The sequence below is a fragment of the Vibrio sp. 10N.247.311.49 genome (assembly GCF_041467655.1).
Lineage (GTDB): Bacteria > Pseudomonadota > Gammaproteobacteria > Enterobacterales > Vibrionaceae > Vibrio > Vibrio crassostreae_C.
In genome coordinates this window covers 1-57671 of the sequence record NZ_JBFSVA010000023.1, presented here as the reverse complement: position 1 = coordinate 57671, position 57671 = coordinate 1, and the positions used below count along the sequence as shown (strand labels likewise).

Here is a 57671-nt window from a genome sequence, read left to right as displayed (position 1 = left end):
TGTGGACGGTGAAGTGTCGCTTGATAGCGTGAGCTACTCAGGTGCAGACGGTATCTTGGTTCAAAATGAAGATGGGTCGGTAACGTTCGCACCAAACGAAAACTTTAACGGCGACATCAACCTTGATGTGACGGTTATTGATGACGACGGTGCAACGGCTCAGACTACCGCTGGTATTGAAGTTATTGCAGTTAACGACGCACCAGTGGCCGGAAACGTGGCTTACTCGGTTGATGAAGACGGTTCAATTACGCTATCTCAAGAGCAGTTGCTGGCTAACGCATCCGATGTTGATGGTGATGCACTAACCGCAAGCAACCTATCTGCAGGTGACAATGCGACCGTAACAGCGAACGAAGATGGTTCATTTACTATCACTCCGGATGCTGATTTCAACGGTGACATTGATTTGAGCTTCGATGTGTCAGATGGCCTTGAAACTGTTCAAGCTGGAGTCGACCTAACGGTTAACCCAGTCAATGACCTACCAACAGCAGAAGACCAAAACTTTACTGTTGAGGAAGATGGAACGCTAATCTTCACGGATGCAGACCTACTAGCAGGTGCTGCAGACATTGACGGCGATGACTTGTCTATCTCGGATGTGTCTTACACGGGTGCAGAGGGTGTGTTCACTGACAACGGTGACGGCACTTATAGCTTTGCTCCGAACGAGAACTTCAATGGCGATGTAAACCTTGGCTTCACAGTGACTGATGGCACTGAGACAGTCGATGCGAATATTGGTGTGACGGTAACGGATGTTAACGATGCGCCAGTAGCGGGTTCTACGTCTTACCAAATGAACGAAGATGGCACCATCACAATCAGCCCTGAGCAGTTAATTGCTAATAGCTCTGACGTTGATGGCGAAGTGTCGCTTGAAAGCGTGACTTACTCAGGCTCTGACGGCACCTTGATTCAAAACGATAATGGGTCTGTGACCTTCACGCCAAGCGAGAACTTTAATGGTGATATCAGCCTAGATGTGGTTGTGACCGATGATGACGGTGCAACTGCAACAACAACGGCTGGAATCGAAGTTCTGGCTGTGAACGATGGACCTGAATCTGAGGATGTGAAACTAACCACAGCCGAAGACAGCACCATTCTTATCACACAAGACATGTTGTTAGCTCAAGCTACCGACATCGATAACACCGCAGACGAGCTGTCGGCTTCTGGTCTACAAATCGACCCTAGCTTGGGTGAGTTGCTAGATAACGAAGATGGTACTTGGTCATTTACACCAAACGAAAACTTCAATGGCGATGTGCCAATGACGTTTAACGTTAGCGATGGCCAAGAGACAATTTCAGTCGACGGCAACATCGATGTCACGCCAGTGAATGATGCACCTGAAGCACCAATGATTGAGATGCAAGGCGAAGAAGATGTGGTCATGGTGATTGACCCTGCATACATCGCGGGTCAAGTGACAGACCTTGATGGCGACGAGATCAGCATTGAGAGCATCACAGTTCGAGCTCCAGCGAACGCGACCTTAACTCAGCAACCAGACGGCATGTATCACTTAGTGACTACTCAAGACTTCAATGGCTTAGTAGAACTCGGTTATCAAGCGACTGACGGTGAAGAAGTGGTTGATGGCTCGCTGAATGTGGATGTCATTCCGGTTAACGACGCACCATTCAACGTCGGCAACGCAATGATGACCACCAACGAAGATGGCGCGTTCACCTTCGATGCTGGCGACTTGATGAACTTGTTCGGTGACATTGATACCGCAGACCTTGTTGTTTCTCGCATTATCACCGCAGACGGTGAAGATGGCGGAGAAGTTACAGACAACGGTGATGGTACTTGGACATTCACACCAACAGGCGACTTTGCGGGTGTTTCTGACCTACAAGTTGTCGTGAGTGACGGTGAGTTCGAAACGGTTCTCGATGTTCCTGTGTACGTACGTCCTGTCGCAGATGGCGCGGTTATTTCAACTGACCATGACGGTCCATTAGTCTTCGGCGAAGATGAAACGGGTCACTTGGGACTGAACGTTGGCCTAGTCGATGATTCAGAAACACTAAGTAACTTGGTGATGACAGGTTTCCCTGTTGGATTCGAGGTAACAGATGGTGTGAATACCGTGATGATCACCGAGCCGGGTCAATACATCGACCTGTTCGACTGGGATATCTCAAACATTCAAATGACGCCTCCTGAAGACTTCCATGGTGAGTTCTTCGTAACGGTTAGCGCAACAACGGTTGATTACGGAGATGAGCCGGAAGCGTTTGAAGATGGCATCGATTCTGGTGATTTCGAAACCGTAGCGGGTGATTCCATCATCCTAACGGCGGACGACCTAATCGGTTTGGCTGAGAATGTGGATGCTGACAGTGATGATGAAGTGAAACTGGTTCATCTTGCCGACCGCAGCCAAGGTGAGATTGTCGATAATGGCGATGGCACTTGGACCTTCACACCAGCACCAGGCTTCACTGGCGAAGCAGATATAGCTTACGTGGTTGATAAAGATGGCGTGCTTCATGATGAGCAAACTGGCGTGGTCGTGAAAGAAGGCGACTCGCAAGAGAATGCAGCACCAGAAGTTAACAGCATCACAACGACGGAAATCGCAGCGGATGCAACCTTGTCGTTCACTGATGAAGACATGTTAGCGAATCTGAGCGATGCAGAAGGCGATAGCTTGAGCATTGAGTCAGTAAGCTTGATGGAAGGTCAGGGCGTAATTGAGAGCGATAACCAAGGTAACTATCAATTCACTCCTGCTGAAGACTACACCGGCGATGTTCAAGTTGGGTTTATCGCGACCGATGGCGAAAATCGCATCGAAAGCTTCTTCAATGTGGATATCCAAAGTGGCGATGAAACAGCGGCGAGCGAAGGTTATACCTTAGCTGATGATGGTTCACTAACTATCACGGATGCACAGCTGGTGGATGAGTTGGGCGTGAGTGATTCTGCACAGGTTGTTGATGTTGCAGACGCGAACGATGCTGGCTTCTTTGCTCAATCTGGTGAAGGTGAGTGGACTTACTGGCCGAACGAAGACTTCGATGGCAATTTAGCGATGAATGTTGAAGTTAACGACGGGGGTGAAGTATCAAGTCACAGCTTAAGCATCCAAGTTGAAGATGATTCAGTACAAAGTGATGAACCACAAGTACAAGCTGCTCAAGCAACAGAAGAGCAACAAGTAGATGTGGCTCAACAAGCTGATGACCAAGCTCAAGATGCTGAAGCTGAAGGCAGCACAGCAGATGTAACCGCGGCACCGGGCGATACTATCTCTATCTCGATTCCAGATGAGGTGAGTGGTAACGAATCGGTTGATTACGCTGATATGTCTGGCTTACCTGAGGGCGCTACTGTGAACAACGCACTGGATAACGGTGATGGTAGCTTCACAATCAGTGGCAACCTAGAGCAGCCTGTATCCGTTGAACTTCCAGAAGGTTATGAAGGTACTAGCGAGATCCAATTCCAAGGTTACGACGAATTGGGTAGTTCAATAGACGGTGCTAGCGGTTCTGTTGAGGTTGAGGTCGATGATCAATACACCATGCAAGGTTCTACTCAAGAGCAGCAACCAGACATGGCGGGTATGGAATCTGGAGGCAGCGACTGGACAAGTTCAGGTGGTCAAGATCAAGGTGTTGACTTCACGGATGACTCTGGAAGCTTTGATTCAGATTCTCAAACTGGAACCGATCAAGGCAACGACTTCGACCAAAGCTCGATTTAATCGAGAGGGCTTGGTTTTAGTCTGAACCGACATTTAGTCTAAACCGACAAGTAGATAGGGCAGCGTAAAGTTGCCCTCATTAAAGCCATGTAGAGTTATTGATACATGGCTTTTGTTATTTATTTTTTTGTTTCGCTAAATAAACTTGAGAACAGGTAAATATGTCCTTAATTATTAGAAGGGTCCGTTAGACAGGAGGGACGACATGTATCGTTATGTCAGTTCACCGCAAGCGTCGAAGTACATAGTGCCACCGCCTCAACATCGAGAGTTGTCGAGTGTGGATGTGCCTGAGTCTGAATTAGAGATGCGAGAAATATTGAATAATTGGTTTGCTGATGGTTTAGCGCCCATTATTGAAAGTGACGATGACTACATCTCTGCGAGCGATCACGTTCGATTTGAAAAGCTTAGCCGCACCGTTGGGATGTTGTTGAGAAACAAAGATTATTATTTTGCGGCTAAACGGATTTTATCAGTGTGGGAACAAGATTGTCTTGAAACCACTTATATCAATTATCTCATTTTGCGCAGTGAGCGAGTCACTTCTTTAAGGTAAGTTAATGGTGTGGCATTTGTCATTTTTCATTAGGCATTTTTCATTAGGCATTAGGGATTAGCGACTTAGGGTTCGTGTGCTTACGATCTTTTTATTTTTCTAACGAATCAGCAAACAAAAAGGGCAAGCTTGGAGGCTCACCCTAAAGGTCTTTGTTTTGGCTTAACGTTATTTTCAACTAATTCTCAACTGGGTTACGACTTACACCCAACCATCAAATTTGAGTCGTTTTTGAATTCTTTCGACCGCTTCTTTCTGCATTTGTCTAACACGTTCATTAGAAACATTCACATCCAACATTTGTCCGACCTCAGACAGCGTTTTCACCTTGTTATCAAAGAAACCAAAACGGTGGATGAGCACCTTTTGTAATTTTGGAGGAAGTGTATAGATGATTTGTTCTAGAGCTTGGGTAAAGGATTGATCCTCACAATCTTGTTGAGGGTCTGGGATATATTCACTTTCGCATTGATCAAGCACCATAGGCGCATGGCTAGTTCCAACCGTTGTCGTCACGTCAATAAACCCGCTTAACGCCACCAGTTGATCGACGCGTTCGGCCTTTACACCTGAACTGTCTGATAGCTCAGAAATTGAAACCTCTTTACTCATTTTTTTGCTTGCATCGAGCTTTTTTGAGGCGAGGCTGTTTATTTCTTTACACACGTGGGCTGGCAATCGAACGGTTCGACCCGTGTTCATGAGTGCGGCTTCAATGTTTTCGCGGATCCACCAAACAGCATAGGTTGAAAAACGATAGCCTGGTTCTGGATCGTATTTGTCGATGGCCTTAATCAAGCCAATGTTGCCTTCCTCGATCAGGTCGAGCAGGGTGAAATTATTGCCTTTACGTTTTAGGTAACTCTTTGCGATTTTCACAACAAGGCGCAGGTTTGATTCGATCATGACATCACGCGCTTTTTTATCACCCGCGCGATTCAATTTTGCGTAATACACCTCATCTTCACGCGACAGCAGATCAATGCCAACAATATCTTTCAGATAATGAGCATAAGGGTCTGCACTGGTAGAAAATGATTCGGTAATGGGTGTTTCATCCGTGAGCCCCTGAAACGCAGCAAAACTATCGTTGTTCATTTCCTTGTCCTTATCTAGCCGACTGAACGTTTTAGTTTTTTTATTATGCCACCAAGTGATTAACGCTTGGTTTCATTAGAGTGTAGATAACAATTTCTTCTTTACCAATAAATAAAATGCAATTTCGTATGTTTATGTCACAAAAAGATCTACAAATATTTAACTATTTTGCATCTCATCAAGTGTGTTGGTTTTTCGTTTAAAACATTAAGACGGATAGTTTATAAAGCATGTGTTATACATCGGTTTATTTAGATAAATGACGTGAATTTATAGGTGTGGGTTAGAACTATAATTGAGAGGAGAAATGATGAGAAAAATGTTAAGAGTCGAGGTTCAATGTTTCCAAGCACCTCAACTCTTTTAGCTGTGTCGGCTGTTAAGTATCGCCATGCACGTTTTAATTCTATCGACTAATAAGTGCTAAGAACCTCATCGATTTGCTGATTAATGATCTTTATTTCGCTGTAGATAACCGAAAGATCATCATCTTGCGGCGCAAGCTTATTGAGTGTGTTTTGTTCTACTCTTTCCAATGCAACTGTGGCCGTTTCTTCACCAAAGCTGGCTAAAATGCCTTTTAAGGTGTGCACGGTAAAATGAAGCTTGCCCCAATCTTGTTGTTGAACCAACTCTTCGATCTCTTGTAGCGAATTGCCATGGTCTTCTTGATATGTAGACAAAACGGCGTAAATGACGTCTCTGTCATTGTCTAAATAGGCGTTTAAAGCATCAAAGTCTAGCATGTGGACTCCTGTCGGCTGAATGTTGAAAATGGGCTAGGCGGCTTAGTGGAAAAACCATACCTTGATGAATCACTAATCCATTGATTCCATTTTGGAGGAAGTTCTAACTGTAAGATTTCTTCTAGATAGTCGTCGCTAAGTTTCTCATCTATATGAGCTTTATTGACGGCGTATATATAGTCAAGTTTGGCGGCAACTGAATATGGGTAACTGTGAATGTAGTCCTTTATTTCTTGGATCGAACCCAAATTTTCAATGTTTATACACGTTGAAGGGTCGACATTTTTGGACTCAAGTTGGTGATTTATGGCTTCTCCACGAGATTTGAGACATTCCACTGTTAAATGATAAAGAGAGTACTCACCAAAGTGGGCGAGCATGGGTAATAACTGAGTGAGCAAATAAGTCGGTTGGCTGTGGAAATTGTTCGCTAACAGTGTCGAAGCTCTAATCACTTTTTTGTGGGCAATCTGAGGGCTATTTTCGATGAGCAATATGCTGCTCTGAAATAGGGCAAGGCTGGCCAAAACTTGCTGCTGTTGTTTTACCGGAAGTTTCAGGTTTACCAACTCGGTGAATTGGTTGGCGTGCTCAAGCAAAATACGTTTGTACTTTAGTTGCGTCTCGCGCTGATACGTTGCTTTTAAGGAATTAAAGTGCGCACCAATGGAATGGATGACATCAATGTCAGCAGCTGAAATGTGGGTTGCATACATCTCACCTAACTTTATGATCATATGTGTGTTATCTGCGTTCTCAGCTAAGTCGATGGCCCTGATTGCACGATGGCTGATGCTGGGAGTCATCTCAAATGCACGAATCGCTAATTTAAGAGCAGGCAGCAGCATTTTATGTTTTTCATAGATACAGCTTAAGCAGTCAATCACGCTCAATGAGAGTGGCTGTGCTATTAGAAAATTGTGGAGCTTATCTATGGCTAAATTTGGCTTGCCTAAGCTGTCGAGAATCAGCGCCTCAGCCACCAATTTGGTTGGGTGCATGTTGGTTTTGGAGTTGTTAATGACGCTAGAGAGTAACTGCCATTTCTTACCTGCAATTAAATGTTCAATCAATGTCGCTTCGAACTGAACGCTAGTACCATTAGGGGAGATCGCCAAAGCTTGAGCTAATCTCTCTTGACTGGCAATGGGATACAAATCATTCAGTTGGGTGAGTTTCTTTGAAACGGACACGGCACTTTGGATCTTTTTACCCAACGTTTGAGTATTAATCGGTTTAGAAACGAAGTGGTGTGCTTCACCTGAAAGGGCGGTTAATACTGTTTCCTGACGCATATCCCCAGAGAGCAAGATTGTCGCCACAGTATGATCGATGAGGCGGTTTCGATACAGAATGCCCAACAGCTCAAAGCCAGTAAAAGACTGTTCTAAGTGGTAGTCAATGAGGAGTACATGAAAAGAGTGTGTCTCGACCGCTTTAATGGCTTTTCGATAGTCGGTCGCAATAAAAATACAGTCGCGCGAAACTCCCAAACTAGCCAGTTGCTGCTTAATAAGTATTGTTGCGCTTTTAGAGTCGTCGACGATCAAAATTCGAAGGTCTGTTGGTAAGGTCAAATCCATTTTCCTTAATACCAAATGTTATTTTTTAATTTAGGTGTCAAGTTGCACATTGTCAAGGTGCCTATATCACATACAAACACTCAATAAACTATTGGTAATTAAAGAGTATTAGATAACATTTATGAAAGCCTTCAAACGCAGGTGACTTTTACCTGATTTTAGTGGGGTTATACGTGTTTTAGAAATAAAAAAGAGGCAAGCCGATAAGCTCACCTCTCTGTTTTATTGTTCGAGTTTTTATTCGAAATGTTGTTCTTTGCTTGAAGTTTTATTTACCGAAACTCTAGCGTTAATCACGCATGTTTAGAATCAATACTGCCGCTAGAGCCAAGAACGCCGTCATCATTAAGAACACATCGTTGTAAGCCATGATGGCTGCGTCACGTTGCATTGTGCCGAGCAAACTTGCTTGTGCTTGTTGCATCGCAGTTGCGGCATCACTTCCTGACTGAATGAAAAACGCTTGTTGTTGCTGAAGCGTCTGCCAACCAAGTTGACTCACTGAAGGTAGCGACTCCTTGATGTGTGCTAAGTGCTCACGGGTTTTGTTATCCAATAGCGTAGCGATAATCGCGATGCTGAAAGCGCCCCCTAAGTTCCGCATTACGTTGGTTAACGTTGATGCGTCTGGCGTGTCCATTTTGCTGATGTTCTTCATGGCAACCAAAGACAGCGGAACCATGATGAACGGACTACCAATAGCACGCAGAACCATAGATAAAATCAGCTGTTGCCCGCCAAAATCGATTGTCATGTGTGTATTTACGTAACAACTAAAACCGAACATCGCGAAGCCAAAGGTAACCAAGTACTTAGGCTTAATGATCTGTGTTAGCTTTGGCACAATTGGGAATATCAGAAGCTGTGGGAAACCCATCCACATTAGCACTTCACCAATTTCCATCGCGTTATATTGCTGAATTTGAGTGAGATACATCGGTAGAACATAGATAGAGCCGAGCAATGCCATTCCTAGAATCAAATAGGCGATACAAGACATCGCAAATTGCCCATCCCGCAATAGCCGCAGGTTAACCAATGGCTTCTTGTGTTGGAGTTCGTTTATCACGAAGTAAACCAAACTCACCGCCGACACGATACTCAAGCCAATAATAAAGCTCGAACTGAACCACTCTTCACGGTTACCTTCTTCTAACACCACTTCCAAACAACCTAGCCCTAATGCCATGGTGGCGATACCAAACCAATCGGCTTTTTTCAGCGTGCCAAGGTCGAGCTTTTCATCGTCCAAGCCATATCGGATCATGGTGATCACAAGCAAAGCTGGCGGAATATTGATGTAGAAAATATAGTGCCACGAGAAGTTCTCCGTCAGCCAGCCACCAAAGGTAGGGCCAATCGATGGAGCAAAGGTCGCGGTTACACCAAACAGTGCCATACCCACAGCACGCTTGTTGACCGGCAATAACTGAATCACCAGCGAGAAAGCAAGCGGGATTAGAGCACCACCACTGAAGCCTTGCATCGCGCGGAAAACGATCATCGAGGTCATGTTCCAAGAGAACGAACACAACAAAGATGAAATGGTGAAAATGGCTGTCGTCCACGTGATATAACGGCGTTTACCGAGCGCTTTAGAAAGCCAACCACTGAGTGGGATAGCGATCATCTCTGCGACTAGGTAAGACGTAGAGATCCACGAGCTTTCATCCAAGGTGGCTGATAGCGCACCTTGAATATCTTTGAGAGACGAGTTGGTGATCTGAATATCCAAGATCGCCATAAACGCGCCAATCAAGCCGCCAAATAGGGCGATCCAATGGCGTCTCGAAACCTCGTCATCATCATTTGTTTGGGTGACAACACCAGCGTTACTCATGGTCTAGCCTCGTTTATCGATGGTCGCTACCACAGACAAACCAGGAAGCAGTCGACCTTTCAACTCTTGCTGATCTGGAATAGTAATTTTAACCGGTACACGTTGAACGATTTTAGTGAAGTTACCGGTCGCGTTTTCTGGTGGTAGGAGCGCAAATTTAGCGCCAGTCGCAGGGGAGAAACTGTCTACCACACCTTCAAGAGGCTGCCCCGGGAACGCATCCAGCTCTACTTCAACCGTCTGACCTTTGTGAATACCACTTAGCTGTGTCTCTTTGAAGTTGGCTTCAATCCACACTTGGTTGTTTGGTACCAAGCTCATCAGTGGTGCGCCTGCTTGAATCAGCAAGCCTTCACGTACGCTGCGTTTACCAATCACGCCATCTGCTGGCGCGTAAATTTTGGTGTAATCAAGGTTAAGCTGTGCTTGATCTCTCTGGGCTTGAGCTTCGGTCACGGATGCATTTGCTTGCTCAATCTCACTAGCGATAACGGTTAATTGGTCATTGGTTGCAACGAGGTTTGCTTTTGCTTCTTCTAAATCTGCCTGAGTTACTTTTTGTTGTGCAACCATGCTATCGACTTCATCTTGAGACGCGTAGTTACGCTTTAGTAAGCTACGAGAACGTACCACTTGTTGAATCGCGCGTTCGTATTCAGCTTGTGCAGAATCAACGCGGCTTTCTGCTTGATTGATCTTGCTACGTTGTAACGTTTGTTGTGCCACTAGATTTTTGACGTCTGATTGCACGACGCTTAAATGGGCGTTTGCTTGAGCGAGTGCTGACTGGTAATCACGGTCATCGATTTGAACCAGCAAATCACCTTCTTTAACCGATTGGTTATCACTCACATAAGACTTAACAATATAGCCAGAGACCTTAGGGCTAATATTCGTGATGTCGCCTTGTAGGTAGGCATTGTCGGTAGATTCAAAGTACTGGCCATAGCCGTACCAGTATCCAGCACCGGCTAAACCCAATGACAGCATGATCGCAGTAGCAATAAGCGGAGCTTTTTTACGTTTTTTTGTGCTTACTGTTTGCGAAGCGTTGTTGTTCTCTGTCATTTTTTCTTTCTCATTTTGTTTTTATTTAGATGTAACGAATTGTAAATGAATTCGATTGATTGATAAGATAGGAAAAAAGGGAAACACTGTTGCAAAAATCTAACTAATGGCGCTTTGGGAGAAGTACGATGGACTTAAATGCTGTGACTGTTTTTACACAAGTTGTTGATTGTGGGAGTTTCACGCACGCAGCTGAAGCATTGAACATGACCAAGTCGACCGTCAGCCGAAAGCTAGACGAGCTGGAACAGCATCTAGGTGTGAGGTTGATCACTCGTTCGACACGAAGTTTAGTCTTAACGCCAGAGGGTGAGCGCTTTTATCAGTCGAGCATGCAGATGCAAGAGATCATGAACCAAGCTGAGCTAGAGGTTTCAGCCAATCAGGATTTGATCCGAGGGCAGTTAAATGTTGTGTTGCCTGTCGAATTGGGGCATCAAGTATTAGCTAAATACATCCACAGCTTCCTAAAAGAGCACCCAAACGTGACTTTGAACTTAGAACTGTCGAATCGAGAAGTCGACATCATTGCGGAGGGGATCGATCTTTACGCACAAATTGGTGAGCTAGTGGACTCGAGCTTGGTTTCTCGCTACCTCACAACATCAAAGCGTGTATTGGCAGCCAGCCCTGAGTATTTAGAGCAGTTCGATGACGTCTCTTCACCCGATGATCTTGAACCGCCATTCAGAATGATTGAGGTGGTGAACAAGGCCGCGCGTCTACCCAAGTGGCATTTACAATTAGAAGGCGGAGAGTCGATTTTGATCGATCTACCGTGTCAGTTGCGGGTGAATACCATCACGGCATGCCTAACAGCGTGTGTGGATGGGCTCGGCTTGGCGGTGCTTCCTGAATTCATTTGTCGGGAACACTTTAAGACAGGTAAGCTGATTCGTCTGTTACCTGAATATGAGATGCCAGAAGTTTCAGTAAGCCTAGTGTATGCAGACAGGCAGTTGATGCCGAAACGTAAAAAGGTCTTTATCGACTATCTACTGACTGCCTTTCAAAATAGGAAGCAAAAGTAACGGGGAAAACCTTAGCGGTTAAGTGCTTAGGCTTCCTATTATTCGTTATTGTCTAAACCGTATCGAAGCTAACTATGATCGGGCTGCCAGTCGACGACTTGCCCATTCGCCAATATAGCTTTGACCGATAGGGCAGCAATATCGACACCGTTGTAACGAAATGCCTTGTTAGAAAAGTTAGCAATGATCTTACTCCCGTCACTGAACTCAGTTTGTTGAACATCGCCGCTCTTATCTAACCATTTGGAATCGACTAACTGTTTATCCCATAACTGTTCGTGCATTGGTTCAAAGCCATCTTGATAGTGTTTGAGTGCTTTGATTCTCTGGCTTGAACTTGATAAAGCTTCATCTCTGGTCAAGTGAACCATCGGTGGTGTGTTGTACAGCATGGCGGTTAAGTCACGTTCTGCTTGTACATTAGTGAACTTAAGGCTGTCTGAATGCCAATGGTGCGTATTGATTACTTCATCATGGAAAACGGCTTGGTAAAGTGGAATTCGATATTGTGGCGAAAATAGTAGCGACTTGTAGGGCTCTTTAACCTCGGCCGGCTTAAAGAAGAAGTCAGGCTTGTGGTCTGGGTACCAACGACCTAAGTAATAGGGAGATTGGCGGTTCTCTTTCATGTCTTTGTCTGTCCATCCAAAACCAACCGTTTCTAAGCCGTGTGCAAACGCGATGCCTTTTGTTGTTAGGCTGTTGCCGTCTTCAGAGCCTAATACTAACGAAGGTTGCTCGCTAAGCCACTTCATTCGGTTGTTGAACGCAGAAAGCATGTCTGATTCGTCGTTTGTATTGCCATTACTGTCTATAGAGACGCGGTAATCTTCACGTGCCATGGCGGTTGCATCAACATCTAAGAACAAGCTGTTGAAGTTGCCGAATCTCATAATGTCTTGAGCACGCTGTTTTACGTATTCTAAATGGCAGTTCGGGTTTAAGTAAAAGCCGTTTCCACGAAATCCTTTTTTCAAACTCCCATCCGCTAGTTCAATCGCACAACTTTGACGCATCGGCTCTGGTAATTGAGCGGTTAGCCAGTTGTCATTGAGCTTCGCAGGAATTGCGGTGTTGTAGGAATCGTAAGTACCGACCAGATATCCGGACTGTTTTGCCAGACCCACAGCGTTAGGTTGATAGAATGCTGGCATCCAATTGTTGAATCCTAGCCACAGTTTTTTTAAACCTGCCTTATTTAGATTAGCGACCATGTCTGAAGACAGCGCTTGTCCCCAAGTATCTGACGAGTTTAGGTACGGGGAAGCGTGCTTTAGCAACCAGTTCTTCTTATCCTGTGCTGCTTTGTATTGCGCTTTTGCTTTGCTACAAGCGTATCAGACTGGTCATTATTGATGCGCCAATCTCGGTATTGTTTGGCACCATCTAACCACGAGTCTCCGAGGGTGATACGAACAAGAAAAGGTTGTGACTGATTGAGCATCGTAAATTGGTGTGCTGCCTTCATATCAATTTTGGTTTTTGTATTTGAGGAAGCATCTGAAAAGAGCAGTTGATTGTTGGTTGCATTAACCATTTGATAGCTAATGAAATGATTGTTTTGCTGTACTGTCCAAAAAGGCATCTTCAAGTCTTGAGTAGTGTTACTTCCAGAATGGTTACCGACGAGATAACTTGCCCAAAGCTTGTTGTCAGTAGGCACGCGCATACCTTCACTAAACGGAAGAAATAGTGTCTGAGTTTGTTGTTCGGCAAGATCAAACCACGTCAATTCGATGGGTTTGTTTCGTTTCACCTGTATATTTGAAGGTAAGCTGAACTGAAAAGTGAGCTGGTCTTGATTAAGCTCTGCCTCAAGGTTTATCCCACTGGGCACTAAGGTCCAAGTGGCGATTTTTACTGAGTCAGCTTTATCGGAAAAGCCAATAACCAGATTGGTCGTTTTCTGTGGTTTGCTATCAACGGTGAGAGTACCGCTGTTAACGCTTAAGCCGTTCCAATCTATCTCTAGAGTATTCGACGATATAGAGATGGCATTGCTGGTAGTGGCGTTAGCGTTGTCGCGAATACTGCTGCCGCTAACGCTGCTATTACTTGTGAGCGTTATTTGGCTCGCTTGTGCATTGGATGAAAACAGACAAGCTGTTGTTAAAGCCACAATGGCAAAATTAGATAGATTGAGTGGGTGACGTACGCTGAGCATATTTAGATTCCGTAAAGGGTAACTACGGTTATTACACCTAAGTAGCGCTAGTGCTTTGTCACCTATATGTCTCTATTTTCTGTTTGGCTTTAGTGGTTTTCCATTAGAAAGGCACGGCGACGCGCTGCACATATTGGACTTCAATAGCGCCTTGGTATTCAAACATTTCAACCGAAGCACACAAGTGCTTGGCTTTGGTTCCAAGTGGACTTTCTGTGGGAACGGGTGCTTGCGCTGTTTTGATTGGCACTTTGTAACCCAGCAGGTTGTAGTTTTCATCAAACCATTGCCAACTCACGTTAGCGTCGGGGCAGTTGTCGATCACCTTTGGAGGCGAGAGCACGATATGTGGTTCGCTGAGTTTACTTTCGAGCGTCAGCCATCGATTACTGTTATTTAAAGCGACAATAATAGGGTAGTGATTTGAACCTATCTTTAGTTGATAAACACCAGATTCGGGTTTGATGAACATTTCATTGGTTTCAATCTCTTGATACTCATTATTGGAAGCGAGTTGTCCATCGAGAAGGACTTTACCTTTAGGCGATACCAAAGAAAGAGTTTGAGTTTCTGAGCCTTTGCTGAGTTGCTCGGCAGAGACTTTGATTTGATAACCGTGCGACGACAGGCCATAGCGTCGAATGAAGCTGACTTGGATGTGGTGTTTTGGCTCAGCACTTTGTTTGAGTAAGGTTCCACATTGAGTCTGGCTCAGGATCTCTTGTTTGACTGGCAGCCAAAGCTCACTATCGAGTGATTTGTGATCGAGTGCGATTTGCAGCTCTTGCCACGCAACTTGAGGTTGGTCATCAAGTAGAGATTGATAGGTGTGCTGCAATGGCGTGTCGGTAAACCATGCCGCATGACTTGCGAGCGGCAATGTGTAGATCAGTGCGGTTAACGAAGTAACTTTCATTATGATTCCCCGGCCAAGCGGTAATCAACGCCACGATGTGTTTCTATATTCAATGTTGGCAGCTTCTGGCGTAAGCGCAGTATGTGATTATCAATAGTTCGGGTACTAGGAAAAGCCTGATATCCCCAAATCTTATTGAGTAATTCATCTCGGTGAAACACACGACTTTGGTTCTGAACAAACAGTACCAATAGCTGAAACTCTTTAGGTTTTAGTGTTACAGGGCTTTCATCCAGATAAGCGATCCGTTCCGACAAGTTGATTTGGATATTTGCGTAAGTTAAGAGGCTCACACCTAACGGACGTAGCTGGGTAATGACTCGAGCGAGTAATTCGTCGTTCGAAAATGGTTTAGTCACATAGTCATTGGCACCCGCCATTAAACCTTCAACACGTTGTTGAACTTCTACTTTAGCGGTCAACACAATCACAGGCAGCGCTTTGAGGAGCAACTAGTTTGGAAGGTGTTGCAAGCTGTCCCCATCTTCAAGCTGTCGATCCAGTATCACAAGATCGGCTCGAAACCATTTCTTACTGGCATTCTCTGAATCCTTCGCCCAAAGGCATTGGTAACCATTGGATTCAAAGAAGCTGACGAGGCCTTGTCCAAGCAGTTGGTCGTCTTCAATCAGCAGTAGGGTGTTCATAAGCAATTTCCAAAATACATCGGGTTGGGTTACGAAGAATAATGAGGCGGCCATTCGCTTGCTTCATCAAGTGCTCGACAATAGTCAGGCCAATGCCCATGTTATCCAGTTCGTGCGTTTCACTTGGCGTGACACCAGACATGAGCCGTTGTATCGGTGAAGGGAAGTGCCCCTCGTCTTGTACCTCAATCGTCAGCTTGTCACCGAGTTCGACCTTTACCAAAACCTCACCTTTACCATGTTGTTTGGCATTCTTGATTAGATTATCCAAGCAGATGGTTAGCCAGTAATAGGGAAGGTTCAGTTCAACTTCACGCGCTTCACATTGATAAGAAATATTGTGCTTTTCACAGACATGATCGAGCCACTCTTCTAATGAAGCGTTTTGCTTCAACAAAGGCTCTGACTGATCCGAACTTAGGTACACTTTGCTGTTTTCGGTGAGCTGAGAAAGCCTTTGATAGTCAGATATTAAACGCCAAACCGCACTTTGAGTATCATCAGAAAAGTCATCGTAGCGATTTCTAAACATTTCGACGGTTAAGCCTAGGCTAGTAATAGGCGTGCGCAGTTCATGAGTAAGAAGCTGTAAAACGAACTGCCTCTCTTTTCGTTGTTTTGTTCTTAGGTATAAGACTCTAGCGAGCCCGGAAAGCAACGTTAGCAGCAATGTAAAGATCAACGTTTTCATGATCAGATTGTCATTGCTAGGCTCGTTTAAGCACACGTTACTGTAACGAAAAGTACAGGTTTCACCTGCCAAAGATACCTCTTGTTGCTCTGCGATAGGTTGCCAAACATCTAAGGGAATAGCTTTCCAGCCTTGTTCGCCACTTAACCAAAGCACATCATCTTGTTGCCAAGCGCGGTATCCATTGAGCAGTGCTTCTCTGCCTTGTGCACTTAGGCTTTCTAGTTTGTTATATAAAGGGTGCTGAGGGTTGGTAAGACTCAAAAATGGGCGTATCTGCTCGGTCACATCTGGGTAAGCGGCTAAATAACGACCAGCAAAGCTGCCACCGGCAGGGTGACGTTTGGAGTGTGCTGCAAACCAAATCGAATCTAATGTTTGTTGCTGACACAGAGCGAGCTCGAACTCGATGGCTTCATGTAATGAAGGGTTACTGCTTTCAATCGCTTGGCAGTGATCTTGTATTGACGCTAACGCTGCGATGTCGTCCCAACTGAATTGGTTGAAATCAGGATAGCGGCTATTTTCATGGAGCAGAACTTTCGGATACTGAGCCAACTCTTGTTGAGATACTAAGAGTGGGGATGATTGCCAGCTCAGTTGATACAGAGTTTGCCACTTATCTTGCAAACTTTGGGCATTGACTAGGGTTGGGAGCCAAAAGATCAAGCAAAGAGCTAATGTAAACCTGCGCATCCAATCATTCTCGTTAAAAGTCGTGGGGCGAGTCTAAAGAGTTTTGGGCGCGATTTGTAACCTGAATGTCAACAAGTGTTCTTTTAACAACAAATTGTCGAGTGGGTCATGCTTTTAAATAATAAAGTACAAATACAGTAAGTATCATTTGAATGGATTAAACTAGGTAATTATGTACTTATTGTCATTGTTGGGCAGATGGAGGGGACTATACTGGGCTCATACCTAATCAGAGGAACCGCCATGAAAACACTCATTAAATCAGTATTGGCACTTAGTATCTTAACAGCGGGCTCGGCTCAGGCATTCGAATTAACGAGTAATGATATTCAAGAAGGTCACCCAATGGCGAAGACGTTTGAATATTCAAGTTGGGGCTGTGATGGCGAGAACTTGTCACCGCAGTTGATGTGGAAAGATGCTCCAACAGGAACCAAAAGCTTTGCAATCACGGCTTATGATCCAGATGCACCAACTGAAAGTGGTTTCTGGCACTGGGTGGCGTTTGATATTCCAGCAACAGTGAGCGAGCTACCTCGCGGTGTCGATATCTCTAAAGTGGGTGGCAAAGAGGGCCGCATAGATTATGGAACGGTAGGTTTCGGTGGCGCCTGTCCTCCTGAAAAAGATGGCATGCACCGCTACCAGTTCACGGTTTGGGCATTGCCAACGGATAAGCTCAACCTAGACGAAAACACGCCGTCGGCTGTGGTTGGTTTCACGTTGAACAGCATGGCTTTAGACAAAGCGAAACTGACTACAACTTACACACGTTAATGGCTTATGTACGTCAATAATTTGTATACGTTAATAGCTTTATACACGTTGATAATTTACACAAGCTAATAAAGCGACCAGTTATTGATGCGATAGCTGGTCGTTGATAATAAGTAAACAAGGAGGATGAGATGAATCATCAATATCAAGTGACGATCTTTCGTGCAGAGCAGTTACAAAAACTGCGTAATGTGAGGATTCTATCTCCTAGTATTATTCAGATCATTACAGGCAGTAAGCGTCTGTTTTGGAAAGATTCAGCGGCAGAACTCTCACATTCTGAGCTGTTGTTGTGTGAGGCATCAGCTTCACTAAGTTTTGAGAACATGCCCCACAAAGGGCGCTTCTTATCACGAGTGTTCAGCTTTCAATTCCAACCTTCTCAGGCGATGCTTGATTTAAGTGAGGAACGCTCGAATGATCTGGGGCTGCCTAAAGTACAAGCGGATCGTAGCTTACAAGATTCACTCAATGCTCTGTTTTCCTTTGATAAACAAAGCATGAGTAAAGAGACCCAGCAGTTTTGGTTGCAGGGCTTATACCAGCAATTAGCCGAGAAGGGCGTACTGCATCGATTGTTTATTAGCTCAAACGTTTCGTTTAGCCAGAAACTCAGCCACTACCTTTCACATTCACCGGACGAGAAACATCCGTTAGAGTCGGTAGCAGAGCGCTTTGCGATGAGCCGCGCCACGCTTATCCGTAAATTGAAACTTGAAGGCATGCAATATCGTGAGGTTTTGGCTGAAGTTCGGTTGAGTCATGCGCTTTATCTGATGCAAAACGGACAGCAGAATGTGGCGATGTTAGCTCAGTCTTGCGGTTATCAATCGGAAGGGCGTTTTAGCCAGCGCTTTAAAGGGAAGTTTGGTTTGTCGCCAAGTGAATACATCAAAACTGTCGTCAGCAATAAAGTCGCGACACCATAATCATTCTGTTTGGCCTAAACGCTCACTTTTTTATCTCGTGCTGCCAGTGCTGCGAAAATCGTGCACGCAAAGGCAACAGATGCGATCAGCAGAATAGGAACACTCCAAGAATCTGTCTGAGCATGAAGCTTACCCACCAATGTTGGACCAGTGGCAGCCAACGCATAACCGATTCCTTGCGCCATACCCGACAGCGATGCGGCTTGGCTGCTATTCGAAGTTCGCAGGCCAACAAAAGAGAGAGCGATAATAAACGTAGAGCAGTTGGCTAATCCAAAGAGTCCCACCCAAAAGATCGCAAACTCAGGCAAATACAGCAGCCCAATCAATCCAATAAATACACTCGAAGTACAAAGCGTAATGAGCCATTGTTGGTTATCGCTTTTACCTAAGAACGGCAGTAACAGTAATCCCGGAACCATAGTCGAAAATTGTAGAAATCCGTAGATATAACCCGCATCGATTTCACTGTAGCCAAGGTCGTTTAAGATCTGTGGAAGCCAGCCTGCCAAAGAATAGAAGGTAAATGAGTTAAGCCCAAGAGCTAGTGTCACTTGCCATGCAATGCCACTCTTGATCATCTTCTTCATCGGAATCGGCTTTTCTTGATGCTTGTTATTGGTCGATGAAGAAGAGCGCTTTTTGATTTTAGGCAACCAGATCATCAAAGCTAATATTGGGAATATTAGGTTCATTAACAGTGCTAATTGCCAACCCGTTATCGTAAATAAGGTTAGATTTGAAAACGGCACCATCAAACTTGAACCTAACGTCGACCCGATGCCCATCGTAAAGATGTACAGAGAAGTCACAGTAGCGATGCGTGTCGGGAAGCTAACTTTCACTACTACAGGCAACAACACATTACCAATCGCGATACCAAGCCCGATCATCACCGTGCCGATATACAAGGTTGGGGTTAACCCAGCAGAGCGCAGTGTAATACCCGTAGTGATCAGAACTAAGCCTAATAACAGGCTAGGCTCTAGACCAATTCGTTGGGATATCTTGGTGACTAATGGTGAGAATAAGGCAAAAGTTAACAGTGGCAAAGCTGTTAAGAAGCCAGCAGCCGATGACGTAAGGTTGAGGCCTTCCATAACCTGAGAAAGCACAGGAGCCAAGCTCGTAAAAGGCCCACGAAGGTTAAGTGCTAGGAATAGAATCCCTAACATCACGAAAATGCTATTACGAAGAGAGGCGCTCATAGGTTGTTCTACTGTTTGCTTATGAGAAGACAGGCTAGCCTACAGATCATTGAATGATTACACAAATACCGTTTAAATAGGTTTACTAATGATTGAACCTGCGCAGTACGCGCTTAGCCAGAAAAGTCACCCATGACTGTATTAAATATCGACAAGCTCATCTCGGACTTCCCACTGCTTCAACAATTGATTGCATTGGAAGAAGTGGTTTGGTTTAACCCAAATGTGACGACTCTGGAGCGCGGTTTGCTTTATGTGGGTTTAGGCGAACAAGATATTCACGATGCGAGCATGAGGCTGCAAAGGTTTGCTCCTTATCTAGCCAAGGCGTTTCCTGAAACTCAAGCGACCAATGGCATCATCGAGTCTGAGCTTGTTGACATTCCATCTATGAAATCAGCATTGGGAGCACATTATCAGCAGCCAATAAAAGGGCGTTTGATGATGAAGAAAGACAGCCATTTGCCGATTTCAGGTTCAATCAAAGCGCGTGGTGGTATTTATGAAGTACTAACACATGCCGAGAAGCTTGCGATTGAAGCGGGGTTACTGTGTGAGAGCGATGACTACAGCAAGCTGCTCGAACCTGAGTTTCGTAACTTCTTCCAACAATACAGCATTGCGGTAGGTTCAACGGGTAATCTAGGCATGTCGATCGGTATCATGAGTGCAAAATTGGGTTTTACGGTCTCTGTTCACATGTCGGCAGACGCGAGAGCTTGGAAGAAAAGCAAACTTCGTGAGCATGGATGGCGTCAACGTTGTTGCAAATATGAGCTGCTAAAAAGATAAGTCATGATAGAAGAGTGTTGTTTATAGCTTGTACACACTCTTTCTCACCTCTAAATCCCACCTTAATTCAAACAATAACTTGCACAGATCGTTATCCAAAACACACATTTTATAAATTAAGCTTCTTAGATGTTCTAACTATCAGTTAGGTTGAGTGGCATTCAACTTGATAGGGATTGAGCAATGCAGACGGACAAAGTGATACAGATAAGACACATAAACACACCAGAAAAATTACTCCAGCGTTTAGATGCGATTGGGGAGTCTTTGGAAGCATCGGGTAAGGCTCATGCTTTGCTGGGATTGGGCTCAGTAGGTATTGAAACAGAACGACTTGATCAGTATTCAGATGTCGATTTTTTCGCAATAGTGCAAACAGGGCACAAGCAGTATTTCTTAGACAGTTTGCATTGGCTATCTGATATTCACTCAATCGACTACGCAGTGAGAAATACCGTCGATGGCTATAAAGTTCTGTACGCTGACGGAATCTTTTGTGAGTTTGCAGTGTTTGAACCCCACGAGTTAGCGCACATTCCGTTTGCTGAAGGGCGTATTGTTTGGCAGCAACATGAATTTGATACACAGTGTTGTGTTTCACCAATAAAAGGGGAGACAGACACTAATTCCCAAGATTGGATCATTGGTGAGGCTCTAACCAATCTTTATGTGGGTATGTCTCGTTATAACCGAGGCGAAAAGCTGTCGGGCAGTCGGTTCGTTCAATCTTACGCACTCGATCGTTTGATCGATCTTGTGGATCAAACTGAACAGTCTGAGCCTGAATTCGTTGATGAATTTATGTCGGATAGAAGGCTAGAAGCACGCTTCCCTAAGTTTGCCCAATTGCTACCAACCTTTACCCAAGGCTACGAGCGCACCGCTGAATCGGCACTTGCCCAACTAGCATTCCTCAACACCCACTTCGCAGTCAACCAAGCCATGTGTGACCGAATCTCTGAACTGTGTTCCAGTAAAGATTAAGCTTATAGCGTGTGAATCCCCAAGCCTAACTGACACCACCTTTCAGATGATAAGCGGCGGGCAACCTAATTGAGCTCTCGAATTATTATTCTTAAGCACTAAACCCGTACGCTTTTGTTTACTCTTCAAGACCGTGACTGTTCGTGTTTACTCCGCTTATCACTGGATGTCGTCAGCCAAATAAAATACAATCGAACAATGTTTTATTAATTCGTGCTTTATCATTATGATGAGAAAATTACTCATATTCATCGTTAGCCTGTTCTTCTTAACAGCCTGTTCTTCAACGAGTAATCATCAGCTAGACGACGAGACATTGAGCAACGAAGACGCTATGTCGAAAAGTATAGAGGGAGAGAGTAATCTCGAGACTTCAAAGGATACAAACGCTGAGACCAGCGTTGATTCTTCCCATGATTCAATCGTTAATCATCAACCACTCACTAACCTTGATTCAAATAAAGACACGATAGCTCACGCCAATGCAGAGCCAGAATCAGTGGAGCCTTCTCAAATAGAAGCGACAGAAACAACTGAAAGCGATGCTAAGAGTGGCGGTGAAAAAGGCATCGGAAGCTATTTTATTCGTCATAATAAACCGACTAAGACGGTGATTAAATCACTAGAGGGCGTGACAGATGCATTGAACGTCATGACGTTTGGGATATTTGCCACCGGTAACGGTTAAATCGTTAACCTAGAACGACAACCTAATAGATAGAATGAAACGTGAAGGCGAGCCAGATGGTTCGCCTTTTTTGGTCTTCTAAATCTGGCCACCATTCTTCCTAAGAATCGTGTTTACTTATCTGAGCGCTGAGTCAGGCGACGGTTAACGAAAATAGGAATTATTAGTTCTGGAAGGGAGTCGCCGAATTTACCCTGTTTGACTTGTTATATGCATCAAGGGTTCTAATACTCATCCCAAAGTAAGCAATGAAATCTAATCTTACAAAGACAACTCTTATATTCACTTACGAGCATAGTAAGATGTTTGCTGTTAAGTAGGTTTAGGTTTAGTTATCAATATTCTAGGGAAGAAAAATGAAGAATAAGAGTGTGTTTTTAAGTGCCGCATTGGTGATGTTGTCAGCTCATGCAAATGCATCAGATGCGAACCATGAGTCTGTATCAGATGGAGTTATCGCAGAACAAAGAGCGAAGCTTTCTGAAAATACCCAAGGACAAGGTTTTGGACCGCAAGCTCCACGAGATTTGGGTTCATTAGAAGGTAAAAATACTAGGCTGTTCTCGGATGCCCCTGATTCAACAGCGATGAACTTATGTAATATTCACTTCCATAAAAATGCTGAGCATAAAGGTGGAGAGTTTACTCAATACGCTGGTAACGGTGATGGTAAGGGATTCCAGAGTGGCTTTAAATACACAGGCAAGCTGAGTTCTGCTGAGCTGAAACCATTTGAGGGCAAGGTTTGTCCGAGCGAGCATGGTTCTTTGCATTCGGGTGACACCATTGAAGTTCACTATGTTTATTCAACGGCGCAAGTTGAACCGGGTGAAACACTGGGTGCTTGTTTTAACGATGCGATTACCAACCCGCAACTGCGTGTAGAAACCCAAGTTTACGTATTAGTGAATGACGACAAAGCACCCGACTTTGAAGCGCTCGCTAAACATTCAAAAGTGAACGGCTTACACCAAGCACCAAACATCCCACAAGATACGGGCTCAGCGATCCAATACGCAGGCTCTACAACGGGTCCTGGTTATAATGAGCAAGGTTCACCTTTCCAAGTAACATGGAGCGTTAGACCACAAGTCGCGAAAGTAAATATCGCGACAGTAGGTAGCTGGTGTGAAGGCAATGACTTTAACGAAGATCACGCCCACGGTGTGAGAAATTTGGTGGTTAACCCTGAGTTGTTATCACCCATTCGTAACGACTAAACGATTCTGGCGAACAAAATGATTAAGGCGAGCCAATAGGTTCGCCTTTTTTATGCCCTAACGAAAAGTACTTAGGTTTAGGTTTAATTAAGTCTGGTGGGTAAATTACGTGCGACACTTATTCAATACATGAGTTGTGTAAATCGTATTTAGTAAAAAACGTTCTTTACCAGAATCGAAGCTCCATGATACGTTCATGATCAATTATGTTGGGTTATAGAAAAGGACAGTTCAATGTCATTAGAAAGTGCGATTACATTCTTTATTGCCATGTTTGTATTTGGTATTACTCCGGGGCCTGGCGTCTTTGCCATTTTAGCTCGTGCTATGGTTCAAGGATGGCGAAAGTGCGTCACGCTTTCGTTAGGTATGATATGCAGTGATCTTATTTACCTTGCGCTTGCCTGTTTCGGTCTAGCAACGATTGCCGAGAATTGGTCGATTGCGTTTGAGGTGATTCGCTATGTTGGTGCAGCTTATTTGATTTACTTGGGCTACAAGATGTTTAAGAGCCTGCCTGAAGTGCAAGGCTCTGCGGAACTTGCGGCCAAACAGAGTCAGAAATCTGAACTCGCGAGTTTCGCGCAAGGCTTTTTGATTTCAGCATCGAACCCTAAAGTGATTCTGTTTTATATTTCGTTCTTGCCGACTTTTATTGATCTGACTGTTCTGCGCTCACAAGATATCGTATTAGTTTCTGCTTTAGCATCTGTTGCTCTGATGTCAGGCTTAATGCTTATCGCTGTGGGCGCGGGCAGAATGGCAGGTTTGTTAAAAACGCCACGCGCACATAAAAGGTTAAACCAAAGTGCTGGTGGAATAATGATTGCTGCTGGCTCATATTTGGCGATCAATCGATAAATACGAATCTTTAAACAAAAAGGCGAACCGATGGGTTCGCCTTTTTAGTTGGATATAAATGCCATCGTTTAAACAGAGACTTGTTTGTTAGTCACAATGGTGCAATTATTTAACGAGTGATATTACTCAGATGCATGTCTTATGATGACTATCGAACAACAGCTTTCTCGGCTGGATCTAAACTTATTGGTGTCGTTAAGTGTTTTAATCAAAGAGAGGAACGTAACGCGAGCTAACGCCAACAGATGAACAGGATGTGGTTCGAATGAACCGAGACACCTACTACTCAATGGCAGTAATTAATGTATCAAAGGGGGCGACCGTCACGTTACCTGAGATCCCTGAAGGCAAGTACATGTCGATGGAAGTGATTACTGAAGATCACCGCATTCAGCCAATGCAATACGGTTCAGGTACGTTTGATCTTTCTACTCATAGCGGTGATCACGTTTACGTCATTGTTCGTACCGACGCGACATTCTCGAAAAATGAAGTTCATGAAATCCAAGATAAAATGAGCATTGATGCAAAAGCGGATGGCGAGTTTACTGCTATGCAAGTGGATGAGAAATCTTTTGAAGAGGTAGAGACGAGCCTTAAGATGGAAATGCCAACAATACTTAAGCGAGATGGCGCTCAAGCGACATTTGGTATGTTTACAAGCCCTGAAGATGCTTCAAAAGAGATGTTTACTAAAGAGAAATACGCAGTTGGCGCAGCTGTCGGTTGGGGAGGCGCACAGCTAGAAGATAACATCTATGAAATCTCTGGAAACTTCCCAACAGATACTTGTCATCAGGTAACTTTTGAAGACCCTAAAAACCAAGCGTTTTGGTCGGTAACGGTCTACAACAAGCAAGGTTTCATGTTTGGTGAAGTGGCGAACGTAAGCTCAAACACGGCTGAGAAAAATGCAGACGGCACTTACACCGTAAGCTTTGGTTGTGGTGATGATGCAGTAAACAACATCAAAACAGAAAACGATTCTGGTGTGTTTAACTTAGCTTTCCGTCATTACATTCCAAGCCAAAAAGTACGTGATGGATTCCGAGTGCTTCCTTACGTGAAAGCAGTGAACTAATGTTGCGATAGTCGTACAACGATTATAGATGCGCGTTATTACCAAATGGCAATAACGCGCTTTTTTATGGATTCTATTTCATTTCTTGCTTTCTTAAGTGTAGAAACACAAAGGGCGACTCAAAAATGGTCTAACTTTGATTATACGCAGCGAGCCTCAGTTCAAATAAATCAATTAAACCTTCTTCCATCGATACTTTCAGTTGCACCACGCATTTGATCGAATTTAAACCCGCTGACACCTTATGTGATAACGCTTCCAGTTATCTTTTCAGCCTCTAAAGGGAACAAATACCACAACCAGCGTTATAAAAAGCGATAGCCGTGGAGTGTTATGAGTCCTATTTGAGGTGTATAGTTATAGGTAATTCATTGGGTTATTGAATGTTTAAGTTATCAAAAGATGCGGATGTCATGAAGAAAAACGGATTTACTTTAATGGAATTAATCATCGTGATCGTGATACTCGGAGTATTAGCGGTAACGGCTGCTCCAAGATTCCTTGGTATTCAGGAATCAGCGAGAGAAGCGGTACTTGAAGGTGTTGCGGGTGCGATGGAAGGCGTGATCACGCAAGTGACTTCTAAAGCTATTATCGTTGGGCTTAACCCTGATGCATCAAACCCAGGAGATCAGAGCAACTATGTGATCGATTTTGGTATCGGTAGTGTTGAGGTTGACTGGGGCACACTTTGTCCGGAAAGCCGAGGGGAGTCGGGCGACAAATTGACGATGATCGATTTTATGACCTTATCAGATGATGACAGCTTAACTTCTGATTTTGGTAATCGACACACTGTGATCGGGTATGAATACGACTTTACCCAAGCTGAATTAGATAGTACGAACATAACGGATGCGGATCTAGAGACGCGCCAAGGTTGCTTTGTTCTTTATGACTCTTTTGGCCGAACAAATGGCAGCCAATGTCCTGATGAAGGATGTGAGTGTACAGTTCGTATTGTAAACAACAATTGTTAAACCGAACCCTGTAACTGATTTTAAGGCTTCGAATAAAAAGCGCGTTATCGCCAATGGCAGTAACACGCTTTTTTGTATCAGTTTATTGGTTTATCTTAATTTGCTGTTACCGCATCTGCTGGTGGCAAGTCACGCTTCTTAATCACGTAACGTAAGCGAAGTAGCATCAGAGCGGCTGACACACTCAAGCCCGTTAGAATACCAATCCAAAAGCCTTCTTCACCCATTGCTGGAACAATGTGGTCTGTTAAGCCCAACACCATACCCAGTGGTAACGCTAAGCCCCAGTATGAAGCGATAGCTAAGATCATCGGGATCTTAGTATCTTTATAACCACGCAGTGCGCCGTTAGCAGAGGTTTGCAATGCATCACTGAATTGGTACATAGCGGTAAAGGTCAACAATACTGCTGCTGTCGCGCTTATTGTAGGGTCGGTTGTGTAAAGCCTAATGATCCACTCAGGGAACAGAAGGAACATCGCAACCGAAAGTAATGAAATCAACGCCGCAACCAAGATACCGACTTTGCTGCGTTCAATCGCACCGAGTTCGTCTTTTTCACCTAGAGCGTGCCCAACACGAATCGTAATGCCAAACGAGATACTCATCGGGATCACATAAGTTAGGCTCGAAATGTTAAGTGCAATTTGCGCGGCTGCTACGTTCTCAGCGCCAATACGACCAATCATCAGTGCGATTACCGCAAAGATGCTGCCACACACTGCAATGTTCATCCCGATGGGTAAACCTAATCTTAGAAGGTGAAGCATCTCTTTTGCTTTTGGCTTCGCATCTGAAAACTTGATGATGGTCTTGTAGTGGTGATGACCTTTAATGTAGGAATACAGCATTCCCGACATTAACCAGTACACCAAGCTTGTCGCCCAACCACAACCTACAGCGCCCATTTCAGGGAAGCCGAACTTACCGTAGATAAGCACGTAGTTGACCGGAATATTGACCAATAAACCAACCACAGAAATGATCATTGGCACTTTGGTGTTGTTCATACCTTCACAGAAACCGTTCAAGGTGTAGAACAGGGCAATACCCGGCACACCGAAGGCGAGGGCAAAGGCATAGTCACTGCCGATAGGGATGATTTCAGCGGCAACCCCAATCCATTCCAAGAGCGGTTTGGCACTTACGAGGTAAGCGATGAGTAGTACGCTAGCAATTAATGCCAACCAAACCATCTGGAAGAATTCAACAGAGATACTTTGGAAGTCGCGAGCGCCTCTGTGATAAGCGACTACAGGCGTTAACGCCATAATCACACCACGCAGCAACAGCAACACAGGAATCCAAAGGCTGGTGCCGAGTGCAATAGCGGCAAGATCAGCAGGGCTTACTTGGCCAGCCATTGTCGTATCGACAAATCCCATCGCTTGGGTAGCTATTTGAGTCAAAATGATTGGAATCGAAAGGTGCATAAGCGCACCCGATTCACGAGTAAAAGGACGAAGTTTCGTTAGCATGGAAGTTCAAAACACCAATATAAATGCACCAGTGATGGCAGGATGGCCGGTGTGCATTTTAGGATGTGCCCCGTTTGGGCGGCGACAATATAAACACCTTACCGTATACGGTCAAGCATTGGATTTATAGAGTTTTACTTGCTCCGAGGTAAGGGTAGGTTGTGATGGTTACAACACGGATATAACGCGCGTAAGCTCATGATTTAGTGGGAATCATACTAGACGGGTAAATTCTACATTTGCCACGCTAATCACTAAGATTACGGTATAAGTGATTGTTATGGAAAGACAAAGGCTAGTACAATTGATAGCATAAAAACTTGATAGAAAAGTGCGGTATTTAAATATGGAGTTATATGAAAGATTTATTAATACCATTGTTTATTGCAATTATAGTAACCATTATTTCAAAATTATTAGAAAACAAGTTGAGTAGTATGTCGTCACGCAAAAAGTCTGATGATTACTTAAGACAAATCATGATGAAGTTGCTAACGTTGGGGGCAATTTCTGTTATTTCTTACCAACTATACTTGGAAGTTATGAGTGATGGCCCTATTGATAAATTTTCAGTTTTGAAAATGATTTTATTATCTATCTCTGGTGTGGTCTTAATGTTTCTGAATTTGATTCATAAAATTTGGGTGTTTTTAGGAGAGATGAATGAAGTGCAAAAGGAGTCTTTAAGTATAGTTAAGGACTCAATTCATACACGCCCAAAACAGTGAAGCCCTAACAAACGACTATGGCGCCAATAGCAATTTGTAACTACATGACTCTTAAGTACTTTCACGTCTTCGTTTGAAATCTAATGCCATATCAGGTTCCTACTGCCACAAAGCCAGCAGAAACACTAATAACCCAATCCCAAGCGTGACCTTTAGAAGTAAGCCAAGAGGGGCTCCACCTTTTGGCGCTTTATTGCAACATCCCATCATCGTTTCCTCATTCATCGTTAGATTCATTTCACCTTAAACTTTTACCTTACGGTAAGGTCAATGCATTTGTTTACGTCGAATTTCAGAAAACAAAAAGGCGAACCATTTGGTTCGCCTTTTGTTATGTTTCACTGCTTAGCGCCGCTACGAATTATTCTTCGTAGTTATCGATGCTTGGGCAAGAACAGATTAGATTACGGTCGCCGTATACGTTGTCTACACGGTTAACTGTTGGCCAGTACTTCGAGTTCTTCGTTGCTTTCGATGGGAAACAACCAAGTTCACGAGAGTAAGGGCGATCCCATTCTGCGCCAGCTAGATCAACTTGTGTGTGCGGTGCGTTCACTAGAGGGTTGTTGTCTAGTGGCCATTCACCGTTTTTCACTGCTGCCATTTCGTGGCGGATTGCGATCATCGCTTCACAGAAACGGTCCAGCTCTTCTAGGTCTTCTGACTCAGTTGGCTCTACCATTAGCGTGCCAGCTACTGGGAAAGACATAGTCGGTGCGTGGAAACCGAAGTCCATCAGACGCTTAGCAATATCTTCTTCGCTGATGCCTGTGTCTTCTTTAAGCGGACGAATATCGATAATACATTCGTGCGCTACGCGGCCGTTAGTGCCACGGTAAAGAACAGGGTAGTGAGGACGTAGTTTTTCCATCACGTAGTTCGCGTTCAGAATCGCTACTTTAGTTGCGTCTGTTAGGCCTGGTTCGCCCATCATTGCGATGTAAGCCCAAGAGATAGGTAGAATTGAAGCACTACCTAGATCTGCAGCTGATACCGCGTAGTCAGAACCTTGCACACCGTTTTCGATGTGACCTGGTAGGAAAGGTGCTAGGTGTGATTTAACACCGATAGGACCCATACCCGGACCGCCACCACCGTGTGGGATACAGAATGTTTTGTGTAGGTTCAAGTGGGATACGTCTGAACCAATGAAGCCAGGTGAAGTTAGACCTACTTGAGCGTTCATGTTCGCGCCGTCTAGGTAAACCTGACCGCCCGCTGCGTGTACTTGTTCACACACTTCTTTCACTTGCTCTTCGTATACGCCGTGCGTAGAAGGGTAAGTGATCATGATGCTTGATAGGTTTTCTTTGTGCTTCTCGATTTTCGCTGCTAGGTCTGTCATGTCGATGTTGCCATCTTCATCACACTTAACAACCACTACCTTCATAGAAACCATTGATGCTGTTGCAGGGTTAGTACCGTGCGCCGAGCTTGGAATCAGACAAACGTTACGGTGACCTTCACCGCGGCTTGCGTGGTAGCGTTGAATCGCGATTAGACCTGCGTATTCGCCAGATGCTCCAGAGTTAGGCTGTAGTGAGAAATCGTCGTAACCGGTGATTTCACATAGCTTCTCTTTAAGATCTTTTGCTAGTGCTGTGTAACCCGCCGCTTGCTCTAGAGGTGCGAATGGGTGAATTGAACCAAACTCAGGCCATGTTACTGGAATCATCTCAGCAGCAGCGTTCAGCTTCATCGTACAGCTGCCCAGTGGGATCATGCCGTGCGTTAGTGAGAAGTCTTTGTTCTCAAGCTGTTTTAGGTAACGCATCATTTGCGTTTCGCTGTGGTGCGTGTTGAACACTGGGTGAGTTAGGAACTCTGATTCACGACGACAGTTTTCTGGAATTGCCGCAAACTCATTTGATGCAATGTCAGAAGATAGCGCTTGAACGTCTTCTTTTACGTCGAAGATAGCGAATAGGGCATTCACGTCGTCGACTGTGGTTGTTTCATCTAAGCTGATACCGATCTTACCTTTAAGAAGGCGCAAGTTGATGTCTGCTGCTTGTGCTTTCGCGTACAGTGCATCTGTCTTCTCTTCAGAGTTGATTGTGATGGTATCGAAGAAGCTGTTGTTTGTTAGCTCGTAACCCGCTTTAGTCAGGCCAGCCGCTAGGATAGCTGTCATGTGGTGTGTACGACGAGCGATAGTACGTAGGCCTTCTGCACCGTGGTAAACCGCGTAGAAAGACGCCATGTTTGCTAGAAGTGCTTGAGCTGTACAGATGTTCGATGTCGCTTTCTCGCGGCGGATGTGTTGCTCACGAGTTTGCATTGCCATACGTAGCGCTTGGTTACCGTGAGTATCGATAGAAACACCGATTACACGACCTGGCATTGTACGCTTATGCTTTTCACGAGTACCCATGAATGCAGCGTGTGGACCGCCGTACCCCATAGGAACGCCGAAACGTTGTGCTGAACCGATTACTACGTCTGCGCCCATTTCGCCAGCAGGCTTAAGTAGAGCAGATGCGAGTAGGTCAGTAGCAACGGTTACTAGAGTTTTGTTTGCTTGAGCTTTCGCAATGATGTCTGTTAGGTCACGAACTTCGCCCGTTGTACCAGGGTATTGAACTAATGCACCAAATACGTCTTGCTCTGGAAGTGTTTCAAGAGCGCCAACCATTACTTCAAAACCGATGTACTCAGCACGAGTTTTAACAACTTCTAGTGTTTGAGGGTGAACATCGTCAGCAACGAAGAATACTTTGCTCTTGCTTTTACCAGCACGCTTACACAGTGTCATTGCTTCGCCAGCCGCTGTCGCTTCGTCAAGAAGAGACGCGTTCGCGATTTCCATACCTGTAAGGTCCATTACCATTTGTTGGTAATTTAGTAGAGCTTCAAGACGACCTTGAGAGATCTCTGGTTGGTATGGTGTGTAAGCTGTGTACCAGCCTGGGTTCTCTAAAACGTTACGTAGAATAACGTTTGGAGTGAATGTGTTGTAGTAGCCTTGGCCAATGAAAGTACGTTTCACTTGGTTTAGATTAGCGATCTCTTTAAGAGAGGTCAGCATGTCCATTTCGCTCAGTGGCGCAGCAAGTGTCATTGGTTTTTCAAGACGGATTTGTGCAGGAACCGTTTCGTCGATCAGTGCGTCTAGGCTAGTCGCGTTGATCGCTTCAAGCATTTTTTGCTGGTCTGCTTTATTTGGGCCGTTATGACGAGCAACAAACTCGTTTTGTGTACCCAAGTCTTTCAGTAATTGGCTTTGAAGTAATTCAGTCATGATATCGTTCTACTTTCTCTCTGGAGCCGTGAGCTAGCCCCTAAAATTAAGCTGCTCACAAGAGCAGCTTTATCGTAATGAGGTTACCTATTAGTCTTCTTCGATAGAGCTTAGGTATTCTTCCGCATCTTTAAGGTTGTCTAGTTCAGACGCATCAGACATCTTCACTTTAACAATCCAACCACCTTCATAAGGTTCTTCGTTGATTAGCTCTGGGCTATCTTCTAGTTCTTCGTTGATTTCTACGATTTCACCAGAGATTGGCGCGTAGATATCAGAAGCAGCTTTAACTGACTCAACTAGAGAGAAGCTTTCGCCAGCTTCAATTTCGTCTTCAGTTTCAGGCAGGTCAACAAACACAACGTCACCTAGCATCTCTTGAGCGTGCTCAGAAATACCGATAGTTACAGTACCGTCACCGTTGTCTTTTACCCACTCGTGGCTGTCTGCAAACTTAAGTGTATTGTCCATTGCTTATTCTCCAAAAATTTATGAGGTTTTAATTTAAATCTTAAAAACGGATTAACGGTAAAGAGGGAAGCGTTTGCAAAGCTCTTTAACTTGCTTGCGAACACGTTGCTCAACTTCAGCGTTGCCTTCAGGGCTTTCAACTAAGCCATCAAGAACATCACCGATCCATTCACCGATAAGTTTGAATTCTTCAGTGCCAAAACCACGACTGGTTCCAGCTGGCGTACCTAAACGAATACCCGAAGTAATCATAGGCTTCTCTGAGTCGAATGGTATGCCATTTTTGTTACATGTGATCCCAGCACGCTCTAATGCTTCTTCAGTTACGTTACCTTTCAAGCCCTTAGGACGAAGGTCAACCAGCATTAGGTGCGTGTCAGTTCCGCCAGTCACAATGTCACAACCGCGAGTTTGCAACACTTCAGCAAGAACTTTTGCGTTATCGATCACTGAATTAATATAAGTATTAAATTCTGGGCCAAGTGCTTCGCCAAATGCGACAGCTTTAGCCGCAATTACGTGCATTAGTGGGCCGCCTTGTAGGCCTGGGAATACTGCAGAATTGATCTTTTTATTGATGTCTTCGTGGTTGGTCAGAATCATACCGCCGCGTGGGCCACGAAGTGTTTTGTGTGTCGTTGTCGTTACAACGTGCGCGTGTGGCAGTGGGCTAGGGTGTGCACCTGTCGCGATAAGCCCCGCGATGTGTGCCATATCTACCATAAGGATAGCGCCAACTTCGTCAGCGATTTCGCGGAATTTAGCGAAGTCGATAACGCGTGGGATAGCACTACCACCTGCAATAATCATTTTAGGTTGGCATTCGATAGCGAGAGCGCGTACCGCTTCGTAATCGATTTCAAGAGTGTCGCGGTCTACGCCGTATTGAACTGCGTTGAACCATTTGCCTGAAAGCGCAGGGCGTGCACCGTGCGTAAGGTGACCACCAGCGTCAAGAGACATACCTAGGATAGTGTCGCCAGGTTGAAGTAGGGCAAGTTTAACTGCGCCGTTCGCTTGAGCACCTGAGTGAGGTTGTACGTTCGCGTATTCACACTTGAATAGCTGTTTAGCACGTTCAATCGCGATAGCTTCTACTGTATCTACGTGCTCACAACCACCGTAGTAACGACGACCTGGGTAGCCTTCTGCGTATTTGTTGGTAAGGCAAGTGCCTTGAGCTTGCATTACTGCTTTAGAAACGATGTTCTCAGAAGCAATAAGTTCTATTTGTTCGTTTTGACGAGTGTTCTCTGCTTGGATTCCAGCAAATACTGCGTCGTCAGTCGCAGATAGGTTCGTAGAGAAAAAACTGTCTAAGCTATGGTTTTGATAAGCGTTCATTGTCGAGACCTTTCATTAAGCTAATGGTGATTGTTTTTATAGTCCATTAGGTCTTACGTTGATTTCTGCATCGGTATCGTTTGCGTTATTTAGGTGTATAAATGGTGCGTTGATTCTTATTTATACGACCATAGCGTCAAAGCGATCGTTGTAGGGTCAATGCAGCACGAATTGGTTCCCAAAAATTTCGGGTAAAAAACAGCTCTTACAAATGTTAAATCTATCACTTGCTGCAAGCTGAAGTAGCATCTCTTCATCTAACAAGTCGATAACATAGCTCCGATAAAATCAATTTTCAACAAAAATTTCCAATAGGAAACAGTTTTTCTCATTTTGCTACAGGGAGCACGCTTTATTTTCCTGTGTGCTCTTTAATCAACAAAGCGCTTCATGCAACAATGAAATTAATAGACAGGAAGTAAGAAATAAATGAGGGACCTATGTCAGAAGACATTTATGATGAGTACCCATCTTTAACGTTGGCTAAAGAGACGTTAGATCAGAATATCGAACCACTTAGGCTCGGCCAGCGTATTAAAGATATCCGCAGCAAGCTGGGCATTACGTTAGAAGAGGCGAGCCAACGCACTGGTTTGGCACGTTCAACGCTGAGTAAAATTGAGAACGAACAAATCTCACCGACGTTCCAAGCGATGCAGAAATTGGCTATGGGTTTGCAAATCGATATGCCGCAACTCTTTGAGCCGCCAAGAAAAAAAGTTGCCACAGGACGTCGTGACTTAACTAAAGCAGGCCAGGGTAAACCTCACCCAACTCCGACTTACGAGCATGAACTGCTGGCGACAGAACTTTCGAATAAGAAGATGATGCCGTTCAAGAGCCGAGTGAGAGCACGCACCTTTGAAGAGTATAACGATTGGGTTCGCCACGATGGTGAAGAGTTCTTGATGGTGATCTCTGGTGATGTGATGTTCTACTCAGAATTCTATGAGCCGGTACCCATGAGCGAAGGTGACAGCATGTATTACGACGCCAACATGGGGCATATGTTGATTTCTACTAGTACAGAAGATGCACTGATTTTGTGGGTGACTGCAAAATAAGTTAACAAAGTTAGAATTTCTTATAGTGAATGCAAACGTTTGCTTTTGTTTCTAACGTTTGCCAAAAGACGCGATATTGGTGTGAAAAGCATCAATATCGCGTTTTTGTATGCGATTGAAAATTGTTTTTAAATTGTTAAATGTCACATTTTGAGCTGTTTTAATCTTGTTAAGGGTGTAAAACTGACTCAGGCTTGTTTACTATAGTGAACACGGTTTACTCATGTTGATTGAAGTTTACTGAAGTGAATTCTTAGAAAGTGAGTCGTATAGCTTTTATACAGAAGCCTCTTTTTATATCGCTAGTAATAAAAGCCTATATAGAAGACATCACTTTTTACTATCTACTGTTTCTAACGTTAACCCATATCGTTAGAGGCGACTCTAAATAGAGATATAAGCGGCAGATTCGATTTGGAAAGCCTGCAACGCTTCATGGAGAATAAAATGACTCAAGAACACGCTAATCAAGACCTACTACAAACACCTCTGCATGCGCTTCACGTTGAAGTCGGTGCAAAAATGGTTCCTTTTGCTGGCTACGACATGCCAGTTCAGTATCCACTGGGTGTAAAGAAAGAGCACTTACACACTCGTGACGCTGCTGGTCTTTTTGATGTTTCTCACATGGGGCAACTGCGTCTACACGGTGAAAATGCAGCCGCTGTTTTAGAATCTCTGGTTCCAGTAGATATTATCGACCTGCCTTCTGGTAAGCAGCGCTACGCGTTCTTTACTAATGAACAGGGCGGCATCATGGATGATCTTATGGTTGCTAACCTTGGCGATCACCTATTTGTTGTTGTGAACGCGGCTTGTAAAACACAAGATATCGACCACCTAACGGCTCACCTTCCTGCAGATGTAGAAATGGAAGTGATTGATGACCGCGCTCTATTAGCACTTCAAGGCCCTAAAGCGTCTGAAGTTCTTGCTCGTTTCCAACCAAGTGTTGCAGACATGCTGTTCATGGATGTTCAAAAAGTCGATATCGACGGCGTAGAGTGCATTGTGAGCCGCAGTGGTTACACAGGTGAAGATGGCTATGAAATCTCAGTACCGAACGATCACGCTGAAGCACTAGCGCGTAAACTAACGGCAGAAGCTGAAGTAGAGTGGATTGGCCTTGGCGCACGTGATTCACTTCGTCTTGAGTGTGGCCTATGCCTATACGGTCACGACTTAGATACAACAACGACTCCAGTAGAAGCTAGCCTTCTATGGGGCATTCAAAAAGTGCGTCGTACTGACGGTGAGCGTGCTGGCGGTTTCCCAGGTGCTGATATCATCCTTGAACAAATCGCAACTAAAGACGTTCAACGCAAGCGTGTTGGTCTAGTGGGTCAAACTAAAGCGCCTGTACGTGAAGGTGCTGAACTGTTCGATGCGGAAGGAAACAAAGTAGGTGTGGTAACGAGTGGCACTGCGGGTCCTAACGCGGGTAAACCTGTTTCAATGGCATACGTGCGCACTGATCTAGCGGCTATCGGTACAGAAGTATTTGCTGAAGTTCGTGGTAAGAAGCTACCAATGACAGTAGAAAAAATGCCATTCGTACCTCAACGTTACTACCGTGGCTAATCTCTTTTAAGAGAAAACACAAACTATAACGAAAGCCTATTGTTAGCTTCTCTTTTTAGGGATGTTTAACGGTAGGCTTTTTTGTTTTTTGAAACGTATACAAGGCAGAATAGAACAATTGAAGTCAGGTTGTTAAATTCGTCTATAAATTGAGAGATGTGGCAATATCGTTACAAATACTTACTATAATGATGGTCAGTACGTGTTATGGTGTCTATTCATCAATTTTGTAAATAAGTAGTAGGGGTTACAAGGAGTTATCTATGAATGTGAATCATACAATGAGTCCAGTTCGTAAAGCCGTTTTAGGGCTTTTAGCGCCAATGATTTACACATCAAGTGTTATGGCGACAGAAAACTCGGTCGAAGTTTCTCCTGACGCGACTGTGACACCTTATATTGTTAATGGCAGCGACGCTTCAGTCACGGAATTTCCTTCGATGGCAAGCTTGTTCATTGATCGTATTGATTATGACGGTGTTTACTCAACAGGCCCTTACTGTGGTGCAACAATTTTAGATCCAACGCATATTCTAACCGCAGCGCATTGTATATACGGTAATGAAGAAGGGCAGTTGTTTACTGTTGTCGTCCCTCAAATTGAAGATACTTCTCAGTTTCCCAACGGTAACATCCAAAAAGCTCGTGTATCTGAGGTTTACTATCGCAGCGATTATTCAAATGCGTTGAGCGACCTATTACGCAATGACGTTGCAATACTTAAGTTAGAAAGCGCACTGAATATCGACTCAATCAATGATGTTGTAAAGCGTCCTAGTTCGGATGGTTATCGCAGTTCTTCTGAGGCGTTTACCGCTGTGGGCCATGGTGATACACGCACTGGTTTCGACGGAACCACTTTGCTACAAAAAGCAAACCTCAATTATGTAGACAATGCGACTTGTAAAACGGTATTTGCTGCTGGCAATGAGTTAACAGAGAATCAAATTTGTTTCGTTGGAGATGTGGCTACTTCTGGCTTGTACGGTGGCACTTGTCAAGGTGACTCTGGAGGTCCTGTCTACTGGAAGGATGGTTCGGTTTACAGACAAGTAGGGATTACCAGCTTTGGTCCTGAAACGTGTGGTGGCAGCTCAAGAGTAACTTCGGTATTCACTGAAATCTATGACTACAGAGATTGGATTACAGATGTAACTGGTGGTGTGATAGATAGTTCTGAAACCGTTCAAATTTCAGCAACAGAAGCTAAGCGAACGGCTTATGTGAATGCACGGACTTCATCTGGTTCAGGCGGCAGTGGAGGCAGTTTGTCGTTTGGCGTGCTAGGCGCGTTGATGTTACTCGGTAGGTTTAGAAGAGCGATGTCTTGTTAGATACCCACGTCTTCATGTTAGCTAAACAAACGGCCAGTCATTCAACTATGACTGGCCGTTTTTGTTTTGTTTGTTTAAGCCGTTCAGAGGATTAGGCACAGAATTCAGTAGACGCTTTTCTAATGTACCTTTCGACAATCACATCCATCTCTTTAACTGCGTCGTTGATGCTTTGAATACCGCCTTGTGCGACACCTTTTTCATTTTGGTTCAGAGCAGAAAAGGCCTGCTTCAATTCTTTCTCTTCCAACATACTTCCGTGCAGCAGCACTTCTTTGTAAGTGAGTAGCCTATGCTGCACTGCAATAATTTCGGAGCGGGGATTGTCCGTTTCTAATGCGTGCTTAATGCAAGGAAATGCCAATCTATAACGATTCGCAATTTCCAATATGACGTCTTTCTTATTCGCAATTTGCAATTTTTCTAATTTCCCAACACTTGAATACTCAAGTTACCTAGCCTGTACGTTCACAACTGATATCAGTGTGAAGGTTTATGAAACGTAACGGTTTTATCAAGCGAATAATATGCCTTTGATGGCTTATGTAAACCATCACAAGTCAATATGGTCTGCTTCTTGCTGAATTTAGGACATAACTGTCTTTTGAGGATGAGCTTATGTCACAAGAACCCATAATATTGGCGCTGATTGAGCGTAGGAAACAAGCCAACTTGTCTCAAGAAAAGTTAGCCTCGAGTGCAGGAATGAGCTTAAAAACCTATCAAAGGATTGAACGCGGAGAGGCGGACATCAAGATGTCTCAGTATCGTTCAATCACTAGAACCTTAAAAGTGACGGATTTGGATGTGGTGCTTGATATTGTTGGCGCATCACAAGTAACAGCGGAAGATGTAGCTGCGGTCAGTCGTCTGCTGACCAGCGAAGAGCGCCTGTTGTTGATCAAGCTGATTTTGTCGGTCAAAAAGAAGCAGTAGTCTTTCTTTCAAATAAACAGCGTAATAGATCGATTCGTTAGTCAAATTGACAGATACTTCTAGGGTAATGTGTTCTCTGAGGGCATGAAGCCATCAGCTCACTCTTCCACGCAGCTGTTTGGTGGTGCTTCTTTGTTTTTTGCTTTCTAAACGTCTTTTCTGAGAGCCACGCGTCGGCTTAGTTGCTCGTCTTACTTTTTGAACCTTTGTCGCTTCCAAGATCAATTCTTTCAAGCGCACTAAAGCATCATCTCGGTTTTGTTCCTGAGTTCTATACTGTTGCGCTTTAATGATAATCACACCGTCTTTGGTGATGCGGCTATCTTTGTGTGCGAGGAGCTTTTCTTTATAGAAGTCAGGTAGGGTAGAGTGCTTGATATCAAAACGTAAATGTATCGCGCTCGATACTTTATTGACGTTCTGACCGCCGGCTCCTTGTGCTCTGATCGCTGTTAACTGAAGTTCCCAGTCTTGAATCGAAACAGAATTAGATATTTGTAACATAAACATCCATTTTGAACGGTAATATGGCGCCATGATACTGAATATTGGTTATGGTATCAGTAACTTTATTAAAGAGTGGTAGTAGTGATGAAAATAGATTTAACGGCATATGAAGGATTAATCTTTGATATGGACGGTACGTTGATCGATACAATGCCTGCACATGTAAAGGCGTGGCAGCAAACGGCTGAAGAGTTTGGTTTTCATTTTGAAGCGTCTTGGCTACATAGTTTAGGTGGCATGCCGAGTTATAAGATAGCCGGTGAGGTGAACAGCAAATACGGTTTATCGCTCGACCCACAAGCGGTTTCTACGTTTAAAATGGCGTCGTTTGCGGCTATTGAAGACAAAGGAGACGTTATCCCTTGTACTCACTCTCTGTTGTTAGAGCATCTGGGTAACAAGAAGATTGCAGTAGGAACGGGCAGTCAACGTAAAAGTGCCGAACAGTTGTTGGACAAAACAGATATTTTGAGCAAGCTGGATATCCTAGTGACAGCAACAGATGTGAAGAATCACAAACCAAATCCGGATACCTTCTTAGATGCGTGTTTTGGTATGGGATTACAGCCAAAGCAGTGTGTTGTGTTTGAAGATACGAACTTAGGTAAGCAGGCTGCTCATGCTGCGAACATGGATTGTATTCTGGTGGTAGAAGGGAAAAAGTTAGAGTTCTATCCAGCACCAAGCTGATTGAAAGGATTGGGTTGTTAAACCGCCAAACTGATAGCCTAGCGGAACAATACTGATTTTCTGTTAGGCGATTTCGCTCATTTCGCTGTCTAGGAACAGGCAAACACTGTTTCGACCTGCGGCTTTGGCTTCATAGAGTGCTAAATCCGCACACTTGTAGTTGAGAGTAGGGTCGTTGGTCAGGTTGGTGATTCCGCCACTGACCGTCACCACGTTGTCGAGCTCAATATTGACTGCGATTCTCAATCTGTTAAGCACATATTCAGCTTCTTCAGTTGTGGTATGAGGCAGAATAACGCCAAATTCTTCACCACCAATGCGAGCCACAAAATCAGTTTCTCGACACTCACGTTGTAATACCTCAGCAACGGTTTGAATGACGCGATCACCATAATCGTGACCAAATCTGTCGTTAATGCGTTTGAAATAGTCTATGTCCAAGATCGCTAAGCAAGAGTGTTCGCGAGTAGGGTATCGATTCACACGAGAGCACTCATCTCTCAGCTCAAGATCGAACTTACGGCGGTTCCAACACCCAGCTAAGGCATCTTTTTCGCTCAGGTTTCTCAGTTTGTTTTCTAGCTCTTTGTGTTTACTGATATCCACAAATGAAGCGACATAAAACTGAATCACGTCTTTCGAGTCTTTAATGGTTTGGATTCGCAATATTTCCGTGATCAAAGATCCGTCTTTACGGCGATTGACCACTTCGCCTTCCCATACCCCAGTCTTAGTGATTATGCTCCACATCTTGATGTAGAACTCTTCGTTGTAGCGACCAGAGGCAAACATGGATGGTTGGCGGCCTTTTACGTCTTCTAACTCGTAGCCACTAACACGGGTGAATTCTTGGTTTACCTTGATGATACGGTTGTTTCTGTCGGTAATCACTAAGGCAGACATACCATTCATCGCGGCTTTAGCCAGTTGACTATCGATACTGTTCTTCTTGTGGTTACTGTTCCACAATACAAAGCCAGCGGAGATCATCGAAATCAAGAAAGACAAGGTGATGATCTGAACGACAATCGCTTGTTTTTCTTGTCGGTATTGACTGCTGAAATGCTGATTCTCAATGTGAAGAACCATGTAAATAGGGCCTGCAAACTGCTTTATCTTTGGGCTGATGTCCGAGTGGAAATACCAGTTCTTACCATCGAAATAGCTAGACGAAGAGTTGTCTTGAATGTCTTTCCAAAGCTCTGGGTATAGCTTTGCGTATGTCTTGTCTGAACGTGATTCAATCACATGCCCAAATGATTCAGCTGGGTCAGGGCCCATGATGACATGACCAGTTTTGTTTAGAATGACCGGGACTGCATCTGAGTCTCCAATTTGGTAATGAAGGCGGTTGTAAATCTCTAGCATGTTTAGATTTGCAATGAAGTAACCAATAATTCGATTCCCTTCAGCGACTGGCGTCATAATGCGAAGCGCCGGCGTTAACGGGTGGATGATTTCTCCATTTTCCATTTCTAGGTCAATGCCTCTGGATCTGACATCGCCAATCTCTAATTTCTGAAGCATCTGGTAGTAATCTCGAGAAGATTTGTTCTGCAGTTCGTTCTCGGGGACGACAGTGGCTCGACCGTCTTTGTAGTTAACGCGGAACACTTCGTTGCCGGCTAGATCGAGATAACGAAGCTGGGAATAGTATTTTTGGCCACGAGCTAACATCACCCAAAGATCTTGCAGGGTTTCTTTATGGATAATAGAAGGTTCTCGAATCGCTCGGAGTAGTGTTTGAGAGTCGGCGATTGACGGAACAGAGTTAGAGATTTGCTCAACAATAACAGCGAGTTCATGAAAGCTGTATTCGATCTGGTTCTGGCTGGACTGTTGGATATTTAGCGTGTGCTGAGCTTCAACCCTGTCAAATTCAGAGTTAATGTAGAGGGCAGGGACTAGTCCTAGGGCAAAGATGGTACATAGAAATTGGCTGACTAGTTTTTTTATACTTGTATTCATCACTGTCCTCAAAGAATCAGCGCAATACTATATATTTTATAGGGTTTTTAATGTGATCTTGACCCAGAAGTTAAGACAAGATTCGCATATAACTACGATTTAAGTGCAACTTTTTGCATTTAAGCTTGATTGTTGAGCAATCACTTCGTTAGTAAATGATTGCTCAATATAGAACACTGCTCCGAAACCTAAGCTAAATTAATCGCGATTAATTGCCGATTATCTAACTAAGGGCAGCTAGCTTAGGCCGACGATATTTCCATTACTATCAATATCTAACGACATGAACGCCGGTTTGTCAGGCAAGCCTGGCATGGTCATTACATTGCCGCACAACGCGTAAATAAAGCCAGCACCAGCACACAATTTTAGTTCTCTAACAGGCACGTCAAATTGGGTTGGTGCACCTTTTACGTGTGCTTCTGTCGAGATCGATAGTGGTGTTTTTGCCAAACAAACTGATAGGTCGCTATAGCCATGCAGTTTGAATTCAGCCAGTTGTTTTTTAGCCAGTGGAGATAGCGAAATACTTGCCGCGCCATAACCAACTTCAGCAACTGCCATCAGCTTTTCTTCTAGGCTTTGCTCTGAGTGATACAAAGGCTTAAATTCACTCTGTTTTTGGCAAGCTTTGACTACAGCGTGAGCCAGTTGAGTCGCGCCTTCGCCACCTTGACCAAATGCTTCGCTTACTTCAACGTTAACGCTTGAGTCGAAGTCGGTGATCATCTGTTTCAAAGCATCGAGCTCTTGAGCTGAGTCTTGTGGGAATCGGTTAATCGCAACAACTGTAGGCACTTGGTATTGCTTAACGTTGTTGATGTGCCATTTTAGGTTCTCAAAGCCTGCAATTAGCGCGTCTTGGTCATCATTAAAAATTGAATCTGGTAATGGAGTGCCGGGTCTCAAATCGTATAAACCAGAGTTGGCCTTTAATCCACGTAATGTTGCAACAACCACAGCGCAATCGGGCTTTTTGTTCGACGCTTTTGCTTTTATGTTGCACGCTTTTTCAAAGCCCATATCTGAGCCGAAACCACCTTCGGTCACGACAAAGTCACTCAGTTTTAACGCTATCTTATCGGCAATAATTGAAGAGTTACCATGTGCGATGTTCGCGAAAGGCCCGGCGTGAATTAGGGTAGGAACGCCTTCAAGGGTTTGCATCAATGTTGGTTCAATAGAATCCTTCATGGTTACGGTCATTGCGCCTGCAACGTTGAAGTCATCTGCGGTCAACGGCAAGCCTTGTTTGTTGTAGGCAAGTACCACTCGTCCGATGCGCTTTCTCAAATCTTGAAGGTCATTGGCTAGAGCAAGAATGGCCATTAGCTCTGAAGCAGCTGAGATATCAAATCCATCTTCTCGCTCAAAGCCGTTAATTGTTTTGTCTGCTTCGTTCTTGCCAACCGTGATCATGCGTAGTGCGCGATCATTGTGGTCAAGTACACGTCGCCAAACGATTCTGCTTGGGTCAATATCCAAGGCTTTTAAGCCAGAACGCGCTTCAAACGCCTCTAAGCCTTCCCGTTGTTCATGATACAAACGTGCATCAATGGCGGCAGAGGCGAGGTTGTGAGCGGCCGTAACAGCATGAATATCGCCCGTCAGGTGCAGGTTTAATTGTTCCATAGGGGCAACTTGAGAGTAACCACCACCCGCAGCGCCACCTTTTACACCAAATACCGGACCCATTGAAGGCTGGCGAATGCAGGCCATTGCAGATTGGTTAATCTCTGCGAGGCCTTGTGCTAATCCGATAGTAGTGACGGTTTTGCCTTCACCAAGAGGTGTCGGTGTGATCGCCGTGACTACGACTAATTTACCATCTTGTTGGTTGGCGAGGCGTTCAAGTGACGTGAGAGACACTTTAGATTTGAATTGCCCTAATGGCTGATGTTCGTTGTGGTGCAGGCCAGCTTGCTTGGCAACCTCACTGATGTTTTTAAGGGGAGTAGAGCGACAAATATCAATATCAGACAGCATATTTGATCCTTATATCAGAACCGAAAGGCGGTACGTAAACGTTTGCGTGGCGATAGTACTGTATAAATTTGCCAAGTAAAGGCAAACCACACGAATTATGTGCTGGAAGATAACAGATCTAAAGAGTCATTGCGCGAGATCAAATCTTAAACGAGCAAAATATTCGATATGATTAACTTCACCTGCCGTTATATTGGTGTTGAATACAAAAAGGGCTGCATATAGCAGCCCTTCAAGGAATGGGTAATCTCACTTGGCGTTAACCTTTAAGAGGTAACTGCCTAATATGGTCGATTAACGATCCCAGTATGTTTCTTCTAAGCTATCTTCGCGTTCAGGTAATGCACGAGAAAGGCGAGGAGAGTGCTGAGTCAACACTTCGTAGCTTACACGGTTTGCGTACTTACAAATTTGAGACAGTGAAGAGTAAGTTAGACAAGTGTGCTCGTGTTTCTCTGAGTTTGGTACATTCACGTGGTGGTAGCTATTTGCTGCCATGTCGTGAAGTAGTGCTGAAAGTGCACCATCGCCAGCGCCATTGGTATTCTTAATCTCAAGTGGGCCACCTAGGTAAGGGCCAATGTGAGAGTACACTTTTACTGGGTCTTTACAGTCTTGCTTACGCATCGCACGGCTGAATTCGTATTTATTGAACTCAGGGATGTTACCCGGTAACAATGGCAGTGTGGTTTCGCGTTTCGCTGGTTCGTCAGTGTAACCTGCCATGTATAGACCAATAGGACCTGCAGTACATAGAACTAGGTCAACCCACTCAAGTGCCTTGTTAGCAGCCAATAGAGGATCTTTTTCACCCGTTAGCGCTTCACCTTCATCTTCGTTCATCGCGACGATGGTTACGTTTTCTTTCAGGTATTCTTGCCACCATTCAGCGTTGCCTTCGATCACATACTTAGTACCAAGTGTTAGTACAACAGGCACATTGTGCGCTTTCGCGTATTCAATCGCTTTTTGTACCGCTTTTGGCATCGGATCTTCAGGTTTGCCACGCATTAGGTATGACGACACAACCAATGCAGAAGCTTTCTCGAAGACTTTTTCAGGAATGCTTTCTGGAAGAAGTTGGTTCATGTGGCCTTCGTTGATTGCAAACGTACGTTCGCCATCTTCAGAAATCAGCGTGTAACAACGACCAATTGGACCATCAACAGTTTGAAGGTGGTTTAGATTCATACGAGAAGAAGTGCGGCAAAGGTAACGATAACCAAATGAGCCAACTTCAATCTTCTTAGACATTACGCCAAGCAGGACCGATTTGCTGTCCGCAAGTACGGAATAGTTGTGCAGTGTGTTGCCGATAGTATCGCCAGGATATTGATGCGTGATCAAACCGCGCTCAACTAACTCTTCATACAGCGCATCTGCTTTACTTTCTTCCAATACCAGTGAGTGACCTTTACTCAGCTCGTATTTTTCTAGGAACTCGTTGTCAACACGGGCTTCGATATCAACAATCGTTTGGCCAACACCCACAATCGTTGCGCGGTGAAGCTTAGGCGTTTGTTGAATTTGGTTGACCAACGGATCACGTGCGTGAGTTGGAAAGTAGTGCTTAGATTTACGCTGTCCAGGAAACTTCATATGAAAAATACAGTGAAAAAATTTTGCCGCATGATATCACATTTTGTTTCTGTTTCTTTCATTTTTATTACATTTTGAATCACCTGCACAATGTCTGTACAGGTGATTCAACTAACTATATGTTTGAAACTACTCGGTTGGCTGTACTAACGCCGCTGGATCAACGTAAGCCTCTGTACCCCATAGTGGAACAGTTGAAAGGCTGTGTTTGAAGCTACCTTCTGTTTCTTTGGTGGTGTAAGACAAGTAGAGCAGCGACTGATTCTCTGCATCGTAGATACGACGAACCTTCATTGTTTTAAAGAAGATACTTTTCGATTGCTTGAATACCACTTCGCCAGACTTACTCTTGTCTATTTGAGCAATCATTTCTGGTGTAATTTCACCTGTTTGACGACAAGATATAGAGCTATCACTTGGATCAGAAAGGCTAAGGTTTGCTTCGATTGATGCGATATGACAGGTAACACCCGCGATCTTATCGTCATCTAATGAAGACATCTTGATATCCTTCATTGTGAAGAAACCCAGTGAGACGTCGCCAACCTCGTTGTCCGAACAGCCAGCTAACATTGTCACGATACCTGCTGCTATTAAGGCTTTTTTCATAAGAAGTCCTTTTTATTTATATAGTTCTGTTTACTATAAGGATATTGAAAGCTTGGATACGAGTGTAGAGCTTTTCGTTAAGTTCTTAAAGGATGTTGTTGGATAATGAAAAATATGAAGCATTTAAAGTACTTGTTGGCCTTGGTCATGCTCTGTATGCTCTCTGCTTGTAGCTCGGCACCTCAGCCGACCGTATGTCTTCCAAATAACTGCGATATTTGGGGATACTAACCGTAGGTACTAAAAGAATGAATAACGAAATACCTGAAATTGCACACAAGAAAAACCAATGGCTATTTAGTCAGCTCGATATTGCTTACCCCGCAAAAGAGAGCCTCCTCGGCCGTGAACTTTATCAAAGCAAACTTCCATCCAAGACATACCAACTCCTAGCACAAGATCAAACTCCTTCCCAAATTGATGAACTGCATAAAGTCGATTTCCATAAATTGACCGTGCTATTTTCACTCAACCAAGCAAGCGTTTACCAAGATGAAATCGAAAGGGCACACATGCTTGAGTTCTTGAGCCAAATTATGCTTTCTGACGATCATGTATTATATATTGGTACTCAAAACGGTGAAGTTGTGGCGAGCGCTATCGTCACAGAAGCGGATGGTTCCCTATTGATCTCGGATGTCGTTGCTGAAAATGGTCAAAGTATCAACAACTTTGCTAAGCAGTTACACGATTTTTGGGCACAAGATCATGCTTCTTGCGATAAAGTATGGATCGAGAACTAAAGATTCTTTGACAAAGCGTTAATCTAAGTACAATACCCCGTCTTATTTAAAGGGTATTGTATGTACAAGCTATTGATATCAATCGCTGTATTATGTGTTAGCGCTTATTCTTCACTCAGTTTTGCTAACGACTGGGATATTAAACGCATCCTAGTTTTACACTCATACGAACCTTCTTATCAATGGACTGCTGACTTCCAAAAAGGGATAGACAGTGCGTTCAGCCAGTCTCAAACCGAAGTTAAACTCTCAATAGAGTATTTGGATTCAAAGCGTGTCCACAGCCCAGAGTATTACGACTCTCTCGCGAACTACTTACGTGCGAAGTATGCAGGTTATAAATTTGATGGCGTAATTGCGACGGACGATAACGCAGCCAATTTTCTTGAATCTCTGCCTAATTTGATTGATCGCTCCACACCTGTCGTTGCAGCCGGCATCAATGATTTCAGCACCGACATGTACGCGGTGTCTGACAGAGCAACTGTGCTTTACGAGAACGATCAGATAGACGTTAATATTAAGCTGATCTCCAAATTAAGACCTAATCTAAAGAATCTCTATTTTGTAAATGATTATAGTGTCACGTCTGAATTGATTCATAAAGAAATGAACAAAATGATGGCTGAATTTTCAAATATCAATCTCGTAGAAATTCGCGACTTGTCGCTGGAGCATACGAGCCAATTTTTGGAAGGGATCTCTGCGGACGATGCGGTATTGCTCAGTCATTACAACACCGAGTTAAAGCAAGGGGTTTATCACACTTACCAAGAGATTGCGGATACGTTGTCAAAAGCGAGTGCTGCTCCGGTGTTTGCTTTATGGCAGTTCTATATTTCGGGTGATGTACTCGGTGGTTACGTTAATCACTCACAAAGCATGGGTGAACAGGCCGTCGATGCGTTGGATAAATACCTTCCACTTGGTTTTACTACACCGTTAACTCCCGGAGACAACAAACGTTTTGTATTCAATTACCCTGCAATGAAGAGATACGGGATTAGTGGAAACGCGTTACCTGACGAAGCGGTTTTCATTAACGAGCCTTCATCCTTTATTCGCAAAAACTTCCAGTTGTTATTGGGGCTGTCGATGGTGATTGCGGGTTTGAGCCTGATCATCTTGATGCAATTTGTCACTCTGCGCCAAAAGAAAGAGTTGGCGAATAAGAACAAACGAATCTTAAAGCTTCAGAAACAGACCTTGAATATCCAAAAGGATATGATTCATGTTCTCGGAGAGGCAATTGAAACCCGCTCTGGCGAAACTGGTAATCATGTTAAGCGTGTAGCCAAGTTGTCTGCACTGCTTGCTAAGTATCGTGGCTTGAGCCATCGCGAGGTCGAGATGATTGAGATCATCAGCCCAATGCACGATGTGGGTAAGATTTCAGTCCCTGAATCAATCTTGGATAAACCTGGGAAATTAACCGACCAAGAGTGGGAGGTGATGAAGCTTCATACTACGGCTGGCTATAACTTACTAAAGAGCGGAGCGGGTGATATTACCAACCTCGCGGCAATCATTGCTAACGAACATCACGAGCGTTGGGATGGTGCTGGATACCCGAATGGAAAAGTGGGTGATGAAATACACCTGTTTGCTCGTATCACTGCCGTAGCCGATGTGTTTGATGCGCTGCTTAGTGCACGTTGCTACAAAGAACCGTGGCCGTTAGATATGGTGGTCGATTTGTTTGAGCGAGAGTGTGGCTACCAGTTTGATCCTCAGCTAACTAAATTGCTACTGAAACACTTATCCGAGTTTGTCGCTATCCGAGATTCGTACCCCGATACTGGAACTGTAGAATATGCGTCTTCACCTTCGCTTGAAGCTAAGGTCTTAGAAGAGTCGGTTGTTAGCTAATTGTCGCTCTATCTGAGTAGCCTATAAGCCATTTTTTTTATCGATTCACCACGATCCGGCTAGGAAGTAGTGATTTATATTTTCTCCTGAAATTGAGTAGCTTATGTAAACCTCGCAGTATTTGGTTTCGTAGAATCTGGGTTAATTTAATGAAAACTGTTGCTTATGCTGAGCGATAAAGTGATCAACTCCATATTTCGCGAAGAGAAATAAGCCTGTATCTGCAAACTGTTACCTCAATCATCTCGCGCATTGAAAGAACACTATAGGATAAAACTTGGATTCAATCTGAGTGAGATACCTATGCGGTTAGAACAGACTAAATGTGTGATTTTCGATTGTGACGGAACACTTATCGATAGTGAAAAGCTGTGCTGCCAAGCTTTGGTGAACGTTTTCACTGGCTTTGGAGCGGAGCTAAACGTCAACGACTGCTATGCGCACTTTCAAGGCGGGAAGCTAGCCGACATCTTAATGGATACACAAGAACGTCTTGGGTTATCTATCTCGATTGATACACTTGAGCCGTTATATCGCAATGAATTACAAGCACTGTTCCAGCGTCATTTAAAACCGATGGATGGCGCTATCGAACTTATTGAATTCCTCAAACAACAAGACATCGAGTTTTGTATTGCTTCCAATGCACCGAAATCTAGGGTTGAATCTTCATTGGCGATGACAGGCATGCTAGACGACTTCAAAGGCAAAGTGTTCTCAGCTTTTGATGCTAACAGCTGGAAGCCAGAGCCTGATCTAATCATGTACACGGCCATGAACATGGGCTTTCTGCCAAATGAGTGCATCTACGTGGATGATACGTTGAAAGGGATTGAGGCTGGTGTTCGCGCGGGTATCCAATCGTTTCGATTACGCCCGAGTATTGATGAAGCAATCGTAGATCCCGAAGCCGACTCAGCAGAACTCGCGGCTCAGGATATCTACAGTTTAGAAGAAATTTCAGTTTGGATTAATGGCAAGCACTGCTCAAATGGTGGTATATCGAATTCTGCAGCTTTGGTGGGGTAGAGCTTAGTTGAAGGCTGACTACCTTACTAAATTGTTTGGTGTGGAAACCGCAAGATGCACAAGTAAACTTTTCTCCACTTTCTGAAAGCAGATACTCGTCGTGTTGGCATAAAGGGCATGCAATGTCGTCGGTGTTTGGTGTTTCTGTTTTATTCATTATGTGTCACCTGCAGCAAGGGGGTAAGCGAAAAAAGACCCGTTCAATTAGATTACTCCTAAGCTCGAATATTAGACAGTTCTGACACTTCTTAATCTCTCCTTTGCGACTTGCTTCATGGTAATTGATAATGTCATCGTTATTGACCATGGTTCTTGTAATGTTATTAAACAAAAGCCAAAAAGAAAGGACCCATTACGAGTCCTCATTAGTTTGTTTTCAATTCACGCCGCTAGTTCACCAGTTGATCCTTAAGTTCGGTAGCGTGCCAATGTCTGAGATAGAGAAACCGACGCTTCTGTTAGCCTAGATACGCCATTTGAAGAATTCTGAGCCACGTCTTTAATCACATCGGATTGGCTTCGAATATCGTTAAGCTCTGCTGCAATCGTATTGGCAACGTTACTTTGCTCATCGGCTGATGTTGCGATTTGGATACTCATGTCCATTAGTGCTTGAGCTGAATCTGCAATCGAGTTTACGTCGTGACCAATGTTTGAAATCAACTGGCTACTGGTTTGCGCTTGGTCAACCGTCTGTTCGGTGATCTTCGCGATATTTTGGCTCTCTTGCTGTAAGCGTTCAATCATCGCTTGGATTTCTACAGTAGCCGACTGAGTGCGGCTTGCCAGTGTTCTTACTTCATCAGCAACAACAGCGAAACCTCGGCCTTGCTCGCCCGCACGAGCGGCTTCAATCGCGGCATTTAAAGCAAGTAAGTTAGTTTGCTCTGAAATAGCATTGATCGTCGTGATGACCTCGTTAATTTGGCTCGTATTCACATTCAAGCTAGTAACAGAAGATGAGGTTTGCTCAATCAAAGAAGAAAGGGTGGTGATTTCCGAGATTGCCTGTTGAACCTTCGCGTGGCTATCGTTGATTTGCTGCGCGTCTTGTTCTGTTTGTTCAGTTGAGCGTGCAGAGATGTTAGAGACTTCATTTGCCGAAGCTGTCATCTGATCCATTGCTGTCGCTACAGAGTCTAGAGAGGCATTTTGGCTCATGATTTGTGTTTCGCTGCGCTTCATCTCAGTTTCGAAAGAAGCCGATGTTTCGCTTAGCGTTGCTGCACTGTGGTTTACGTTGTTGACTAACTCACTAAGCGTGTCCATTGAACGGTCAAGCGCACAACCAATCGTGCCGAACTCATCACGGCCAGGGTGGAAGCCAAGGCGTGATGTTAAGTCACCATCACCAATCTTTTGAGTCGTTGAATAAAGAACCCAAAGTGCGCCGCCTAGGAAAGTCGCTACCCAGTAACAGAAAAGGCCAAAAGGCACACACCACAAGAAGCTCAGTAATAAAGTGTACAGTGCTTGCTGCTTTTGATTCTGTATATCGTTAGTTGAAACGGTAAGTGAGTAGTAGTTGCCATCTTGTGCGAGTGCTGTGGCAGTCACAGAACCATTATTTGAAATAGTGGTTTGTTGAGCGCGAGTTTGCTGGCTAACAGAGCGAACAGATGCCGGGGAATCTGATGCTGATAAAATGCCTTGCAGTTGATACTCGACCTGCTGTTTTGCAGTTACGTCAATGTGTTCCATTTTGTTGACGTAGTTCAGTCCAGCTAGGCTTGCCAGAGCGGCAAAAAAGATTAAGAAAATGACCCAAAACTTGTCGTTGATCGACATCTTAATAAACAGTTTGTCTATCGTTCGAAATTGTACTTCTTTCATAAAAACTCCACGGTAAATCCTTTACCGTGGACTCTAAATAACCGACCTCAATAAAAATGTGACTTCAATCGACTAATTGTGAAAATTAATGATAGTGATATGTCATTTATGAGATCTGAATCAAGTAAATTAGTTCTGTATAGGTTTATTAGCCTAAAGAAGGCAGTAACCCTACTGAAATAAGAACTTGAATCGCAATGATAAATACGCCAACGCTACCTGCTAAAAACAACGCTTTGCTACCGCCTAACACTTGGTAACTGGCTTCTGAAGATTGTGGTTTGACAGAGAAATCAGTGTAACGAACCTTGTAGACCATCACTGTTGGTAACAGAATCGCGAGCACTGAAAGTGCAATGGCTGCGTAGCCTAAAGCCATGATGAAGCCTTGTGGGTAAAATAAGGCAAACCCCAGTGGCGGTAAGAAGGTGATAGCAGCTGTCTTAACACGTTTTGCGTTACCTAGTTTCTTGCTCAGTGAGTCGCCCATGAATTCAAATAAGCCCAAGCTCACACCAATAAAAGATGTCAGCAGTGCAAGGTCTGCAAACACACCGACGATCACGCTTAGGTTGGATTGATGAACCGTTTGCGATAGCGAGACTAATAGCGCGCCCAAGCTTGTGTCAGACAACAACTGCTCTTGGCTAATCACGCCCAAAGTAACACTTTGCCAGAAAACGTAGATAACCAGAGGCAGTGCCGAGCCAATAATCATTACCTTACGTAAAGAACGAACGTCACCATCTAGGTATCGAACAATTGATGGGATGCTGCCGTGGAAACCAAAAGAGGTAAACACAACCGGAATAGCCGCAACAATCAGGCCTTGCTGTAAAGGCATGCTCATTAAGTATTGAGAGGTAATGTTTGGCGCTAGGAAGCTGAGTACCAAAACCATCGCGATAAGCTTTAAGCCAAACAAAACGCGGTTAACTTTATCAACACTGTGTGTACCAATCGTAACAACGCCGGCAACTAATAGGGTAAATAGAAGCGTGGTGATTTGAGCATTAAGTTCGATACCCGCGATATCCGAAATTCGTTGGTTAAATTGCGCACCGCCGCCAGCTATGTATGCCGCACACAGAGCGTAGAAAAGAAACATCACCGCGAAGCTCGCAATCCACTTTCCTTTTGTCCCCAAAATGGTATGAGCTAACGTGTGTAGGGTAGCGTCAGATTCTGCGAATTGGTGAAGCTCTACCATTAATAGCGCAGTAAAAGCCATTAACGCCCATAAACCCAGCATCAAGAAAAGTGAAGTTGAAAAGCCAATACCTGCAGAAGCAAGTGGAAGAGCGAGCATGCCAGCACCAATGGTTGTGCCTGCAATGATCAAAGTACTACCAAAAACCTTTGATTTATTCATTGTATATAATTCTTTACGTTAGGGTGTGTTTTCATTGTAATTCTTCTAGCTTAAGCGCATAAACCCAAAGAATATCTCGATTTTGAAGTATTCTGATTGAGTTTAATTCCAAATGCAATTCTTATTGTAATTAAAAACATCCACTGTAAATTAATATTTACACAAAGGGGCGTGTCAGCATTCAATTGAGCAAAGCAAACGTTTGACCATGATCGGTTTCAAAATTTATAGAGTAATTTGTTGTACTTGGTGTAAGGTGGCAGTACATATGTCGTTCGCGTATACCCCTTTAGCGCAAAAAAGCGTTAATGATCGCGAGTAGCTTTAAGCTATGAATATGGAATGGGTAGAGTAGAGTGCGTTCATCAAAGTGACATAATATAAGTCCAAGATGGTGCACTAGTTAATCGGACATCATGTCCACATCAAGGAATAGAGGGGGCACAATGAGTGACCAATCTTATAACGACGAAAGTCTAGAGTTGTTAGATGCTATGGAAATTGGCATTGATTTGTCTGACTATGAGCAGACAGTGAAACAGTTAGCAGAAGAGCTTTTCAAGTCTTCGAACTAAGCTTTTAAGATCTTTAATTCAGTTTCAACTGAAACGTTTTAAAGCTAAAAGTTTTCTTAGCTAAAGCTTCTCAAAGCAAACAATTCTAAACTGAGCAAATCGTATTCGCTCACACGTCATACCAAAACTATCCTCATTAAAGTTCGCGAAGATAAACGAGTACGTTTACCATGTTACTTAGTTCTCGATACTTTAATGAGGTTCAATGAACTTTCTCGCACACCTTCACATCGCCAAGCACTGTAACAGCAACTTAGCAGGTAACCTGTTAGGTGATTTTGTTAAAGGCGACCCTAATAAACACTATTCTGATTCCCTTTCTGACGGTATTAGGCTTCATCGATTTGTTGATAGCTATACTGATCGTCATGATGTATCTCGTTCTGCAAAATCACTTTTCTCAGACCAAACACGACGCTTTGCGCCTATCGCACTCGATGTATTTTGGGATCACTGCTTAGCCAATCATTGGGATCAGTTTTCACAGCAGACATTAGAGCGTTTTTGTTTAGATAGCCATGAGCAGATCTTTGAACATCAAGAGCCACACTGGCCTGAAAATTTCGTTATGGTTCATCAGAAAATGGCTGAGCATAGATGGTTAGAGAGCTATCAAGACATGTCATCTATAGAGGTGGTGTTGCAGCGAATGGCGTTGAGAAGGCCTAAGCTCGGTATGCTCGAGGCATGTTACGATGACCTCGAACGTCACTATGATACGTTGCAGTGTCACTTTAATGAGCTTTATCCCAACGTTTTAGAGGAAGCTAAGCAGTTTAATGCGCTTCAAATGAAGAAAAATCAAAAGGAAAGGTAAACAGCGTAATGCAGGTTTGCTACAATCCGCGCCTATTTAATCTTTGAGCATCATACTATGTCTGAATCTACAAAATCTTTTAACCAACTAGGATTATCTGAGCATCTTCTTGCCACGTTGTCTGAGCTTAATTTTACGGCTCCTACCAGTGTTCAAGAACAAGCAATTCCATTGGTATTAGAAGGCAAAGATGTACTGGCTGGTGCTCAAACGGGTACAGGTAAAACGGCTGCGTTTGGTTTACCGATTATTCAAAGATTAATCGAGACAAAAGACAACGTTATTCCGAACCCTAAGCTCGTTCGTGCGCTTGTATTAGTGCCAACTCGTGAATTGGCACAACAGGTTTTCGATAACTTAACTAGCTACGCAAAGGGCACCGACATTAAAGTCGTGGTGGCTTACGGCGGCGTTAGCATGAAGGTGCAAACTGATAACTTACGCGGTGGCGCAGATATTCTTGTCGCGACGCCTGGTCGTCTTATTGATCACATGTTCACTAGAAACATCATGTTGAGCCAAACGGAAGTACTGGTACTGGATGAAGCTGACCGTATGTTAGATATGGGCTTCATGCCTGACATCAAGCGTATTCTTTCTCGCATGAACGAAGTGCGTCAAACTCTGTTCTTCTCTGCAACGTTTGATAACAAAATCAAAGCGATTGCACACCGTATGATGCAGAAGCCAAGTGAAATCCAAGTTACGCCAAAAAACAGCACCGCTGAAACCGTAACACAGATGGTTTACCCGGTAGATAAGTCGCGTAAAAGTGAGCTATTAGCGTATTTGATTGGTTCAAAAAACTGGCAACAAGTGTTGGTGTTCACAAAGACTAAGCAGGGCACTGATGCTCTCGTTAAAGAGCTTAAGTTAGACGGCATTAAAGCGGCATCAATCAATGGCGATAAGAGCCAAGGTGCGCGTCAAAAAGCCCTAGACGATTTCAAGTCAGGCAAAGTTCGTGCGTTGATCGCAACCGACGTGGCAGCTCGTGGTATTGATATTCAGCAGCTAGAACAAGTTGTGAACTATGACATGCCATTTAAAGCAGAAGATTATGTTCACCGCATCGGACGTACTGGCCGTGCGGGTAACAGCGGCTTAGCGATCTCTTTGATGAGTCAGGATGAAGCTTACCTATTGGGTGATATTGAGCGATTACTTGATACTCGCTTGCCTCAAGAGTGGCTAGAGGGCTTTGAACCAAGCCTTGAAAAAGATCTAGCGCCCGATCGTGGTGGTCGCAGCAAAAGCCGTTCATCAGAAAAACGTAAGATGAAAGCGAAGCTTAAGATTCACCAAAACCGCGGTAAAGCACGTCGCTAATAAGCTGTACAAAGCTCCAGTTTAAAGATCTATACATATAAAAACGCGCCGTTACAGTGACTTCTGTAACGGCGCGTTTTTGTATCTTATAAGCTCATAATGGTTATGAACCCGATTAAGCTTTATGTTCCTGGTTACACTTCCATTCACATGGCACTTCATAAATCAGCTCTTCAATCGAGGTTGGATTTAGAGCCCACTCTTCATCAATATTGAACTTGCTGACCATCTGCGTGTTGAAAAGCTGCCAATGCTTAAGTAGGGCGTCTTCGGGTGAGGTGACCATATCACCTTCATTCCAAGTGCTTTCCATAAAGGGAGTGAGGCATACAGCGCCGTTTGCGTACATGATCATTTGCCATTTAACTTCGTAAATGTTGATCATTTTGTCTGGGTTAGCTGCATTGTACTCAGCGGCAAGCCCGTTAATCTCTTTTTCAACATCGCCGACATTGTCGATGAAGTAATCAACTAGGTTGTCTTCTTGGCGAACAGAGTCTGAAATAAGCTGCATTGGCCTACGTGAGTGAATCATGTTGGTGAACAGACGCATGCTAAACAGGTAGATAGCGATATTTGGCGCAACATCTTTTGGCAGCTCTTCCATAATCTTACTGATGTAAGACTGAAAATAATCGTGTAAACAATCACTTATTGCATGCCAAATCTTTTCTTTGCTACCAAAGTGGTGGCGGATAAGGCTATGCGAGACGCCTGCCTTTTCACTGATGTTTCGCAGTGATACACGATCGTAGCCAAAGTCACAGAACATGTCTGCGGCAACGCTCATGATCAAAAAACGCGTCTCTTCGGCGTCTTTTGCACTTCTTCTACCTTGCTTCTTTTCGGTCATCTTCATTTCACATAATTACCTGATTACAACATTCTACACTGTTTTTACTGAAATAAAAATACTGCACAAGTGGAAAGTAAAGCTTGAGAATTATTTAATATTAAATATACTGCCCACCTGTGTAATAAATAATAATAATTAAACGGAGAGGCATCATGCAGTTCAATTTGTCGATCAATGCCATATCGAGCAAGCGCATGGGAGCTGTTATTGCAGCACTATTGCTCGCAGGCTCTCTAACTGGATGTGACAAAGTTCAGTCAGAGGAAAATGTGCAGGTAATCAAGCCAGTCAAGCTGTTCGAAATCCCACAACAGACTGATATTGATCTCGATAGCTTCATTGCAAAGGTTGATGCAACCGACCGTGCGGCACTTTCTTTCCAAGTGGGTGGAGATATAGAAACCTTCGATGTTCGTATGGGACAAGAAGTGAAGAAAGGTCAGGTGTTAGCCGTATTAGACGCGACGGATTACCGTATTGCCGTTGACGCAGCCCAAGCTAAATTTGATCTGGCGAACAGCCAATACAAACAAGCTTCTGAGTTGTATGCGAAAAAACTGGTCAGTACCGATTACTACGACCAAGCCGTAAACACCTTTACTGCCGCTGAAGTTGAGTTGGACCAAGCAAAAACAAACCTTGGCTACACTACCTTAGTTGCTCCATTCGATGGCGTGGTATCGATGGTGTTTGGAAAGCAATATCAATTGATCGCAGAAAAGCAGCCTGTACTGAATATTTTGAATCACAGTGAAATGGATGTGACGTTTTCAATTCCAGTATCAAAGCTTGAAGACCGTTCTATTCAAGACCTAACGAGCTCAAACATGTGGGTTGTGATGGACAGCCACCGCGGCATTCGTATCCCGACTCGCTTTAAAGAAATCTCAACGCAACCAGATGAAGATACCAACAGCTACCAAGCGGTTGTGTCTATCGAAAAGCCAGAAGGCATCAATCTACTTTCTGGTATGACAGCGCAAGTTGAAGTTCAGAAAAGTAAATCTGACTACGGCATTGGTATTGTGGATTCAGCTTGGTTAAACAAAGACGTAGGCCATGGTGAACTATGGCGTTATAACCCTGACTCTCAACTGATTTCTAAAGTACAAGTCCTTCTTGATGAGCAAGGCAAGGTTATCGACGGATTGTCGTCTGGTGACCTTATCGTTGAAGCGGGTGTGGATGTGTTATCAGACGGACAACAAGTAAAAGCTTGGCTTCGTGAGGGCGGTATTTAATGAACCTTTCAAAATTATCAGTTGTTGTCGCGTCGGTTCTGTTACTTCAAGCCTGTAACAATGAAGCTGTACACCGTGAACAACCACCTTTGTTGGTTTCTACCTTTGAAGTTGGCGCACCGCTTACTAGGGCGTGTTGATCTTTCGTGAGTGTTTTTTGAACAGCATGGTAAAGAGTTATA

General features: G+C 44.1%; 44 protein-coding genes and 5 pseudogenes (1 of these 49 running past the window's edge). 26 read left to right on the top strand and 23 right to left on the bottom strand.

The genetic code is table 11. The features are described 5' to 3' along the window. Positions 1–3730: part of a tandem-95 repeat protein coding region (locus AB6E54_RS18640; protein ID WP_372168983.1), annotated on the top strand (this coding region is incomplete at its 5' end). 15265 nt of the annotated region lie to the left of the window's left edge; the window shows 3730 of its 18995 annotated nt. A gap of 205 nt (positions 3731–3935) precedes the next feature. Next, positions 3936–4289, top strand: coding sequence for a hypothetical protein (locus tag AB6E54_RS18635; protein WP_017060510.1), 354 nt, complete (start codon positions 3936–3938; stop codon positions 4287–4289). Positions 4290–4490: 201 nt separating this feature from the next. Here AB6E54_RS18635 and AB6E54_RS18630 read toward each other — a convergent pair whose 3' ends face one another. The 5 genes from AB6E54_RS18630 to AB6E54_RS18610 form a co-directional block, all read right to left on the bottom strand. Further along, positions 4491–5387, bottom strand: coding sequence for an RNA polymerase sigma factor RpoD/SigA (locus tag AB6E54_RS18630; protein ID WP_017060509.1), 897 nt, complete (start codon positions 5385–5387; stop codon positions 4491–4493). A 413-nt stretch (positions 5388–5800) separates the two neighbouring features. Beyond that, positions 5801–6133: an Hpt domain-containing protein gene (locus tag AB6E54_RS18625; protein WP_102331898.1), complete on the bottom strand. Its 333-nt coding sequence runs from the start codon at positions 6131–6133 to the stop codon at positions 5801–5803. Continuing rightward, the gene (locus AB6E54_RS18620) at positions 6127–7716 is read right to left on the bottom strand and encodes a response regulator (protein ID WP_017064673.1); all 1590 of its coding nucleotides are present in this window, start codon (positions 7714–7716) and stop codon (positions 6127–6129) included. The genes AB6E54_RS18625 and AB6E54_RS18620 overlap by 7 nt, the downstream gene beginning before the upstream one ends. Positions 7717–8005: 289 nt before the next feature. After that, on the bottom strand, positions 8006–9556 hold the full coding sequence (locus AB6E54_RS18615) for a DHA2 family efflux MFS transporter permease subunit (protein ID WP_017060506.1): 1551 nt from the start codon (positions 9554–9556) through the stop codon (positions 8006–8008). A gap of 3 nt (positions 9557–9559) precedes the next feature. Further along, positions 9560–10624: an HlyD family secretion protein gene (locus tag AB6E54_RS18610; protein ID WP_017072190.1), complete on the bottom strand. Its 1065-nt coding sequence runs from the start codon at positions 10622–10624 to the stop codon at positions 9560–9562. Positions 10625–10752: 128 nt separating this feature from the next. On the opposite strand from AB6E54_RS18610, the gene AB6E54_RS18605 reads away from it, so the two are divergent. Further along, a complete protein-coding gene (locus AB6E54_RS18605; RefSeq protein ID WP_017064671.1) occupies positions 10753–11655 on the top strand; it encodes a LysR family transcriptional regulator in 903 nt (300 codons plus the stop codon). 68 nt (positions 11656–11723) lie between these two features. Here AB6E54_RS18605 and AB6E54_RS18600 read toward each other — a convergent pair. The 4 genes and pseudogenes from AB6E54_RS18600 to AB6E54_RS18585 form a co-directional block, all read right to left on the bottom strand. Next, positions 11724–13819: pseudogene (locus tag AB6E54_RS18600) on the bottom strand (glycoside hydrolase). A gap of 103 nt (positions 13820–13922) precedes the next feature. Beyond that, complete coding sequence (locus AB6E54_RS18595; RefSeq protein WP_372097450.1) at positions 13923–14735, bottom strand: DUF2861 family protein; 813 nt, start codon at positions 14733–14735, stop codon at positions 13923–13925. Continuing rightward, positions 14735–15382: pseudogene (locus AB6E54_RS18590) on the bottom strand (response regulator transcription factor). Before AB6E54_RS18590 ends, AB6E54_RS18595 begins: the two are co-directional and overlap by 1 nt. Next, entirely contained in the window at positions 15360–16769 is a 1410-nt protein-coding gene (locus tag AB6E54_RS18585) for a DUF3404 domain-containing protein (RefSeq protein WP_372107115.1), read from the bottom strand. The pseudogene AB6E54_RS18590 and the gene AB6E54_RS18585 overlap by 23 nt, the downstream one beginning before the upstream one ends. Before the next feature lie 243 nt (positions 16770–17012). Between AB6E54_RS18585 and AB6E54_RS18580 the strand changes: the two genes are divergently transcribed. After that, positions 17013–17546, top strand: coding sequence for a YbhB/YbcL family Raf kinase inhibitor-like protein (locus AB6E54_RS18580; RefSeq protein WP_065681435.1), 534 nt, complete (start codon positions 17013–17015; stop codon positions 17544–17546). Between the two features lie 131 nt (positions 17547–17677). After that, positions 17678–18475, top strand: coding sequence for a helix-turn-helix transcriptional regulator (locus AB6E54_RS18575; RefSeq protein WP_017079143.1), 798 nt, complete (start codon positions 17678–17680; stop codon positions 18473–18475). A 14-nt stretch (positions 18476–18489) separates the two neighbouring features. Here the strand turns inward: AB6E54_RS18575 and AB6E54_RS18570 are convergent, their stop codons facing one another. Further along, complete coding sequence (locus AB6E54_RS18570) at positions 18490–19683, bottom strand: MFS transporter (protein WP_372107117.1); 1194 nt, start codon at positions 19681–19683, stop codon at positions 18490–18492. A gap of 132 nt (positions 19684–19815) precedes the next feature. On the opposite strand from AB6E54_RS18570, the pseudogene AB6E54_RS18565 reads away from it, so the two are divergent. The 7 genes and pseudogenes from AB6E54_RS18565 to AB6E54_RS18535 all read left to right on the top strand — a co-directional run. Next, a pseudogene (locus tag AB6E54_RS18565) lies at positions 19816–20433 on the top strand (D-serine ammonia-lyase); the annotation flags it as partial. 225 nt (positions 20434–20658) lie between these two features. Beyond that, positions 20659–21459, top strand: a complete 801-nt coding sequence (locus AB6E54_RS18560) for a hypothetical protein (protein ID WP_372107119.1) — start codon at positions 20659–20661, stop codon at positions 21457–21459. 226 nt (positions 21460–21685) lie between these two features. Next, the gene (locus tag AB6E54_RS18555) at positions 21686–22147 is read left to right on the top strand and encodes a lipoprotein (RefSeq protein ID WP_102331902.1); all 462 of its coding nucleotides are present in this window, start codon (positions 21686–21688) and stop codon (positions 22145–22147) included. A gap of 356 nt (positions 22148–22503) precedes the next feature. Further along, positions 22504–23367: a delta-class carbonic anhydrase gene (locus tag AB6E54_RS18550; RefSeq protein ID WP_017072180.1), complete on the top strand. Its 864-nt coding sequence runs from the start codon at positions 22504–22506 to the stop codon at positions 23365–23367. A 234-nt stretch (positions 23368–23601) separates the two neighbouring features. Continuing rightward, entirely contained in the window at positions 23602–24228 is a 627-nt protein-coding gene (locus AB6E54_RS18545; protein ID WP_017066602.1) for a LysE family translocator, read from the top strand. Positions 24229–24454: 226 nt separating this feature from the next. Then, positions 24455–25309, top strand: a pseudogene (locus AB6E54_RS18540) (DUF1214 domain-containing protein); the annotation flags it as partial. A gap of 437 nt (positions 25310–25746) precedes the next feature. Beyond that, entirely contained in the window at positions 25747–26289 is a 543-nt protein-coding gene (locus AB6E54_RS18535; RefSeq protein WP_372102666.1) for a type II secretion system protein, read from the top strand. A 95-nt stretch (positions 26290–26384) separates the two neighbouring features. Here the strand turns inward: AB6E54_RS18535 and AB6E54_RS18530 are convergent, their stop codons facing one another. Beyond that, entirely contained in the window at positions 26385–27767 is a 1383-nt protein-coding gene (locus tag AB6E54_RS18530) for an MATE family efflux transporter (protein ID WP_372107120.1), read from the bottom strand. A 356-nt stretch (positions 27768–28123) separates the two neighbouring features. Between AB6E54_RS18530 and AB6E54_RS18525 the strand changes: the two genes are divergently transcribed. Continuing rightward, positions 28124–28495: a hypothetical protein gene (locus tag AB6E54_RS18525; protein WP_017070038.1), complete on the top strand. Its 372-nt coding sequence runs from the start codon at positions 28124–28126 to the stop codon at positions 28493–28495. 361 nt (positions 28496–28856) lie between these two features. Here AB6E54_RS18525 and gcvP read toward each other — a convergent pair whose 3' ends face one another. The 3 genes from gcvP to AB6E54_RS18510 all read right to left on the bottom strand — a co-directional run bounded on the left by gcvP (position 28857) and on the right by AB6E54_RS18510 (position 33551). After that, on the bottom strand, positions 28857–31736 hold the full coding sequence (gene gcvP / locus AB6E54_RS18520; protein ID WP_372107122.1) for an aminomethyl-transferring glycine dehydrogenase: 2880 nt from the start codon (positions 31734–31736) through the stop codon (positions 28857–28859). 90 nt (positions 31737–31826) lie between these two features. Then, complete coding sequence (gene gcvH, locus AB6E54_RS18515; protein ID WP_008216962.1) at positions 31827–32207, bottom strand: glycine cleavage system protein GcvH; 381 nt, start codon at positions 32205–32207, stop codon at positions 31827–31829. A 51-nt stretch (positions 32208–32258) separates the two neighbouring features. Next, positions 32259–33551, bottom strand: a complete 1293-nt coding sequence (locus AB6E54_RS18510; RefSeq protein WP_008216961.1) for a serine hydroxymethyltransferase — start codon at positions 33549–33551, stop codon at positions 32259–32261. A 440-nt stretch (positions 33552–33991) separates the two neighbouring features. Between AB6E54_RS18510 and AB6E54_RS18505 the strand changes: the two genes are divergently transcribed. The 3 genes from AB6E54_RS18505 (at position 33992) to AB6E54_RS18495 (ending at position 37530) form a co-directional block, all read left to right on the top strand. Next, the gene (locus AB6E54_RS18505; RefSeq protein ID WP_017059847.1) at positions 33992–34615 is read left to right on the top strand and encodes a helix-turn-helix domain-containing protein; all 624 of its coding nucleotides are present in this window, start codon (positions 33992–33994) and stop codon (positions 34613–34615) included. 447 nt (positions 34616–35062) lie between these two features. Continuing rightward, on the top strand, positions 35063–36196 hold the full coding sequence (gene gcvT / locus AB6E54_RS18500; protein WP_372107125.1) for a glycine cleavage system aminomethyltransferase GcvT: 1134 nt from the start codon (positions 35063–35065) through the stop codon (positions 36194–36196). A 263-nt stretch (positions 36197–36459) separates the two neighbouring features. After that, complete coding sequence (locus AB6E54_RS18495; RefSeq protein WP_017067505.1) at positions 36460–37530, top strand: trypsin-like serine protease; 1071 nt, start codon at positions 36460–36462, stop codon at positions 37528–37530. 91 nt (positions 37531–37621) lie between these two features. Here the strand turns inward: AB6E54_RS18495 and AB6E54_RS18490 are convergent, their stop codons facing one another. Next, positions 37622–37948, bottom strand: coding sequence for a hypothetical protein (locus AB6E54_RS18490; RefSeq protein ID WP_372107127.1), 327 nt, complete (start codon positions 37946–37948; stop codon positions 37622–37624). 200 nt (positions 37949–38148) lie between these two features. Between AB6E54_RS18490 and AB6E54_RS18485 the strand changes: the two genes are divergently transcribed. Further along, a complete protein-coding gene (locus AB6E54_RS18485; protein WP_017059843.1) occupies positions 38149–38466 on the top strand; it encodes a helix-turn-helix transcriptional regulator in 318 nt (105 codons plus the stop codon). A 93-nt stretch (positions 38467–38559) separates the two neighbouring features. Here AB6E54_RS18485 and arfB read toward each other — a convergent pair whose 3' ends face one another. Beyond that, on the bottom strand, positions 38560–38970 hold the full coding sequence (gene arfB / locus AB6E54_RS18480) for an alternative ribosome rescue aminoacyl-tRNA hydrolase ArfB (protein WP_017059842.1): 411 nt from the start codon (positions 38968–38970) through the stop codon (positions 38560–38562). An 87-nt stretch (positions 38971–39057) separates the two neighbouring features. Between arfB and AB6E54_RS18475 the strand changes: the two genes are divergently transcribed. Next, complete coding sequence (locus tag AB6E54_RS18475; RefSeq protein WP_102331909.1) at positions 39058–39663, top strand: beta-phosphoglucomutase family hydrolase; 606 nt, start codon at positions 39058–39060, stop codon at positions 39661–39663. Between the two features lie 63 nt (positions 39664–39726). Here the strand turns inward: AB6E54_RS18475 and AB6E54_RS18470 are convergent, their stop codons facing one another. The 4 genes from AB6E54_RS18470 to AB6E54_RS18455 form a co-directional block, all read right to left on the bottom strand. Continuing rightward, on the bottom strand, positions 39727–41631 hold the full coding sequence (locus AB6E54_RS18470) for a GGDEF domain-containing protein (protein ID WP_102331910.1): 1905 nt from the start codon (positions 41629–41631) through the stop codon (positions 39727–39729). 237 nt (positions 41632–41868) lie between these two features. After that, a complete protein-coding gene (locus AB6E54_RS18465) occupies positions 41869–43617 on the bottom strand; it encodes a formate--tetrahydrofolate ligase (protein ID WP_017059839.1) in 1749 nt (582 codons plus the stop codon). A gap of 294 nt (positions 43618–43911) precedes the next feature. Then, the gene (locus AB6E54_RS18460; RefSeq protein WP_017069885.1) at positions 43912–45216 is read right to left on the bottom strand and encodes an inosine/guanosine kinase; all 1305 of its coding nucleotides are present in this window, start codon (positions 45214–45216) and stop codon (positions 43912–43914) included. 129 nt (positions 45217–45345) lie between these two features. Continuing rightward, entirely contained in the window at positions 45346–45825 is a 480-nt protein-coding gene (locus tag AB6E54_RS18455; protein ID WP_371725173.1) for a CreA family protein, read from the bottom strand. A 248-nt stretch (positions 45826–46073) separates the two neighbouring features. Between AB6E54_RS18455 and AB6E54_RS18450 the strand changes: the two genes are divergently transcribed. The 3 genes from AB6E54_RS18450 to AB6E54_RS18440 all read left to right on the top strand — a co-directional run bounded on the left by AB6E54_RS18450 (position 46074) and on the right by AB6E54_RS18440 (position 49466). Beyond that, a complete protein-coding gene (locus AB6E54_RS18450) occupies positions 46074–46568 on the top strand; it encodes a hypothetical protein (protein WP_017064644.1) in 495 nt (164 codons plus the stop codon). Between the two features lie 60 nt (positions 46569–46628). Then, positions 46629–48437, top strand: a complete 1809-nt coding sequence (locus tag AB6E54_RS18445; protein WP_102333464.1) for an HD domain-containing phosphohydrolase — start codon at positions 46629–46631, stop codon at positions 48435–48437. Positions 48438–48740: 303 nt separating this feature from the next. After that, positions 48741–49466 carry an HAD-IA family hydrolase gene (locus AB6E54_RS18440; RefSeq protein WP_017059834.1) on the top strand — a complete coding sequence of 242 codons (726 nt, stop codon included), beginning with the start codon at positions 48741–48743 and terminating at the stop codon, positions 49464–49466. Between the two features lie 408 nt (positions 49467–49874). Here AB6E54_RS18440 and AB6E54_RS18435 read toward each other — a convergent pair whose 3' ends face one another. Beyond that, positions 49875–51299, bottom strand: a complete 1425-nt coding sequence (locus AB6E54_RS18435) for a methyl-accepting chemotaxis protein (RefSeq protein WP_017064641.1) — start codon at positions 51297–51299, stop codon at positions 49875–49877. 148 nt (positions 51300–51447) lie between these two features. After that, positions 51448–52671 (bottom strand): aromatic amino acid transport family protein, encoded by a 1224-nt coding sequence (locus AB6E54_RS18430; RefSeq protein WP_017059832.1) that lies wholly within the window; start codon positions 52669–52671, stop codon positions 51448–51450. 446 nt (positions 52672–53117) lie between these two features. On the opposite strand from AB6E54_RS18430, the gene AB6E54_RS18425 reads away from it, so the two are divergent. The 3 genes from AB6E54_RS18425 to AB6E54_RS18415 all read left to right on the top strand — a co-directional run bounded on the left by AB6E54_RS18425 (position 53118) and on the right by AB6E54_RS18415 (position 55392). Further along, positions 53118–53246 (top strand): hypothetical protein, encoded by a 129-nt coding sequence (locus tag AB6E54_RS18425; RefSeq protein WP_017059831.1) that lies wholly within the window; start codon positions 53118–53120, stop codon positions 53244–53246. 205 nt (positions 53247–53451) lie between these two features. Beyond that, positions 53452–54063 carry an ACP phosphodiesterase gene (locus AB6E54_RS18420; RefSeq protein WP_017059830.1) on the top strand — a complete coding sequence of 204 codons (612 nt, stop codon included), beginning with the start codon at positions 53452–53454 and terminating at the stop codon, positions 54061–54063. Positions 54064–54120: 57 nt separating this feature from the next. Further along, a complete protein-coding gene (locus AB6E54_RS18415; protein WP_017059829.1) occupies positions 54121–55392 on the top strand; it encodes a DEAD/DEAH box helicase in 1272 nt (423 codons plus the stop codon). A 115-nt stretch (positions 55393–55507) separates the two neighbouring features. On the opposite strand, the gene AB6E54_RS18410 is transcribed toward AB6E54_RS18415, so the two are convergent. Beyond that, positions 55508–56251: a TetR/AcrR family transcriptional regulator gene (locus tag AB6E54_RS18410; RefSeq protein WP_017064637.1), complete on the bottom strand. Its 744-nt coding sequence runs from the start codon at positions 56249–56251 to the stop codon at positions 55508–55510. Positions 56252–56400: 149 nt separating this feature from the next. On the opposite strand from AB6E54_RS18410, the gene AB6E54_RS18405 reads away from it, so the two are divergent. Both AB6E54_RS18405 and AB6E54_RS18400 read left to right on the top strand, forming a co-directional pair. Further along, positions 56401–57489 (top strand): efflux RND transporter periplasmic adaptor subunit, encoded by a 1089-nt coding sequence (locus AB6E54_RS18405; RefSeq protein ID WP_017064636.1) that lies wholly within the window; start codon positions 56401–56403, stop codon positions 57487–57489. Further along, positions 57489–57617 (top strand): annotated as a pseudogene (locus AB6E54_RS18400) (efflux RND transporter periplasmic adaptor subunit); the annotation flags it as partial. The gene AB6E54_RS18405 and the pseudogene AB6E54_RS18400, both read left to right, overlap by 1 nt. Positions 57618–57671: the final 54 nt, after the last annotated feature.

Coding starts and splice junctions, on each gene's coding strand:
- AB6E54_RS18635 (WP_017060510.1), top strand. CDS start 3,936: ATGTATCGTTATGTCAGTTCACCGCAAGCGTCGAAGTACATAGTGCCA.
- AB6E54_RS18630 (WP_017060509.1), bottom strand. CDS start 5,387: ATGAACAACGATAGTTTTGCTGCGTTTCAGGGGCTCACGGATGAAACA.
- AB6E54_RS18625 (WP_102331898.1), bottom strand. CDS start 6,133: ATGCTAGACTTTGATGCTTTAAACGCCTATTTAGACAATGACAGAGAC.
- AB6E54_RS18620 (WP_017064673.1), bottom strand. CDS start 7,716: ATGGATTTGACCTTACCAACAGACCTTCGAATTTTGATCGTCGACGAC.
- AB6E54_RS18615 (WP_017060506.1), bottom strand. CDS start 9,556: ATGAGTAACGCTGGTGTTGTCACCCAAACAAATGATGATGACGAGGTT.
- AB6E54_RS18610 (WP_017072190.1), bottom strand. CDS start 10,624: ATGACAGAGAACAACAACGCTTCGCAAACAGTAAGCACAAAAAAACGT.
- AB6E54_RS18605 (WP_017064671.1), top strand. CDS start 10,753: ATGGACTTAAATGCTGTGACTGTTTTTACACAAGTTGTTGATTGTGGG.
- AB6E54_RS18595 (WP_372097450.1), bottom strand. CDS start 14,735: ATGAAAGTTACTTCGTTAACCGCACTGATCTACACATTGCCGCTCGCA.
- AB6E54_RS18585 (WP_372107115.1), bottom strand. CDS start 16,769: ATGCGCAGGTTTACATTAGCTCTTTGCTTGATCTTTTGGCTCCCAACC.
- AB6E54_RS18580 (WP_065681435.1), top strand. CDS start 17,013: ATGAAAACACTCATTAAATCAGTATTGGCACTTAGTATCTTAACAGCG.
- AB6E54_RS18575 (WP_017079143.1), top strand. CDS start 17,678: ATGAATCATCAATATCAAGTGACGATCTTTCGTGCAGAGCAGTTACAA.
- AB6E54_RS18570 (WP_372107117.1), bottom strand. CDS start 19,683: ATGAGCGCCTCTCTTCGTAATAGCATTTTCGTGATGTTAGGGATTCTA.
- AB6E54_RS18560 (WP_372107119.1), top strand. CDS start 20,659: ATGCAGACGGACAAAGTGATACAGATAAGACACATAAACACACCAGAA.
- AB6E54_RS18555 (WP_102331902.1), top strand. CDS start 21,686: ATGATGAGAAAATTACTCATATTCATCGTTAGCCTGTTCTTCTTAACA.
- AB6E54_RS18550 (WP_017072180.1), top strand. CDS start 22,504: ATGAAGAATAAGAGTGTGTTTTTAAGTGCCGCATTGGTGATGTTGTCA.
- AB6E54_RS18545 (WP_017066602.1), top strand. CDS start 23,602: ATGTCATTAGAAAGTGCGATTACATTCTTTATTGCCATGTTTGTATTT.
- AB6E54_RS18535 (WP_372102666.1), top strand. CDS start 25,747: ATGGAATTAATCATCGTGATCGTGATACTCGGAGTATTAGCGGTAACG.
- AB6E54_RS18530 (WP_372107120.1), bottom strand. CDS start 27,767: ATGCTAACGAAACTTCGTCCTTTTACTCGTGAATCGGGTGCGCTTATG.
- AB6E54_RS18525 (WP_017070038.1), top strand. CDS start 28,124: ATGAAAGATTTATTAATACCATTGTTTATTGCAATTATAGTAACCATT.
- gcvP (WP_372107122.1), bottom strand. CDS start 31,736: ATGACTGAATTACTTCAAAGCCAATTACTGAAAGACTTGGGTACACAA.
- gcvH (WP_008216962.1), bottom strand. CDS start 32,207: ATGGACAATACACTTAAGTTTGCAGACAGCCACGAGTGGGTAAAAGAC.
- AB6E54_RS18510 (WP_008216961.1), bottom strand. CDS start 33,551: ATGAACGCTTATCAAAACCATAGCTTAGACAGTTTTTTCTCTACGAAC.
- AB6E54_RS18505 (WP_017059847.1), top strand. CDS start 33,992: ATGTCAGAAGACATTTATGATGAGTACCCATCTTTAACGTTGGCTAAA.
- gcvT (WP_372107125.1), top strand. CDS start 35,063: ATGACTCAAGAACACGCTAATCAAGACCTACTACAAACACCTCTGCAT.
- AB6E54_RS18495 (WP_017067505.1), top strand. CDS start 36,460: ATGAATGTGAATCATACAATGAGTCCAGTTCGTAAAGCCGTTTTAGGG.
- AB6E54_RS18485 (WP_017059843.1), top strand. CDS start 38,149: ATGTCACAAGAACCCATAATATTGGCGCTGATTGAGCGTAGGAAACAA.
- arfB (WP_017059842.1), bottom strand. CDS start 38,970: ATGTTACAAATATCTAATTCTGTTTCGATTCAAGACTGGGAACTTCAG.
- AB6E54_RS18475 (WP_102331909.1), top strand. CDS start 39,058: ATGAAAATAGATTTAACGGCATATGAAGGATTAATCTTTGATATGGAC.
- AB6E54_RS18470 (WP_102331910.1), bottom strand. CDS start 41,631: ATGAATACAAGTATAAAAAAACTAGTCAGCCAATTTCTATGTACCATC.
- AB6E54_RS18465 (WP_017059839.1), bottom strand. CDS start 43,617: ATGCTGTCTGATATTGATATTTGTCGCTCTACTCCCCTTAAAAACATC.
- AB6E54_RS18460 (WP_017069885.1), bottom strand. CDS start 45,216: ATGAAGTTTCCTGGACAGCGTAAATCTAAGCACTACTTTCCAACTCAC.
- AB6E54_RS18455 (WP_371725173.1), bottom strand. CDS start 45,825: ATGAAAAAAGCCTTAATAGCAGCAGGTATCGTGACAATGTTAGCTGGC.
- AB6E54_RS18450 (WP_017064644.1), top strand. CDS start 46,074: ATGAATAACGAAATACCTGAAATTGCACACAAGAAAAACCAATGGCTA.
- AB6E54_RS18445 (WP_102333464.1), top strand. CDS start 46,629: ATGTACAAGCTATTGATATCAATCGCTGTATTATGTGTTAGCGCTTAT.
- AB6E54_RS18440 (WP_017059834.1), top strand. CDS start 48,741: ATGCGGTTAGAACAGACTAAATGTGTGATTTTCGATTGTGACGGAACA.
- AB6E54_RS18435 (WP_017064641.1), bottom strand. CDS start 51,299: ATGAAAGAAGTACAATTTCGAACGATAGACAAACTGTTTATTAAGATG.
- AB6E54_RS18430 (WP_017059832.1), bottom strand. CDS start 52,671: ATGAATAAATCAAAGGTTTTTGGTAGTACTTTGATCATTGCAGGCACA.
- AB6E54_RS18425 (WP_017059831.1), top strand. CDS start 53,118: ATGAGTGACCAATCTTATAACGACGAAAGTCTAGAGTTGTTAGATGCT.
- AB6E54_RS18420 (WP_017059830.1), top strand. CDS start 53,452: ATGAACTTTCTCGCACACCTTCACATCGCCAAGCACTGTAACAGCAAC.
- AB6E54_RS18415 (WP_017059829.1), top strand. CDS start 54,121: ATGTCTGAATCTACAAAATCTTTTAACCAACTAGGATTATCTGAGCAT.
- AB6E54_RS18410 (WP_017064637.1), bottom strand. CDS start 56,251: ATGAAGATGACCGAAAAGAAGCAAGGTAGAAGAAGTGCAAAAGACGCC.
- AB6E54_RS18405 (WP_017064636.1), top strand. CDS start 56,401: ATGCAGTTCAATTTGTCGATCAATGCCATATCGAGCAAGCGCATGGGA.